The organism is Acidovorax sp. GW821-FHT10A04 (genome assembly GCF_059415825.1).
In genome coordinates this window covers 453326-510996 of the sequence record NZ_JBWKNZ010000001.1, presented here as the reverse complement: position 1 = coordinate 510996, position 57671 = coordinate 453326, and the positions used below count along the sequence as shown (strand labels likewise).

Annotated in this window: 46 protein-coding genes, 1 other RNA gene and 1 riboswitch (1 of these 48 cut by a window edge); of the genes, 33 read left to right on the top strand and 14 right to left on the bottom strand. The window is 67.9% G+C overall.

Translation table 11 applies throughout. The features are described 5' to 3' along the window. Positions 1-4: 4 nt before the first annotated feature. Together rtcR and rnpB are read left to right on the top strand one after the other, a co-directional pair. Positions 5-1636 (top strand): RNA repair transcriptional activator RtcR, encoded by a 1632-nt coding sequence (rtcR, locus tag AC07PF_RS02320; protein WP_007857351.1) that lies wholly within the window; start codon positions 5-7, stop codon positions 1634-1636. Positions 1637-1646: 10 nt separating this feature from the next. Then, an RNA gene (gene rnpB / locus AC07PF_RS02315) (RNase P RNA component class A) lies at positions 1647-2083 on the top strand. Between the two features lie 42 nt (positions 2084-2125). On the opposite strand, the gene AC07PF_RS02310 is transcribed toward rnpB, so the two are convergent. The 6 genes from AC07PF_RS02310 to AC07PF_RS02285 all read right to left on the bottom strand — a co-directional run bounded on the left by AC07PF_RS02310 (position 2126) and on the right by AC07PF_RS02285 (position 9042). Next, on the bottom strand, positions 2126-3349 hold the full coding sequence (locus AC07PF_RS02310) for a M48 family metallopeptidase (protein WP_494610755.1): 1224 nt from the start codon (positions 3347-3349) through the stop codon (positions 2126-2128). Then, on the bottom strand, positions 3349-4620 hold the full coding sequence (locus tag AC07PF_RS02305; RefSeq protein ID WP_494610754.1) for a YjgN family protein: 1272 nt from the start codon (positions 4618-4620) through the stop codon (positions 3349-3351). The genes AC07PF_RS02310 and AC07PF_RS02305 overlap by 1 nt, the downstream gene beginning before the upstream one ends. 102 nt (positions 4621-4722) lie before the next feature. Further along, positions 4723-5511 (bottom strand): rRNA pseudouridine synthase, encoded by a 789-nt coding sequence (locus AC07PF_RS02300; RefSeq protein ID WP_494610753.1) that lies wholly within the window; start codon positions 5509-5511, stop codon positions 4723-4725. After that, positions 5504-7162 carry an MBL fold metallo-hydrolase gene (locus tag AC07PF_RS02295; protein WP_494610751.1) on the bottom strand — a complete coding sequence of 553 codons (1659 nt, stop codon included), beginning with the start codon at positions 7160-7162 and terminating at the stop codon, positions 5504-5506. The genes AC07PF_RS02300 and AC07PF_RS02295 overlap by 8 nt, the downstream gene beginning before the upstream one ends. 75 nt (positions 7163-7237) lie before the next feature. Next, entirely contained in the window at positions 7238-7990 is a 753-nt protein-coding gene (locus AC07PF_RS02290; protein ID WP_007857357.1) for a maleate cis-trans isomerase family protein, read from the bottom strand. Positions 7991-8079: 89 nt separating this feature from the next. Beyond that, positions 8080-9042 carry a Bug family tripartite tricarboxylate transporter substrate binding protein gene (locus AC07PF_RS02285; protein WP_494610750.1) on the bottom strand — a complete coding sequence of 321 codons (963 nt, stop codon included), beginning with the start codon at positions 9040-9042 and terminating at the stop codon, positions 8080-8082. Positions 9043-9142: 100 nt separating this feature from the next. On the opposite strand from AC07PF_RS02285, the gene AC07PF_RS02280 reads away from it, so the two are divergent. Beyond that, entirely contained in the window at positions 9143-10015 is an 873-nt protein-coding gene (locus AC07PF_RS02280) for a LysR substrate-binding domain-containing protein (protein ID WP_494610749.1), read from the top strand. Positions 10016-10203: 188 nt separating this feature from the next. Here AC07PF_RS02280 and dkgB read toward each other — a convergent pair whose 3' ends face one another. Next, a complete protein-coding gene (gene dkgB / locus AC07PF_RS02275) occupies positions 10204-11016 on the bottom strand; it encodes a 2,5-didehydrogluconate reductase DkgB (protein WP_494610748.1) in 813 nt (270 codons plus the stop codon). Between the two features lie 39 nt (positions 11017-11055). Next, a complete protein-coding gene (locus AC07PF_RS02270) occupies positions 11056-12258 on the bottom strand; it encodes an MFS transporter (protein WP_494610747.1) in 1203 nt (400 codons plus the stop codon). A 114-nt stretch (positions 12259-12372) separates the two neighbouring features. Between AC07PF_RS02270 and AC07PF_RS02265 the strand changes: the two genes are divergently transcribed. Then, the gene (locus tag AC07PF_RS02265) at positions 12373-13257 is read left to right on the top strand and encodes a LysR substrate-binding domain-containing protein (protein ID WP_494610746.1); all 885 of its coding nucleotides are present in this window, start codon (positions 12373-12375) and stop codon (positions 13255-13257) included. A 10-nt stretch (positions 13258-13267) separates the two neighbouring features. Here the strand turns inward: AC07PF_RS02265 and AC07PF_RS02260 are convergent, their stop codons facing one another. Next, positions 13268-13972 carry a glutathione S-transferase N-terminal domain-containing protein gene (locus AC07PF_RS02260; protein WP_494610745.1) on the bottom strand — a complete coding sequence of 235 codons (705 nt, stop codon included), beginning with the start codon at positions 13970-13972 and terminating at the stop codon, positions 13268-13270. A gap of 135 nt (positions 13973-14107) precedes the next feature. Here AC07PF_RS02260 and dapF point away from each other — a divergent pair, with 135 nt between their 5' ends. Genes dapF through AC07PF_RS02245 form a run of 3 tightly spaced genes read left to right on the top strand, consistent with a single transcriptional unit; the run spans position 14108 to position 16708 of the window. Continuing rightward, complete coding sequence (gene dapF / locus AC07PF_RS02255) at positions 14108-14986, top strand: diaminopimelate epimerase (protein WP_494610744.1); 879 nt, start codon at positions 14108-14110, stop codon at positions 14984-14986. Beyond that, positions 14983-15681, top strand: coding sequence for a DUF484 family protein (locus tag AC07PF_RS02250; RefSeq protein ID WP_494608608.1), 699 nt, complete (start codon positions 14983-14985; stop codon positions 15679-15681). The genes dapF and AC07PF_RS02250 overlap by 4 nt, the downstream gene beginning before the upstream one ends. 28 nt (positions 15682-15709) lie before the next feature. After that, a complete protein-coding gene (locus tag AC07PF_RS02245; protein WP_494608609.1) occupies positions 15710-16708 on the top strand; it encodes a tyrosine recombinase XerC in 999 nt (332 codons plus the stop codon). 7 nt (positions 16709-16715) lie between these two features. Here AC07PF_RS02245 and AC07PF_RS02240 read toward each other — a convergent pair whose 3' ends face one another. Then, a complete protein-coding gene (locus AC07PF_RS02240) occupies positions 16716-19061 on the bottom strand; it encodes a putative bifunctional diguanylate cyclase/phosphodiesterase (RefSeq protein WP_494610743.1) in 2346 nt (781 codons plus the stop codon). Positions 19062-19311: 250 nt separating this feature from the next. On the opposite strand from AC07PF_RS02240, the gene lepB reads away from it, so the two are divergent. Further along, entirely contained in the window at positions 19312-19977 is a 666-nt protein-coding gene (gene lepB / locus AC07PF_RS02235; protein ID WP_494610742.1) for a signal peptidase I, read from the top strand. 33 nt (positions 19978-20010) lie between these two features. On the opposite strand, the gene AC07PF_RS02230 is transcribed toward lepB, so the two are convergent. Next, positions 20011-21627 (bottom strand): methyl-accepting chemotaxis protein, encoded by a 1617-nt coding sequence (locus AC07PF_RS02230; protein WP_494610741.1) that lies wholly within the window; start codon positions 21625-21627, stop codon positions 20011-20013. Between the two features lie 290 nt (positions 21628-21917). Here AC07PF_RS02230 and AC07PF_RS02225 point away from each other — a divergent pair, with 290 nt between their 5' ends. The 25 genes from AC07PF_RS02225 to AC07PF_RS02105 all read left to right on the top strand — a co-directional run bounded on the left by AC07PF_RS02225 (position 21918) and on the right by AC07PF_RS02105 (position 52864). Then, positions 21918-23153 carry a class I SAM-dependent rRNA methyltransferase gene (locus tag AC07PF_RS02225; RefSeq protein ID WP_007857371.1) on the top strand — a complete coding sequence of 412 codons (1236 nt, stop codon included), beginning with the start codon at positions 21918-21920 and terminating at the stop codon, positions 23151-23153. Positions 23154-23371: 218 nt separating this feature from the next. After that, complete coding sequence (locus AC07PF_RS02220) at positions 23372-24448, top strand: CobW family GTP-binding protein (protein ID WP_494610740.1); 1077 nt, start codon at positions 23372-23374, stop codon at positions 24446-24448. A gap of 234 nt (positions 24449-24682) precedes the next feature. Continuing rightward, complete coding sequence (gene dksA, locus AC07PF_RS02215; protein WP_494610738.1) at positions 24683-25468, top strand: RNA polymerase-binding protein DksA; 786 nt, start codon at positions 24683-24685, stop codon at positions 25466-25468. A gap of 53 nt (positions 25469-25521) precedes the next feature. Continuing rightward, positions 25522-27240: an STAS domain-containing protein gene (locus AC07PF_RS02210; protein WP_007857376.1), complete on the top strand. Its 1719-nt coding sequence runs from the start codon at positions 25522-25524 to the stop codon at positions 27238-27240. 80 nt (positions 27241-27320) lie between these two features. Next, the gene (gene hslV, locus AC07PF_RS02205) at positions 27321-27884 is read left to right on the top strand and encodes an ATP-dependent protease subunit HslV (protein ID WP_007857377.1); all 564 of its coding nucleotides are present in this window, start codon (positions 27321-27323) and stop codon (positions 27882-27884) included. A 100-nt stretch (positions 27885-27984) separates the two neighbouring features. After that, entirely contained in the window at positions 27985-29316 is a 1332-nt protein-coding gene (gene hslU / locus AC07PF_RS02200; RefSeq protein ID WP_494610736.1) for an ATP-dependent protease ATPase subunit HslU, read from the top strand. Positions 29317-29568: 252 nt separating this feature from the next. Further along, positions 29569-29997 carry a division/cell wall cluster transcriptional repressor MraZ gene (gene mraZ, locus AC07PF_RS02195; protein ID WP_007857381.1) on the top strand — a complete coding sequence of 143 codons (429 nt, stop codon included), beginning with the start codon at positions 29569-29571 and terminating at the stop codon, positions 29995-29997. Positions 29998-30006: 9 nt separating this feature from the next. Next, positions 30007-30936 (top strand): 16S rRNA (cytosine(1402)-N(4))-methyltransferase RsmH, encoded by a 930-nt coding sequence (gene rsmH / locus AC07PF_RS02190; protein ID WP_007857382.1) that lies wholly within the window; start codon positions 30007-30009, stop codon positions 30934-30936. Further along, the gene (gene ftsL, locus AC07PF_RS02185) at positions 30933-31259 is read left to right on the top strand and encodes a cell division protein FtsL (RefSeq protein ID WP_007857383.1); all 327 of its coding nucleotides are present in this window, start codon (positions 30933-30935) and stop codon (positions 31257-31259) included. The genes rsmH and ftsL overlap by 4 nt, the downstream gene beginning before the upstream one ends. Then, positions 31256-33001 (top strand): peptidoglycan D,D-transpeptidase FtsI family protein, encoded by a 1746-nt coding sequence (locus tag AC07PF_RS02180; protein WP_007857384.1) that lies wholly within the window; start codon positions 31256-31258, stop codon positions 32999-33001. The genes ftsL and AC07PF_RS02180 overlap by 4 nt, the downstream gene beginning before the upstream one ends. Then, positions 33001-34506, top strand: coding sequence for a UDP-N-acetylmuramoyl-L-alanyl-D-glutamate--2,6-diaminopimelate ligase (locus AC07PF_RS02175; protein WP_494610735.1), 1506 nt, complete (start codon positions 33001-33003; stop codon positions 34504-34506). Before AC07PF_RS02180 ends, AC07PF_RS02175 begins: the two co-directional genes overlap by 1 nt. Next, the gene (locus tag AC07PF_RS02170) at positions 34497-35936 is read left to right on the top strand and encodes a UDP-N-acetylmuramoyl-tripeptide--D-alanyl-D-alanine ligase (protein WP_494610734.1); all 1440 of its coding nucleotides are present in this window, start codon (positions 34497-34499) and stop codon (positions 35934-35936) included. The genes AC07PF_RS02175 and AC07PF_RS02170 overlap by 10 nt, the downstream gene beginning before the upstream one ends. 48 nt (positions 35937-35984) lie before the next feature. Then, on the top strand, positions 35985-37163 hold the full coding sequence (gene mraY, locus AC07PF_RS02165; RefSeq protein WP_007857387.1) for a phospho-N-acetylmuramoyl-pentapeptide-transferase: 1179 nt from the start codon (positions 35985-35987) through the stop codon (positions 37161-37163). Between the two features lie 2 nt (positions 37164-37165). After that, positions 37166-39268, top strand: a complete 2103-nt coding sequence (locus tag AC07PF_RS02160) for a Mur ligase family protein (RefSeq protein WP_494610732.1) — start codon at positions 37166-37168, stop codon at positions 39266-39268. Further along, entirely contained in the window at positions 39268-40548 is a 1281-nt protein-coding gene (ftsW, locus tag AC07PF_RS02155; protein ID WP_494610731.1) for a putative lipid II flippase FtsW, read from the top strand. The genes AC07PF_RS02160 and ftsW overlap by 1 nt, the downstream gene beginning before the upstream one ends. Continuing rightward, entirely contained in the window at positions 40545-41612 is a 1068-nt protein-coding gene (gene murG, locus AC07PF_RS02150; RefSeq protein ID WP_494610730.1) for an undecaprenyldiphospho-muramoylpentapeptide beta-N-acetylglucosaminyltransferase, read from the top strand. Before ftsW ends, murG begins: the two co-directional genes overlap by 4 nt. Next, positions 41609-43057 (top strand): UDP-N-acetylmuramate--L-alanine ligase, encoded by a 1449-nt coding sequence (gene murC / locus AC07PF_RS02145; RefSeq protein ID WP_494610729.1) that lies wholly within the window; start codon positions 41609-41611, stop codon positions 43055-43057. Before murG ends, murC begins: the two co-directional genes overlap by 4 nt. Then, positions 43054-44049, top strand: a complete 996-nt coding sequence (locus AC07PF_RS02140; protein ID WP_007857392.1) for a D-alanine--D-alanine ligase — start codon at positions 43054-43056, stop codon at positions 44047-44049. Before murC ends, AC07PF_RS02140 begins: the two co-directional genes overlap by 4 nt. Next, the gene (locus tag AC07PF_RS02135; protein ID WP_007857393.1) at positions 44049-44849 is read left to right on the top strand and encodes a cell division protein FtsQ/DivIB; all 801 of its coding nucleotides are present in this window, start codon (positions 44049-44051) and stop codon (positions 44847-44849) included. Before AC07PF_RS02140 ends, AC07PF_RS02135 begins: the two co-directional genes overlap by 1 nt. A 66-nt stretch (positions 44850-44915) precedes the next feature. Next, entirely contained in the window at positions 44916-46145 is a 1230-nt protein-coding gene (gene ftsA, locus AC07PF_RS02130) for a cell division protein FtsA (protein WP_145694605.1), read from the top strand. A 154-nt stretch (positions 46146-46299) separates the two neighbouring features. Next, positions 46300-47556 carry a cell division protein FtsZ gene (gene ftsZ / locus AC07PF_RS02125; RefSeq protein ID WP_007857395.1) on the top strand — a complete coding sequence of 419 codons (1257 nt, stop codon included), beginning with the start codon at positions 46300-46302 and terminating at the stop codon, positions 47554-47556. Between the two features lie 131 nt (positions 47557-47687). After that, positions 47688-48611 carry a UDP-3-O-acyl-N-acetylglucosamine deacetylase gene (gene lpxC, locus AC07PF_RS02120; protein WP_035204894.1) on the top strand — a complete coding sequence of 308 codons (924 nt, stop codon included), beginning with the start codon at positions 47688-47690 and terminating at the stop codon, positions 48609-48611. 10 nt (positions 48612-48621) lie between these two features. Beyond that, positions 48622-48795 (top strand): hypothetical protein, encoded by a 174-nt coding sequence (locus AC07PF_RS02115; RefSeq protein WP_494610727.1) that lies wholly within the window; start codon positions 48622-48624, stop codon positions 48793-48795. Between the two features lie 31 nt (positions 48796-48826). Beyond that, positions 48827-48954, top strand: a riboswitch (TPP riboswitch). 135 nt (positions 48955-49089) lie between these two features. After that, positions 49090-50985, top strand: coding sequence for a phosphomethylpyrimidine synthase ThiC (gene thiC, locus AC07PF_RS02110; RefSeq protein ID WP_494610725.1), 1896 nt, complete (start codon positions 49090-49092; stop codon positions 50983-50985). Between the two features lie 175 nt (positions 50986-51160). Further along, entirely contained in the window at positions 51161-52864 is a 1704-nt protein-coding gene (locus tag AC07PF_RS02105; protein ID WP_494608624.1) for a methyl-accepting chemotaxis protein, read from the top strand. Positions 52865-53224: 360 nt separating this feature from the next. Here AC07PF_RS02105 and AC07PF_RS02100 read toward each other — a convergent pair whose 3' ends face one another. The 3 genes in view from AC07PF_RS02100 to gspN are tightly spaced (at most 7 nt apart) and all read right to left on the bottom strand, a layout consistent with a single transcriptional unit that may run on beyond the window. Then, on the bottom strand, positions 53225-54613 hold the full coding sequence (locus AC07PF_RS02100; RefSeq protein ID WP_007862309.1) for a GspE/PulE family protein: 1389 nt from the start codon (positions 54611-54613) through the stop codon (positions 53225-53227). Positions 54614-54620: 7 nt separating this feature from the next. Next, positions 54621-57260: a type II secretion system secretin GspD gene (gene gspD, locus AC07PF_RS02095; protein ID WP_494610723.1), complete on the bottom strand. Its 2640-nt coding sequence runs from the start codon at positions 57258-57260 to the stop codon at positions 54621-54623. A gap of 4 nt (positions 57261-57264) precedes the next feature. Next, positions 57265-57671, bottom strand: the 3' end of a protein-coding gene (gspN, locus tag AC07PF_RS02090) for a type II secretion system protein N (RefSeq protein WP_494610721.1). Its footprint extends 433 nt past the window's final position; the window shows 407 of its 840 coding nt (coding positions 434-840); its start codon lies beyond the right edge, outside the window; the stop codon is at positions 57265-57267.

Here is a 57671-nt window from a genome sequence, read left to right as displayed (position 1 = left end):
AGAGATGCGCAAGAACAGGGTGGTCGTGGGTTTCATAGGCACCCAGCTCGATTCCGGCAAGGGAGCAGGCCGCTGGGAGAAGTGGCGGCCCACCGTGTCGCTGGTGCAGCACGAGGACATGGTGGTGCACCGCATGGAGCTGCTGTACACGCCGGCCCACCAGGAGCTGGCGCACCAGGTGCGCAACGACATCGCCATCGCCTCGCCCGAGACCACGGTGCAGTTGGTGCCCATGCAGATCGCTGACCCCTGGGATTTCGGCGAGGTCTACGCCAAGCTTTTCGACTGGACCCAGGCCTACCGCTTCGACACCGAGCGCGAGGAGTACTGGACCCACATCACCACCGGTACGCACGTGGCGCAGATCTGCCTGTTTCTGCTGGTGGAGTCGCGGCGCATTCCGGGCGTGCTGGCGCAGACCTCGCCGCCCAAGCGCCAGCAGATGGGTGATCCGGGCAGCTATGCGCTGATCGACCTGGACCTGTCGCGCTACGACGTGATCGCCCAGCGCTTCGGTGCCGAGCAGCGCGATGCGGTCGACTTCCTCAAGAGCGGTATCGCCACGCGCAATGCGCGCTTCAACGCGCTGATCGACGAGGTGGAACGTGTGGCGGTGCGCTCGCGCGCACCCATCCTGTTCACAGGGCCCACGGGGGCGGGCAAGTCGCACCTGGCGCGGCGCATGTACGAGCTCAAGAAGGCCCGCCACCAGGTGGAGGGCGAATTCGTCGAAGTGAACTGCGCCACCCTGCATGGCGACGGGGCCGCCTCCACCCTGTTTGGGCACAAGAAAGGCGCCTTCACGGGCGCCGCGGCCGACCGCGCGGGCCTGCTGCGCACGGCGCACAAGGGTGTGCTGTTCCTTGACGAGATCGGCGAGTTGGGCCTGGACGAGCAGGCCATGCTGCTCAAGGCGGTGGAGGAAAAGCGCTTTTACCCCATGGGCAGCGACCGCGAGGTGGCCAGCGATTTCGAGTTGATCGCCGGCACCAACCGCGACCTGCGCACCGAGGTGGCGGCCGGGCGCTTCCGCGAAGATCTGTATGCGCGCATCAACCTCTGGAGCTACCAGCTGCCAGGCCTGGCCCAGCGCCCCGAGGACATCGAGCCCAACCTGGATCACCTGCTGGCCCGCACCGGCACGGAACTGGGCCGCACGGTGCGCCTCTCGGCCGAGGCGCGCACGGCCTACCTGCGCTATGCCCAGTCGCCCGATGCGCTGTGGAGCGGCAACTTCCGCGACCTATCGGCCAGCGCCACGCGCCTGGCCACCCTGGCCGACAGCGGCCGCATCGGCCTGCCCCTGGTGGAGGCCGAGATCGCGCGCCTGCAGTGGCTGTGGCAGCCGGCCAAGGATGCACGCGATGGCCTTTTGGGTGCCCGGGCTGCCGATGCCATCGATCTGCGCGTCCTGTTGGGCGAAGACGCCTTGGACGCGATGGACCTGTTCGACCAGTTGCAACTGGCCGCCGTGCTGCGCGTGTGCCGCCAGGCTCGCACCCTGTCCGAGGCGGGGCGCCAGCTGTTCCAGGCCTCGCGCGCGCAGCGCGCGGTGGTCAACGATGCCGACCGCCTGCGCAAATACCTGGCGCGCTTTGACCTTACATGGGAACGCGCCAGCTCCGGTGAACGATAATCCACCCTGTGAAGCGCGCCAGACCGCCGCTGGTGCAATCTGGGAAACCAGGCACTGGAGGAACGTCCGGACTGCACAGGACAGCGTAGCAGCTAACGGCTGCCCACCGTGAGGTGAGGATCAGAGCAACAGAGACGAGTTCGGACACGGGACCACCAGGGGTGTTCTGTGGGACGCCAGCGCAAGCTGGCTGCGGATGGCGCAAGCCAGACGGTTCCCGGCGCAAGCCGGGAAATCCCACAGCCACCTCGGGCGCGTTCCGCGCCCGAGGTGAAACGGGCAATCTCTACGCGCAGCAATACCAAGTAGGCCAACGTTGATGTGGTTCCGCAGAGTTGGCGGGTAGGTAGCATCGAGCCGGTGTGGCGACACCCGGCCCAGAGTAATGGCGGTCACGCCGCGGGCAACCGCGGTGCACAGAATCCGGCTTATCGGCGCGCTTCACACTTATCAATTCCATCGCCGGTCTCACCGGCGCATCCCGGCACCTCAGGCAGGCTTGGGGCAGTGCAGCGCGTGCCCTTGCTCCAGCTCCTTGGCGCGCTCCACGGTATCGGGGTGGCTGCTGAGCAGGGACCATACCGGGCCCAGCGCCTCCGAATCCTTCCTGGGTGCCGTTGTTTCGGCCGGGGCGCTGGCACCTTCCTTGGCTGCAGTGGCGGTTTTTTTCTTTTCTGCCTTCTCTTCGTCGTCCTCGTCCTTGGCAATCGCCAGCAGCAGCTTGCCCATGGGGGCCGTGGGCAGTTTGGCGTGGCCCATGAGGGCGATGGCAAAGCAGTCGGCTTCGCGCTCGTGGTTGCGGCTGTAGGCCAGGCCCGTGAGCACCGAAGCGCCGGTGGCGACGATGCCCGACACATCGCCCAGCGCCAGGCCCATGCCCATCTGCAGCACGCCCTGCTGCACGATCATGCGCGTGGTGTGGCGCTGCGCCACATGGCCAATCTCGTGGGCCAGTACGCCGATCAGGGCATCGTCATCGAGCCCCTGTTTCTCGGCCGCCTTGGCCAGGCCATCGGTCATCACCACCGTGCCGCCAGGCAGGGCAAAGGCATTGGCCCCCATGCCTGAGCGGAACGACAGGGTGTAGGTCGGCCGATAATCCGGGTAGCGCTGCAGGCCGGTGGGCACCTGCTGCACCAGGGTGTCGAAGCGCGCCTGCAGCTGGGCCTGGCGTTCCTTGGACAGTTTGCTGGGCTTGAGCGTGCCCTTGTCCATCTGCGTGAGCACATTGCTGGCCACGCTGGCTTCCCAGGAGACGGGCACGAAGCGCGTGAGCTCGGTGGCGGCCCAGGGGGTGCCGTAGCGGTAGAACAGGGTCAGGCCGACGATGGCGACTGCGGTCACCCCCAGCAGCACCGGCCAGCGCGTCTGCATGCGCCCCGCCAGGCTGGGGCGTCCACCCGCAACTGCCAGGGCCGCATGCCATTGGGCCACGGCATCGATTTCCAGGCTGCCCTGGTCGCGCAGGTCCACGACCACGCGCTGCTGCGGGCGGCGCTCGCTCCAGGCCTCGGGCCAACCCACCTCGCCCCAGGTGAACACCGTCGGGGTCGCGCCGGGTTGTGACAGCGGGTGCAGGGCCAGCGATGGGCCCTTGGGCGTGGGCTGCAGGCCCACGAGCACCGGCTTGGCCTGGCTGCTCAGGCCGTCGAACCAGCGCCCGGGCACCAGCTTGCCGCCGGGTTCTGCCACAGGGGATGTCGCTGCGGCCATCAGCCGATCAGGTCCAGCCCGGCGGCATCGGCCAGCGCGTCTCCGATGCCCCCCTGCTGCTGCTGGCGCACCATGGCGCCGGTCACCTGGTCCACGCCACCCTTGACGTGCAGCGTGACGGATTCGGCCTTCATGCGGTACTCGCTCACCCGGGCGAACGGACGGTACAGGCCCAGCGTGAGCAGGGTCAGGAACAGGTTCTTGACGCGCAGGAGCACAAAGCTGTGCGTGCGCAAACCGCACTTGAAGCGCGCCACCTGGCTCAGGCCGATGTTGTCCCACATCAGCTGGAACATGCGCGCTTCGCGGTAGGCGCGTGCCGGCGCGGAAGTCAGCAGCAGCATGAAGATACCGCCGAAGATGCCCACCACGATGGCCACCATGATCAAGGCGAACGAGCGGGTTTTGGCATCGTCGATGAACAGGGCCATAGTCCCGCCGGCCAGCACGCCCAGCACCACCACAACACCCAGCACGAACAGCAGGAAAACGGCCACCGTGGCCAGCCAGACCTTGATGAAATCCATGTACACCGGCTTCCAGCGGCCGGCCTCGGCGCCCACCTGGGCGCGCAGCACCAGCAGGCTCTTGTAGTTGTATTCGAGGCGGATAACGCACATGATCGACAGCAGCAGGCCCATGGCCAGCAATCCCCAGATGCCGGCCGTCATGCTGGGCAGGCCGGGATCGCTGCTGTCTTCGGCTGCCAGCTCCTGCAGGGCGTTGGCCGACTCGGGGGCCAGGTACTGGATGCCGAAGAACACGCCGAACCACACCAGGGCAATGGCGAACACGGGCCAACTGGCTTTGTAGACTTCACCCCAGGAGGCCGTGAACTGCAGGCGCAGGCCACGCCAGCGCGTGGAACCCAGGCGAAAGCGCATGGCGCTGCCCCAGATGAAGGGCGAGAGCAGGGCGCCCACCAGCAGGAACACGCCGACCGCCGTGTCCTGCCCGGTGTTGACGGCGATCTGGTAGGCGATGGTGAGCATCACCAGGATGATGAAGCCCTTCACCATGCGGCTTTGCGGGGCCGTGAATTCGAGCGGGCTGCCGGCCACCAGGGTATGGCCATAGAAATACTGCGCAGTACGCCGCCGCGCCCAGGGGGTGTAGATGCCCAGGGTGAGGATGGTCAGCAGCACGTTGACGATCCAGACCCGGAAGTATTCGCCGCCGCTGCCGGTGAATTCGAGCGGATGCGCGTCGATCTCCTGTGCCGCGAAGCCCGAGACGGGCGCCGCTGCGGCCCCTGATTGCTGATGGTCCATGGACTCCCTCCTGTTATGGCGGGCAGTGTATCAGCGGCCTGTGGTGGATCGCCATCCCTCGAAATGGTGATTGCTCACCTTTTGATAGCTGACGAGTACCGATCAGAATCGCTCCCAGGGCTGCAGGTAGCGCCACTGGCCCTCGGGCACCTTGGCCAGGGGCACGCGGCCGATGCGCAGGCGCTTGATGGCCACCACGCGCAGGCCCACGGCCTCACACATGGCCGGAATCTGCCCCGGGCGGATGCCCTTGAGCGCAAAGCGCAGCCGGGTCTCGTTCTGCCAGCTCACCTTGATGGGCGGCAGCGCGCGGCCGTTGAACGACAGGCCGTGGCACAGCCGCTGCAGCCCGTTGGGCGCGATCTCGCCGGCCACCTCCACGAGGCATTCCTGCTCCAGCGATTCGATGTCCTCGGCCAGCTTACGTGCAATGCGCTTGTCCTGCGTGTAGACCACGAGGCCGCTGGCCTCGGTGGGCAGAGGGGTGAAGCATTCGAGCTGGCGGAAATGGCGTTGCAGCACGCGGATGCCCGAGGCGTCCTCGGGCAGGTGCGAGGCGACGGCCAGCAGGGTCACTGCGGGCGTCGCGCCCTGGCTGCGGCTCGCGTGGGCGGCGCCAGCCTGGCCCGAGGCACCCAGGCCCGCCTCGAATCCGGCGGGCTTGTGCAGCAGCAGGGTGACGGGGGTGAGCTCCAGCAGGCTCGCGTCCGGGTCCACGGCCACGCTCTGGTGCGGCGCCACGCGCGCGCCGGGCGCCTCGACCACGGCGCCCTCGACGCTCACGAAGCCGCCCTCGATGAATTGTTCGGCCGTGCTGCGCGAGCAGTTGAGCTGCTCGGCCACGCGCTTGGCCAGGCGCACATGGCCGGCTTCAGGATTTTTTTCAGTCATTACCGGGTTCCATGGCGCGGATGCGCTCTACGTGGGCGAGCAGCGAGCGCTGGGCGACGGGCCACATGCGCGGGGGCACATCGTCGTAGGCATGGCGCACCCAGTCGTCCATGCTGCCCTGGGGCAGGGCCTGCATGGCAGCCAGCACTTTGGCTTCGCGTGCCAGGCGGTGGGCCTTCAGGCGGGCGATCGCGCCGCGCGCTTCGCCCAGCACGTAGCCGTGCGCGGGCAGGATGAAGTTCACGCCATGCTGCTCGCAGGCGGCATCCAGCGCGTCCAGCGAATCGAGGTAGTCGGCCATGTTGCCGTCCGGCGGGTCGATCACCGTAGTGCTGCCGTTGAGGATGTGGTCGCCGCTGAACAGCAGGCCGTCTTCCTCGAGCAGCAGGCACAGGTGGTTGGCCGCATGGCCGGGGGTGTGGATCACCAGCAGGGTGTGGTGGGTGGCGGCATCGGTGGACAGCACCAGGCGCTCGCCATCGGCCAGTTCGCGTTCGGGTGTGAAGGTGCTGGCCACGCGGGCCGTGGGGGCCGAGCGCAGGCCCAGGATGGGTGGGGCGCTCTGGCCGGCCCGCGCGCACAGGGCCTGCAGCGGAGCGGCCCCCGGGGAGTGGTCGGGATGCGAATGCGTGCACACGATGGCGCGGATATCGCCACCGGCGGCGCGCCAGAGTTTTTCCAGGTGTTCCAGGTCGGCCGGGCCCGGGTCGATGGCGATGAAGCCCGTGGTCGGGTCGCCCACCAGATAGCTGTTGGTGCCTGGGCCGGTCATCACCCCCGAGTTGGGCGCCGTGAGGCGCTGCACGTTCTTGAGCAAGGGCACGGGGTGGTCGGTCTGCCAGTCCAGCGGGTGCACGATCTGCCCGTCGGGGCAGACCAGCGCCAGCTCGCCGAAGGGCATCTCGTCTTCCATGTAGCGCGACTCCTTGCCGGCCAGCAGGCCGGCGCGCGGGCAGCTCACCCACAGGGGCTGTTCGCTGGCCAGGGCGTCCAGCACAGCCTGGGTGTTCTTGAACTTGGCCAGCCGCTGCAGCGTGCGGATGGTCGGGAAGATCATGAAGAACTGGCCTGCCTCGTGCCGCGCCAGCGCATCGGCGGGGCGCACCCACACCGGCTCGAACTGCTCGGCCTCGTCGGCCACCGGGGTCTGGCCTTCGGGCATGCGCGCCGCCAGGAAGGGCACCTCGAAGCGGCGCGGCAGGTCGCGGTCGGCCGTCCAGTAGGCCAGCAGGTACACGCTGTCGGCCGCCAGGCGCAGGCCACGGGCCTCGCACTGCGCGGCAAACGGCGCGCTGCGGTCCAGTGCGGCAATGTCGGCGGCATCGGCCATGCGGCCGTCGGGGTGGCGCGCGAGCAGCACGCCCAGTTCCTCGAAGCTCTCGCGGATGGCGGCGATGGCCTGGGTCAGGTGCAGGTCGGTCTGGGCCGGGCGGCGGTCCGCCACCGGGTGCGACTGGGCGTCGAGCGCATCGATACCGCCGCCCGGGAAGACGTAGGCGCCCGGGGCAAAGCTCGCGTTGGGCGAGCGCCGCGTCATCAGCACCTCCAGCGTCCCGTCGCCCTCGGCATCGCGCAGCAGCAGCACGGTGGCGGCCAGGCGGGTGGGTACGGGTTCGCGGTGGGGGTGGAGTTGCTGGCTGAGGCGGGGCATGGGGCCATTATCGGGTGTTGCCCGGCCACCTGCCGGCCGCCCGCTGCTGGAACATGCGGGGCTTTGCCCTGGGGATCAATACCTGCCGGAGAGCAGGGCGCCTGCGTTGGGCACCCGGGTTTCGAGGCCCAGGCGCTTGAGCATGGCCCAGGTGGTGCACGCGGCAGCGGACACCACGGGGATGCCCAGCCGGTCCTGCGCTACCTGCACCGAGGCCAGCGAGGGCATCTGCACGCAAGCGGAGATCACCACCACGTCCACGCCGCGGGTGTCCAGGCGCTGCACGATCTGCGCCGGGGCGGCGGGGTCCTGTGCGCCCACCTCCAGGTTGTCCGCGATCTCCAGCGACAGGCTGTCGTGCACGGCAATACCCTCGTGCTCGATGTAGTCCACCACCAGCTGGGTGAGCGGCTTCATGTAGGGGGTGAGCACCGAGACCCTCTTGGCACCCATGGCCTTCAGGCCCTCGACCAGCGCGCCCGCGCTCGATACCACGGGCGCGGGCTTGCCGTTGGCCACGGTGATCTCGTGCAGCCGCTTTTCGGACGTGCGGTGGTAGCCCAGGCCCATGCTCATGATGGCCACCAGGCAGGCATAGCCCATCACGTCCATCTTCCCATCGGACAGTTCCAGCGCGCAGCGGTCGGAGTCGCGGTCCATGGCGGCCAGCTCTTCCTTGGTGACCTTCTGCATGCGCATGCGACTGGCATGGAAGCTGAAGCGCTCGGGCAGGATCTGCTCACGGGCGCGCAGCATGGCGGGGATCTCGGTCTCCATGGTGGTGTTGGAGCTGGGCACGATCTGCCCGATGCGGTAGGTGCGTTGCATGGTGGTCTTTCAGGAAAAATGGCAAAGCGCTGCCTGCCCGGCGCTGGAGGCGCCGGGGACGGGATCACGCAGGGAGAATCCTTGGCGGGTCAGTCGGCCTTGATGCCCGCGCCCTTGATGGTCTTGGCCCAGTAGGCGGTTTCAGTTTTCACGAGATCGCCCAGCGCCTCGGGCGGCAGGTAGCGCAGCTCGATGCCGGCGGCGTCGGCGCGCTGGCGCGTCTCGGGCATCTCCAGCGCCTTCTTCACGTCGGCCGTGAGCTTGGTGACCACGGCGGGGGGCGTGGCCGCCGGGGCGAACAGGCCCACCCAGGCTTCGAGCTTGAAGTCGGGCATGCCGGCCTCGGTCACCGTGGGCACATTGGGGAGGCCGGGGTGGCGCTTGGTGCCGGTCACGGCAAAGGCCTTGAGCTTGCCGCTGACCACATGCTGCATGACCGACGGCGGCGTGGTGATGAACACCTGCACCTGGCCGGCCAGCACGTCGGCCACGGCCGGGCCCGAACCGCGGTAGGGGATGTGGGTCATGAAGGTGCCGCTCTGCTGCTTGAAGATCTCGGTGCCGATGTGCGAGAGCGAGCCGTTGCCCTGCGAGGCGTAGTTCACCTTGCCCGGGTTGGCCTTGAGGTAGGCGATGAATTCCTTGAGGGTGTTGGCCGGCACCGAAGGGTGGGCCGCAATCACATTGGTGGCCACGGTGAGCAGGGCCACCGGGGTGAAGTCCTTGGCCTCCCAGGGCAGGTTCGGGGTGAGCGCCGGGTTACCAACGTGGTAGGCCGAGTACGAGATCAGCAGGTTGTAGCCATCGGCCTTGGCGCGGGCCACGGCGCCGTAGGCCACGTTGCCGCTGCCGCCGGCCTTGTTGTCGATCACCACGGGCTGGCCCAGCACGCGCGCCAGCGGCTCGTTGAGCAGCCGGGCCGAGGTGTCCACCACCCCGCCGGGCGGGTTGGGCACGGTGAGCGTGATGGCTTTGCTGGGGTAGTTGTCCTGCGCCGAGGCCAGGCCCGAAAGGGCCAGCGTGGCAGCCAGCAGGCTGTGCTTGATCGTCATGTTTGTCTCCACCTGGTGTTGTTGTCAGGGGGTATTGTGGAAACAAGCGAACCCGCAGTCCAATATATTGTTGGTCTTGATCAAGACTTTTGGGGTATCAATGGAACTGCGGCACCTGCGCTACTTCATAGCCCTGGCAGAAGAGCTGAGCTTCACGCGCGCCGCGCAGCGCCTGCATGTCTCGCAGCCGCCGCTGAGCCTGCAGATCGCCCAGCTGGAGGCCGAACTGGGCGCCCAGCTGTTCGTGCGCACCAGCCGGCGCGTGGAGCTGACGCTGGCCGGACAGGCCTACCTGGTCGATGCACGCGCCGTGCTGGAGCGGCTGGACACGGCGCGCCAGCGGGTGGCGGCCATCGGCCAGGGGCAGGCCGGGCGCATCGAGGTGGGGCTCTCGGGCTCGCACTTTCTGGGGCCGTTTCCTGCGGCCTTGGCGCGCTACCGGCAAAGCCACCCCGGCGTGGACGTGGTGCTGCACGAGATGCAGCCCTCGCTGCAGCAGGCGGCCCTGCGCGACAAGCGCATCGACGTGGGCATCTCGCGCACGGCGGTCAACGACGACCAGCTCGCCAGCACCCTGCTGTGGCCCGACCCCGTGGTCGCGGCCCTGCCGCCCGGCCACCCGCTGGCGGCCCGCAAGGCGCTGGCCTTGAGGGACCTGCGCAGCGAAGCCTTCGTGATGCTGCGCCGCGACTCGTCGGCCCATGCCGAGCACATGGTGCAGTGCTGCGTGCAGGCCGGCTTTGCGCCCCGGGTGGCGCAGACCACGGTGGAGCTGGCGGCCCTGCTGAGCCTGGTGGCTGCAGGGTTGGGCGTGGCCCTGGTGCCATCGTCGCTTGGCAACTTGTTCGGCGCCCGCGTGGTGCTCAAAACTCTAGGGGCCAAGGCGCCGCGTGCCGACGTGCATGCGCTGCAGCGGCGCGACGACCATCTGGGCGTGGTGCCGGCCTTCGTGCGCGTGGTGGCAGGCGTCTGAGGCAAGCTTTCCTTGCAGCGTCACGACGTCATGTGTCGCTTGCTCACAGGCCGAGAAATTGGCGCTGCCCATGCCGGGACTGCCGCGCAAGGGCCGCCCCGCCGCGCTGGCAGTGTCCCCCTTCCCGAATTGCGCAGCAATTCGAGAGAAGGGGGAAGGCGCGAAGCGACTCAGGGGGATGTACCGAATCAATCCCAGGCGGGAGCCAGGCCGTCAGGATTCACGAGGCGGCCGCCGCGGTCCAGCGCGGCGATCTGCGCCATCTCGGCATCGGCGAGGCGCAACTGCTGTGCCAGGAGATTGCTGGCCAGGTTCTCGCGCCGGGTGGACGAAGGGATCACCGCGTAGCCCTGTTGCAACGCCCAGGCCAGCGCCACCTGGGCCGTGGTGGAGCCGTGCGCGCGGGCAATGGCTTCGATCACCGGGTCGTTCAGCACCTTGCCGTAGGCCAGCGTCATGTACGAGGTGACGTGGATGCCCTGGCTGCGGGCGAAGTCGACCACGGCGCGGTTCTGCAGGTAGGGGTGCAGCTCGACCTGGTTGGCGGCGATGGCGCCTGCGCCCACGGCGGCAATGGCCTGCTGCAGCAGCGCCACGGTGAAGTTGGAGACGCCGATCTGCGCGGCCAGGCCCTGGGCCCTGGCTTCGGCCAGGGCGCCCATGAACTCGGTCACGGGGACGGCACCGCCGGGCGAGGGCCAGTGGATCAGCGCCAAGTCCACCTGCTCGCTGCGCAGCTTGGCGAGGCTGTCTTTGAGGCTGGGGATGAGCTTGTCCGCGGCCAGGTTCTCGGTCCAGACCTTGGTGGTGATGAACAGTTCGCCGCGCGGCACGCCGCTTTCGGCGATGGCCTGGCCGACGGCCGCCTCGTTGCCATAGATCTGGGCCGTGTCGACCAGGCGGTAGCCCAGGTCGAGAGCGTTGCGCACCGAGTCGATGGCGACCTGGTCCTGCAGCCGGAAGGTGCCCAGGCCGAATGCGGGAATGGAAGAAGAATGCATGGGAAAGCTCCGTGTCAAAGGGATTGGGAAAAGAAGGGTTCAATGGCCCACGGGCACCGGTCCGCTGGCGCGCACCGGGATGCCGGCACGGCGGTCCAGTACGCCGCTGTAGTGCGCCAGGGCCAGGGAGCCCAGCACCACCACGGCGCCGATCCAGGGCGTGTGCATGAGGCCCAGGTGCGTCACGATCAGGCCACCGGCCCAGGCGGCGCCGGCAATGCCCAGGTTGAAGGCGGCGATGTTCAGGCCCGAGGCCACGTCCACCGCCTGGGGCGTGAAGCGCTCGGCCTGCTTGACCACGTAGACCTGCAGCCCGGGCACATTGCCGAAGGCCACGGCGCCCCAGAGCAGCACGGTCACCAGCGCCAGCCAGGGGTGCGGCGCGGTGAACTGCAACAGCAGCAGTACGGCGGCCAGCAGCGCGAACACGATGCGCAGCGCAGGGATCGGGCCCAGCCGGTCGGCCAGCCGGCCGCCCCAGATGTTGCCCACCGCGACCGACACGCCATACACCAGCATCACCCAGCCGACCGCGCCGGCGCTGAAGCCCGAGATGTCGGTGAGGATGGGCGCGAGGAAGGTGAAGGGGATGAAGCTGCCGCCGTAGCCGATGGCCGTCTTGGCATACACCAGCAGCAGGCGTGGCTCGGCCAGCACCCGGGCCTGCTGCAGCAGCGAGGCCGGAGGGGTGTGGGCGATGTTGCGTGGCACGAAGAGCGCGCTGCCGGTGAAGGCGACCACACCCAGCGCCGAGACGGCCAGGAAAGTCTCGCGCCAGCCGAAGTGCTGGCCGATGAAGGTGCCCAGCGGCACGCCGGTGACCAGGGCCACGGTGAGGCCGGTGAACATGATGGCAATGGCACTGGCGGCCTTCTCGCGCGGCACCAGCCCGGTGGCGATGGTCGAGCCGATCGAGAAGAACACTCCGTGCGCCAGGCCGGTGAGGATGCGCGCGGCCACCAGCGATTCGTAGCTCGGTGCCTGCCAGGCGAGCAGGTTGCCGGCAGTGAACAGGGCCATCAGCGACAGCAGCAGCGCCTTGCGCGGCAGCTTGCCGGTCAGCGCGGTGAGCACCGGGGCGCCCACGGCGACCCCCAGCGCATACAGGCTCACCAGCAGGCCCGCCGAGGGGATGCTGATGGACAGGTCGGCCGCCACGGTGGGCAGCAGGCCGACGATCACGAACTCCGTCGTGCCGATGGCGAATGCGCTGAGCGTCAGCGCGAGCAAGGCAATGGGCATGGAAACACTCCTGTGGGAATGGACAGGAGTGTGGGTTTTTCAGTCGTGCAGAAAAAGACGGTTACGCTCGATAGATACTTGACTGTGAATCAACAATCGAGGCTGGAAAAATCCATGAAAACCACCCTGGAAGAGTTGCAGGCCTTTGTCGCCGTGGTCGATGGCGGGTCGATCACCGCTGCCGCCGACCAGCAGGGGCAGACGGTCTCGGGCATCAGCCGGGCCCTGGCGCGGCTGGAAAAGAAGCTCGAGACCACGCTGCTGCGCCGCACCACGCGGCGCATCGAGCTGACCGAGGAGGGGCAGGGCTTTTTGCAGCGCACGCGCGCCATCCTGGCGTCCATCGACGATGCAGAGGAGCACATGGCGGCGCGGCGCCAGCAGCCCGCTGGACGGCTGCGCGTGAATGCGGCCACGCCCTTCATGCTGCACGCCGTGGTGCCGCTGGTACCGGCGTTCCGCGCGGCCTACCCGCAGATCACGCTGGAGCTCAACACGGATGAGATGAACATCGACCTGCTGGAGCAGCGCACGGACGTGGCCATCCGCATCGGCCGGCTGCAGGACTCGACGCTGCATGCGCGGCCGCTGTGCACCAGCCGCCTGCGCGTGCTGGCCAGTCCCGGCTACCTGGCGCGCATGGGCAAGCCCAAGGGCGTGGCCGACCTGGCCGGCCACATGCTGCTGGGCTTCAACCAGCCCGAGTCACTCAACCGCTGGCCGCTGCGCGGCGTGCACGGGGATGAATGGCCCATCGTGCCCAGCCTCACCGCGTCGAGCGGCGAAACCCTGCGCCAACTGGCGCTGCAGGACGTGGGGCTGGTGTGCCTGTCGGATTTCATGAGCGCGGGCGACCGCGAGGCCGGCCGCCTGGTGCAGGTGCTGGCGCGCGACACGGTGGACGTGCGCCAGCCCATCAACGCGGTCTACTACCGCAACACGCAGCTGGCCGCGCGCATTGCGTGCTTCCTGGATTTTCTCCAGGAACGAATGGGCTGAGCTCGACCGCTCAGCCGCGTGCGGGAATGTTCAACCCTTTGGCCACGGCCGGGCGCGCCACGAAGGCGTCCAGCACGCGTTTGATTTCCTTGAACTGGTCGAACTCCACCAGTTCGCCCGCGCCATAGAAGCCCACCAGGTTGCGCACCCAGGGCAGGATGGCGATGTCGGCAATGGTGTACTTGTCGCCCATCACCCACTGGCGGCCGGCCAGGCGCTGGTCCAGCACGCCCAGCAGGCGCTTGGACTCGGCCACGTAGCGGTCGCGCGGGCGCTTGTCCTCGAAGTCCTTGCCGGCGAACTTGTGGAAGAAGCCGAGCTGCCCGAACATCGGGCCCACGCCGCCCATCTGCCACATCACCCACTGCAGGGTTTCATAGCGGGCCGCTGCGTCCTGGGGCACCAGCCGGCCGGTCTTGTCGGCCAGGTAGACCAGGATGGCGCCGGACTCGAACAGCGCCAGCGGCTTGCCGCCCGGGCCATCGGGGTCGAGGATGGCGGGGATCTTGTTGTTGGGGTTGAGCGACAGGAACTCGGGCGAAGTCTGGTCGTTGGTCTCGAAACTCACCAGGTGCGGCTCGTAGGGCAAGCCCAGCTCTTCAAGCGCGATCGAGGCCTTCACGCCATTGGGCGTGGGCAGCGAGTACAGCTGGATGCGGTCCGGGTGCTGGGCGGGCCACTTGCGGGTGATGGGGAAAGCGGAAATGTCTGCCATGGGCTCCTCGTTCGTTGTGTCGCAAGAGAATGAAGCCGCTAGCCTAAACGCCTTGGCCGATTCCGTGCCCGATGGGGGTATTGCCATTGCCACGGTCTCTGGCAGGGCCGGCCTTGCACCGACGATAATCCGGGCATGAAGATCCACTTCACCAAAATGCAGGGCGCGGGCAACGACTTCGTCGTGCTCGACGAGACCCGCGCGCGCCTGAATCTCACGGCCAGCCAGTACCGCTACCTGGCAGACCGCCATTTCGGCGTGGGCGCCGACCAGATCCTCACCGTGCGGCCCTCGCCCGCCGAGGGCATCGACTTCGAATATGTGATCCACAACGCCGATGGCGGCGAGGTGGGCCAGTGCGGCAACGGCTCGCGCTGCTTTGCACGCTACGTGCGCGACAAGGGCCTGACGGACAAGGACACGATCCGCGTGCAGACGCTCAGCGGCGTGCTCTCGCCCCAACTCAATGCCGACGGCCGGGTCACGGTGGACATGGGCGTGCCGGTGCTCGACGAGCCCCGCGTGCCCTTCGATGCCGCAGCCCTCACTCCCACGGCGCAGGGCAAGGGCCGCACCTGGCCGCTGTCGTTCGACGTGCAGGGCATCCCGGTGACCGTGCCGGTGGCCGTGGTCTCCATGGGCAACCCGCATGCGGTGCAGCTGGTGGACAGCGTGGATACGGCGCCCGTGGGCCTGTGGGGCCCGCTGATCGAGAGCCACGCGCGCTTTCCGGAGCGCGTGAATGCCGGCTTCATGCAGATCGTGGACCGGGGCCATGTGCGCCTGCGCGTGTTCGAGCGCGGCACGGGCGAGACCCTGGCCTGTGGCTCGGGCGCCTGTGCGGCCGTGGCCGCCGGCATCCGCCTCGGGCTGCTCGACCAGGAGGTGCATGTGGACATGCACGGCGGGCGCCTGACCATCGCCTGGAGCGGGCAGGATTCCGACTCCCTTTTCATGACCGGCCCGGCCACCACCGTATTCGAAGGCCAGATCGACATTCCGGACGCAGCATGACCAACCCCAGCACCCACATCCCGCCCATCACCGAAGACGATATCGCCCGCTTCCTGGAGAACACGCCCGGCTTCTTCGAGCGCCACGCCGAAGTGCTGGCCAGCGTGCAGATCACCAGCCCCCATGGGACCCGCGCCGTGAGCCTGCAGGAGCGCCAGGCCGAGATGCTGCGCGAGAAGATCAAGGGCCTGGAGCACCGCGTGATGGACATGGTGCGCAACAGCGGCGAGAACACCGCCATTGCGGCCAAGGTGCACCAGTGGACCAGCGCGCTGCTGCAGGTCAAGGAGCCCTTCGACCTGCCCGAGGCGGTGGTGGAGGGCATCCGCACCCTGTTCGACGTGCCCCAGGCCACCGTGCGTGTCTGGGACGTGGCCGGCCCCTACGTGGACGCCGACTTCGCCCAGGGAGCGAGCGAGGACGCGCGGGCGTTTGCCTCGTCGCTGACCATGCCCTTCTGCGGCCCGAACCTGGGCTTCGAGCCTGCCGGCTGGCTCGAAACGTCCGACGGCGTGCAGGCCCAGTCCCTGGCCCTGCTGCCGCTGCGCCAGGGCGCGATCGACAGCGCCACCCCGGCCTTCGGTCTGCTGGTGCTGGGCTCGCACGACCCCCAGCGCTTCGATGCCACCATGGGCACGGACTTCCTCTCGCGCATTGCCGAGCTGGCCAGCTCGGCGCTGGTGCGCCTGCGCTGAGCTGTCAGGCGGACGGACGGCTGTGCACGTGACCTCCGCCGCATCCGCCACCCCTGGCGCCGGCACCCCGGCGACAGACCCGCAGGTGCTGCGCTACCTGGAGCACGTGCGCGTGGAAAAGCGCCTGGCCGCACGCACGCTCACGCTCTACACGCTGGACCTGGAAAAGCTGGCGCAGTTTGCGGCCGGCGTGGGCCTGCCCCTGCTGCAGCTGCAGACGGCGCACATCCGCCGCTTCGTCGCGCAGATGCACAGCGGCGGGCGCAGCGGGCGCGGCATTGCGCTCATCCTCTCGGGCTGGCGCGGCTTTTTCGTCTGGGCCGGGCGCCAGGGCCTGGTGCCGCACAACCCGGTGCAGGACGTGCGCGCGCCCAAGGCGCCCAAGCCCCTGCCCAAGGCCCTGGGCGTGGACGACGCCGTGCGCCTGGCCGAATTCGACAACACCGGGGCCGACCCCTGGCTGGAGGCGCGCGACGCGGCCATGGTGGAGCTGCTCTACGGCTGCGGCCTGCGCGTGGGCGAACTCGCGGGGCTCGATGCCGTGGCCAGCGCCGACACCGAGCGCCAGGGCCGCGGCTGGATCGACCTGCAGGCCGGTGAGGCCCATGTCTTTGGCAAGGGCAGCAAGCGGCGCAGCGTGCCCGTCGGCAAGTCTGCCATCGAGGCGCTCCAGGCCTGGCTGGCGCTGCGCGCCGGGCCGTTCGGCGGCGAGGGCGCGGCGCGCCTGGATGCCGCGCTGTTCCTGGGCCAGCGCGGCGCGCGGCTCACGGCGCAGTCCATCTGGCTGCGGCTGCGCCAGCGCAGCCAGCAGGCGGGGCTGACCACGCCGGTGCACCCGCACATGCTGCGCCATTCGTTCGCCAGCCACCTGCTGCAGTCCAGCGGCGACCTGCGTGCCGTGCAGGAGCTGCTCGGCCACGCCAACATCACCACCACCCAGGTCTATACGCGCCTGGATTTCCAGCACCTGGCCAAGGTGTACGACGCGGCGCATCCGAGGGCGCGGCGCAAGCCTGGCTCCGAATAGTCCGAGGTCAGTTCGCTGTCACCGGCTGCGCGGCGATGAAGGCCGTCACCGCCGCCAGGTCCAGCGGCCGGGCAAAGTAGAAGCCCTGGCCCGTCACACAGCCCAGGCCCTGCAGCAGGTGGGCCTGCTCGGCGGTTTCGATGCCCTCGGCCGTGGTCTCCATGTGCAGCGCCTGCGCCAGTTCGATCACCGAATGCACGATGGCCTCCGACTCGGGGCTGCCCTCGATGGGGGCGATGAAGGAGCGGTCGATCTTGAGCCGATCGAACGGAAAACTGCGCAGGTAGGCCAGCGAGGAGTAGCCCGTGCCGAAGTCGTCCAGCGCAATGCGCACGCCCGCGTGGCGCAGCCGGTGCAGCGTGGTCATCACGTCGTCCGTGTCCTGCAGGAAGACCGATTCGGTGATCTCCAGCTCCAGCCGCCCAGGGGGCAGGCCGCAACGCTCCACCACCGCGAGGATCTTGTCGGCCAACAGGGCATCGTCGAACTGGCATACCGACAGGTTGACCGACATCACCAGGTCCCCCGGCAACTGGCGCGCGGCCTGGCAGGCGCGCTCGAGCACCCACAGGCCGATGTCGCGGATCAGGCCCGCTTCCTCGGCCACGGGGATGAACTCCACGGGCGACACGCTGCCAAAGCGCGCGCTGTTCCAGCGCAGCAGGGCCTCCAGTCCCGCGATGCGGCCCGAGGCCAGGTGCCATTGCGGCTGGAAGGCCAGGTGCAGCTCGCCCTGGGCCAATGCAGTGCGCAGGCCGTCCTCCAGGGCAATGCGCCGGTGGGCACGCTGGTCCATCTCGATGGAAAAGAACTGCACCTGCCCACGCCCGCGCTGCTTGGCCTCGTACAGCGCCAGGTCGGCATGGTGCAGCAGGGCGTCCACGTGGTTGCCGTCGTGCGGCAGGAAGGCGATGCCGATGCTCAGGTGCGGCGTGACGGCCAGGCCCGAGAGATCGCAGGGCTGCTCGATGGCGCGCACCAGGCGGTCGCAGAACACCTGCACCTCGGCGCGCGTGCTGGCGCCGTCGAGCAGGATGGCGAACTCGTCGCCGCCCAGGCGGGCCACCAGATCGCGGCTGCGCACCTGCTGCGCCACGGTCTTGAGCAGCAGGTCGCCGTTGCCGTGGCCGTAGGCGTCGTTGACGCGCTTGAAGTTGTCCATGTCCAGGCACAGCAGGGCTGCAGCACCGGCCCCTGCGCTGTCCAGCGCGCAATGCTGCTGCAGGCGGTGCTGGAAGTGGCGCCGGTTGGCCAGCCCGGTCAGCACATCGAAATGCGCCAGGCGGTGCATCTCGTCCTCGGCATGCTTCTTGTGGGTGATGTCCACGCCCACGCCGCGCCAGTCCTGCAGCGTCTGGTCCAGCCGCCAGATGGGCTTGGCCGTGAGCGCCCACCAGCGCAGCTGGCCGCCGATCACCAGCGGAACCAGCAGATCGCGGAACGGCTGCGGTCCCTGCAGGGCGGCCTGCAATGCCTGCAGGTGGCTGCTTGGGTCCACGCCATGGCTTGCGCCCTGGTGGGTGCGGGCGATCAGCTCCACCAGGCCCAGGTCGGGATCGTCCTGGCGGCTGTAGCGCAGGGCCTGGTCCAGGCGGTTGGAGGAATGGCGCAGCGTGCCTTCGCTGGACACCTCCCAGAGGAAGTCGCTGGTGTTTTCCTCGAAATCGCGCAGCAGCAGGCCCACGATCTGCTGCTGGTGGGCGGCATCGGCCTCGGCAGCCAGGCGCGAGCCATAGGACCGCGCCATCACGCGCACCGATGCGATCACCACCAGGCCATAGGTCACCAGCAGCACCAGCAGGGTCACCGTGCCCGGCTGGTCCATCGCCCTGAGCAGGCCCACGGCCGAGCCACCCGCGAGCAGCAGCACATAGCTCAGGGCGGCCTCGGGCACCGTCACCAGCGCGAAGCCGCCAGCGCAGATCATTCCGCAGCTGATTGCCAGGATCATCATCTGGTCCGGCGCCGGGGACGTGGCGAAGAGCGCCGCCGGTATGGCGCCCCACAGCAGCCCCAGCACGCCGGCGTGCTGGGCAGCGCGCCGGATGGCCTTGCGGGAGGCCAGCAGGCGCGGTGGGCGCTGGCGTGCGCGTTGCCAGGCGAGCAGCCCCTGCGCCGCCACGAACAGCAGGGCCAGCATCCAGGCCCAGAGCCACGAAGGCACCGTCGCCAGGCGCCAGGCAATGAAACACCCATTGAAGACGTTGACAGCCATGGCCAGCGGGGTCAGGCGCAGCATGGCCTGCAGCTGCTGGGCGCGAAAGCTCGCGGCCAGCGGTTCATCCGCCTCGTAAGGGGCCAGCCATTGCTGCACGCGCGCGGGCAGCAGCGATAGGGCGTGGGGTTCTGCCATGCAAGCGGGTTGGTTGGGGGCAGCGGCCGCCGGCACCGGGGGCTCGGCGGGCTGCGTCATCACACATCCAAGGGGTTGGCGGAACACACTTTCTTGCCAGGTCCATTGTGCACCGGTCCGGCAGGGCGTGCGCACGGGTAACACCTGAGGGCATGCCGCAAGGGAACCTTTGGCGCCGCCCGGGCTCCGATGGTTGCGGCAGCGCCATCGCGCTGGCGCGACCCAAGAACCACTGGAGAGGAGCAGAGCGATGGGACGCTGGATCAAGGCCAACAAGGGATTTCTCGTGCTGCTGATGTGCTTCGGCCTGTTCCGCACGGCGGTGGCGGACTGGAACCCCATTCCCTCGGGCTCCATGCGGCCCAACCTGGTCGAAGGCGATGTGGTGTTCGTCAACCGCCTGGCCTACAACGTGAAGATTCCGCTGACCGACGTGGTGCTGGCCCCGATGGGCGAGCCCAGGCGCGGCGACGTGGTGACCTTCTCGTCGCCGCTGGACGGCACGCGCCTCATCAAGCGCCTGGTGGCGGTGCCCGGCGATACGGTGGAGATGCGCGACGAAGTGCTCATCATCAACGGCGAAGCCGCCCACTACGACGCACCTCAGGCGTTGCAGGAGGCCGTCGGCCTGGGTCGCACCGTCGATGCCACGCGCATGACGGAGCAGGTGCAGGGCCACGAGCGCCGTGTGCAGTGGCTGCATGGCGTGACGGCGCGCAGCAGCTTCGCTCCGGTGACGGTTCCCGTGGGCGAGTACCTGGTGCTGGGCGACAACCGGGACAACAGCGCCGACTCGCGCTACATCGGCCTGGTGCCGCGCCACCTGCTGATCGGCCGGGCGGTGGGCGTGCTGGTGTCGGCCGATACCGAGCGCTACTTTCTGCCGCGCTTCGAGCGCTTCGGCAAGGCGCTTTGACCCGCCACCGGATTGGAGGCCGCGGTCTGCGTTTCAGCCGCCGGCCAGGAGGGCGGGGTGGGCCTTGCGTCCTGGCAAGGCCAAAGCCGGGTAGTGCCTTCCTGGCAGCTTGAAGGCCGCCACTGTCTCCACCAGCCCATGGGCCTGGTGGCTCAGGCCGGCTGCGGCCGCGGCCATCTCTTCGACCAAGGCAGCGTTCTGTTGGGTGCCCTGGTCCATCTGCGTCACGGCCTCGTTGATCTGGTCCACCCCTGTGCTTTGCTCGCTGCTGGCCGCATTGATTTCTCCCATGATCTGGGTCACCTGCCGGATGGAGTCGACCACCTGGTGCATCGTCTGGCCTGCACGGTCGACCAGTGCCGTTCCCGCTTCGACGCGCTCCACACTGGCGCCGATCAGGGTCCTGATTTCGTGCGCCGCCGCAGCAGCACGGCCCGCAAGGGTGCGCACCTCGGTGGCCACCACGGCAAAGCCCCGACCCTGATCGCCGGCGCGGGCCGCCTCCACCGCCGCGTTGAGTGCCAGGATATTGGTCTGGAAGGCAATCGAGTCAATCACGCCGATGATCTCGGTGATCTGCGCCGAGCTTTCGTGGATGCGCTTCATGGTATCGACCACCTCGGCCACCACGGCGCCCCCCTGCTGTGCCATCGTGGAGGCGCAGAGTGCCAATTCATTGGCCTGGCGGGCGATGTCGGCGTTCTGGCGCACAGCGGAGTTCAACTGCTCCATGGATGCGGCCGTCTCTTCCAGGGCGCTGGCCTGTTCTTCCGTGCGCAGGGAAAGCTCGGTGTTTCCTTGGGCTATCTGCCCTGCGGCACTGGCAACGCTCTCAGAGCTTTGGTGTACCAGGGCGATCATGGTCACCAGGCTGTCCTGCATGCGTTTGAGCTGGGCCATCAGGCTGGTGGTGTCTCCCGTCTTGAGCGCGATGGACACCGTGAGGTCGCCGTGCGCCACTCTGTGCGCCAGATGGGCGGCGGTGCTCGGCTCGGCACCCAGCTGGTGGATGATGCTGCGTGTCACCACCGACCCGAACACCAGCGTAAAGGCCAGGCCCACGGCAAGCGCACTGGCGACAAAAAGCAGCGTCTCGCGGTAGGAGTCCACGGCGCGGTCGTATTCGGCGCGCGCGGTATCGAGTTGCACCTGCACCAGGCCTCCCAGCACATCCTGCAGCGGGTCCAGTGCGGGGTACATGTCCTTGGCGGCAAATGTGGTGAGGGCCGCCATGTCATTGCGCTGGAGATGGGTTTCCAGGGCTGCGACGGCAGCATCGGCACCCAGGTGCAGCTGTTGAAACTGTCCGACCAGGCGCGTCTCCTCGGGCACGAGGCTGGTTGCAAGGTAGGCGCCCCATTGGTCGCGGATGTCCTTTTTGGCCTTGCCGATGAAGTCGAGTCCCTGTCGGGCCGTCAGTGCCCCGTCACGCACCTTGTGTGCCGTATCCACGATGTTGACCGCGTAGGCGTCTGACACGATCTTGATCTGCTGGAGTGGAACCACGCGATCCTGGTAGACCGTGTTGAGGCCCGCATTGGATCGCTGCATTCCCATCAAGCCTGCAGCGCCGATCACCACGGTCAGCGCGCACAGCACCAAGAGCAGCAGTGACAGGCGGGTGGAAACTTTCAGCTGGTTGAAGTGCATGGCATCAGCTCGCTTGGTTGGAGTTCGTGGGTCTGCCCGGCGCATGCGGCACGAAAACGGATGTCGCGATGGCGCTGGCCGCCAGAAAATCCGATGGAAACGGCGGGGTTTTGTATCACTTAAATCCAGCCATGGCGAAATGAATTTGACACACTGGCCGGGCGGGGGCGCCTGTGGCCGCAGGGCTGCTTCCAGCGGCGGTTCGGGCTGCGCAGGAGGGAGCCGCCTCGTTCTCTGAAAGAATCGCCGGGCAACGCAAACCGCAGCGCCCAGCCGGCACAATCGAGGGCATGAAAACCCTTCGCCTTCGCCCTGGCAAGGAGCGCTCGCTCCTGCGCCGCCACCCCTGGATCTTCGAGTCGGCCATCGCCAAGGGCGGTGGCGACAGCGGCGAGACGGTGCGCGTCGAGTCGCACGAAGGCCAGTTCCTGGCCTGGGCCGCATTCAGCCCCAGTTCGCGCATCCGCGCACGGGTGTGGAGCTTCGACGAGGCGCAGCGCATCGACGAACCCTTCTTCATCGCCGCCTGCGCGCGCGCCATCATTGCCCGCGCCCGGTTCGACGTGCAAAGCGATGGCATCCGCCTGGTGCACGGCGAGTCCGACGGTCTGCCGGGCCTGATCGTGGACCGCTACGGCGACACCCTGGTGGCACAGTTCACCAGTGCCGGCACCGAGCGCTGGAAGAATGTGCTGGCCGACGCCCTGCTGCGCGAGACCGGCCTTGCCCGGCTGTACGAGCGCTCCGATGCGAGCGTGCGCGCCCTGGAGGGCCTGGAGCCCGCCACCGGCTGGCTGCGTGGCGGCCCGGTGGCCGGCGCAGAGGCGCCGCCCGTGGAGCTGACCATCCACGAACACCAGTGGCGGCTCACGCTCAACATTGCCGAAGGCCACAAGACCGGCTTCTACCTCGACCAGCGCGACAGCCGCAAGCGCTTTGCCGACTATGCGCGCCGCCTGGGCTTCCAGCATGTGCTCAACTGCTTTTGCTACACCGGCGGCTTCAGCGTCGCGGCGCTGGCCGGCATGCGTGCGGCCGAGGCGGCCGGCGGCCCGGGGGGCGGGCAGGTGACCTCGATCGATTCCTCGGGCCCGGCGCTGGAGCGGGCACGGGCCCACGTGGTGCTCAATGGCTTCGACGTGAACCGGGCGAGTTTTCTCGATGCGGACGTGAACGCCTCGCTGCGCCAGTTCCTCAAGGAGGGCCAGCGCTTCGACGCCATCGTCCTCGATCCGCCCAAGTTCGCGCCCACCGCAGCGCATGCCGAGCGCGCCGCGCGCGCCTACAAGGACATCAACCGCCTGGCGCTGCAGCTGCTCACGCCGGGCGGCGTGCTGTTCACCTTCTCCTGCTCGGGGGGCATCAGCGCCGACCTGTTCCACAAGATCGTGGCCTCGGCCGGGGCCGATGCCGGGGTGGACGGCTACATCGTCGAGCGCCTGGCGGGGGCTCCCGACCATCCGATGACGCTGGAGTTTCCCGAGGGCGAGTACCTCAAAGGGCTGGTGGTGATGCGCAAATCCTGACGCTCTGGGCCCCTGTGTTCGGGTGTTAACGCAACTTCCTTACATCAAGGGATGCGTTTTTGCTCCTGTATCCATAGCTGAAAAGTTATGACTGGTATTTTGTAAGGCGAAAAAGTAGGTGCACTCAGCGGAGTGGGTGTCCGGTGTGGTCTTGATTTCGTGGCTAAACTTCCACAACTTGTCCCCCTGGCATCCGCATCCTTTTCTAGGCTTTTTCCATGTCCCTCATTCCTGCCACCATCCTCACCGGCTTCCTGGGCTCGGGCAAGACCACCTTGCTCAAGCGCCTGCTCAGCGAAGCCCACGGCCAGAAGATCGCCGTGATCGAAAACGAGTTCGGCGAAGAGAACATCGACAACGACATCCTGGTGACCGAGTCCAAGGAGCAGATCGTGCAGATGAGCAACGGCTGCATCTGTTGCACCATCCGCGAAGACCTGCGAGAGACGCTGCAGCTCCTGGCTGCCAAGAAGCGCAAGGGCCTGCTCGATTTTGACCGCATCGTGATCGAGACCACCGGCCTGGCCGACCCCGGCCCCGTGGCGCAGACCTTCTTCATGGACGAGGAGATCGCCGAAACCTACCTCATCGACTCCATCGTCACCCTGGTGGATGCCAAGCACGCGCCCCAGCAGCTCAACGACCGCCAGGAGGCGCGCCGCCAGGTGGGCTTTGCCGACCAGATCTTCCTGTCCAAGACCGACCTGGTGAGTGCCGAAGAGACCGATGCCCTGATCCACCGCTTGAAGCACATGAACCCGCGGGCGCCGATCAAGGCCGTGCACTTCGGAGAAGTGCCGCTCAAGGAGGTGCTGGACCTGCGCGGCTTCAACCTCAACGCCAAGCTCGACATCGACCCCGATTTCCTCAAGGAAGAGGGCGCCCACGATCACCATGACCATGGCCATGACCATGACCACCATGACCATGAACACGGCGAGCACTGCGACCACCCCTCCCACCAGCATGGCGGCCATGGCCACCACCATCACCACGATGACGACGTCAAGAGCTTCGTCTTTCGCTCGACGCGTCCGTTCGATCCGGCCAAGCTCGAGGACTTCCTGGGCGCCATCGTCAATATCTACGGCCCGCGCATGCTGCGCTACAAGGGCGTGCTGTACATGAAGGGTACCGAGCGCAAGGTGATCTTCCAGGGCGTGCACCAGCTCATGGGCAGCGACCTGGGGCCACAGTGGGCCGAAGGCGAGGAACGGCTGAGCAAGATGGTCTTCATCGGCATCGACCTGCCCAAGGACATCCTCCTGCAAGGGCTGGAACAGAGCCTGGCCTGACCGGCCGGGGTGGTGGGTGCGGGATTGTCAAAGACTGTCCCGGAGCCCCGATTCCCCCGGATTGCCCTGTGGATGGGGTGATATGGGTGGCAAGATGTGTCGTATCTGCAACGTTTTCGTTTGCGCCAGCCCAGGTCGATACAATCGCGCCCCGGTAAAACCCCGGAAGGCTTGCCATCCACCCTTGGCTGCCAGCGCAGCCTGGGTCCGCCCGTACTGCGAGGAGACCAGGAAGTGAAAGCCGAAACCAGCAAATCCAAGGCAGCTGCGAAAGCAGCTCCGAGCGCGGGTAAAAGCACTGCCGTACCAGTGGCAGCCAAAGCTGCTGCAAAGGCTTCTGCCAAGACTGCTCCCAAGGTGGTAGCCGCCCCGGCTCCTGTCGCCCCCGCCCCTGCCCCGCAGGCGGGATCCCATGTACCCGTGCGCACGACCCGGCCTTCTTCCCGATTGGCCCAATTGACCGTACCATCCATGGCACAGGCAACGGCTTCCACCGCTGCCAAAGCCAGCTACCAACAGACCATGCCCACGACCGCGCAAGTGCATCCCACTTTCACTGCTGCCAAAAAAGACCCCAAGCTGGCCAACAACTGGAAAGCCAAGACGGCCCAGGAGCTGACCGACGCGGAGGTCCTGGCCATGCCTGACAGCGAATACATGAACGACAAGCAGATGGCGTTCTTTCGCCTGAAGCTGGTCCAGCTCAAGCAGGACATCCACAACAGTGCTGGTGAAACCACCGAGCACCTGCGTGAAGACACCGTGGTGGTGCCGGACCCTGCCGACCGCGCCACCATCGAGGAAGAGCACGCCCTGGAGCTGCGCACGCGTGATCGCGAGCGCAAGTTGCTCAAGAAGATCGAGCAGTCCATCGCCCGCATCGACGCAGGCGACTATGGTTATTGCGACGAGACCGGCGAGCCCATCGGCGTCGGCCGCCTGATCGCCCGTCCCACGGCCACGCTGTCGCTCGAAGCACAGCAGCGCCGCGAACTCAAGCAGAAGATGTTTGGTGACTGAAGTCTGCCCGGCCTGAACACACTCCTGCGCACGCACCCTCTCTCGCCTATCCCATGAGCAAGGAAGAAACCACGCCCGGCGGCCTGCTGTCCAAAATGGTGCGGTTTGTGCGCAACCCGACGACGAACTGGACCGAGCTCGACTCGCTCCAGGAGGACCGGGAAAGCCAGTACAGCAAGCAGATGCTCAAGGAGATGATCGAGCGCAAGCGCCGCAACGATTTCGTGCGCCGCCGTGAGTTCGATCAGCTGCGCAAGCTGCGCCAGCGCGAGGTGCTGCAAGGCCAGCGCACCGAGGACCCTACCGCACGTCCTTCGTTCTTCCAGAGCAGCATGGCCTCGCCCGACGAGCGCGCGGTGACGCTCAAGAAGATCGACGAGATCGAAGCGCAGATGTCGCAGCAGTGGTGGAAGAGCAAGGCCAATGGCGACGCGCCCACCGTGCCGGCGGATTTCCGCGGGGAGGACGAGGCCGCGGCGCGCGCCTTCGCGCCCACGGCTCCCGTCAGCCTGGCAGCACCTATTGCCGCCGCACCGGCTGCGGTGAAGCCACTTTTTGACGACGACAGCATGGCGATCGGCCAGTTTGGCGGCTCAGATGCGACCATGCGGGGAGAGCAGCAGCCCACCGAACTGGCATCGTTTGACCCGAGTCCGGCACCAACGCCCGAAACCGCATCCGCACCGGAGGAATTCGTGCACGAACCCGACCTTGAAGAAGCCGCCATCCGCTTCGCCAACGGCGATCACGCGGGAGCGGAGTCCGGCTTGCTCGATGTGCTGGCACAGCACCAGCAGGACGACCCGGCACAGCAGCTGGAAATCTGGATGACGCTGTTCGACCTGTACCGCGCCACAGGCCAGCACGACCGCTTCGACACCCTGGCCATCGACTTTGCCGCCGGCTTCAGCCGCTCGGCCCCCCTGTGGTTCTCCATGCCCGAGCAGCTCGGCCTGGTGCAGGAACAGGAGCCCAAGGCGGGCATGGCCCGCCGCGATTTCAGCTGGAACGCGCCCGCGCGCCTCACGGTGTCGTCCGTGGCGGCGCTGCAGGCGTCCATCGAGCGCTCTGCCGCCCCCTGGACCCTGGCGTGGACACGCATCGCCGGCATCGACGATGCCGCCGTGCCCCTGCTGGCCGACCAGTTCACCAAATGGGCGGACCGGGCGGGGCAGTTCGTGTTCTCGGGTGTGGACCGGCTCACCACCCTGATGGAGATCATGACCCAGTCGGGCGATCGGGCCTCGGGCCCCGAGTGGTGGCGCCTGCGCATGGCCGCGCTGCGCCTGATGGGCCGGCCCGACGAGTTCGAACTGGTGGCGCTCGACTACTGCGTGACCTACGAGGTGTCGCCACCTTCCTGGGTGGCGCCCAAGATGGGCTACTCGGACGACGCCACCGCGGCCAGCAGCCAGGCGGCGGCGCCTGCCGAGCGCGACATGCTGGCGTCGGATTTCGGCTTTGATGCATCCGTCCCGGCCACGCTGGACACCACGCCTGTGGCGTCGCTCAGCGGCCACATCGATGGTGATGCGACCCCGCTGCTGGAGCCCTTCCAGGCGCTGATGCGCCCCGGGGTGCCACTGGTGGTGTCCTGCGACAAGCTGATCCGCGTCGATTTTGCCGCTGCCGGCTCGGTGCTCAACTGGGCCGCAGAGCAGCAGGGCCAGGGCCACGAGGTGCATTTCCACAACCTGCAGCGCCTGGTGGCCATCTTCTTCAACGTGATCGGCATCAACGAGCACGCCTGGGTCCTCCCCCGCAAGAACTGACGGACAGGCTGGGTGCCCGCGCGGGGCACGGGCCTTGCCCTGGCTTGAAAACGGCACCGGCGCCCGCATCTGCGGCAGCTATGGACTCCTCTCACAACCATCCGGTGTTTCACGGCACCACCATCCTGAGCGTGCGCCGCCAGACCCCTGCCGGCATGCAGGTCGCCATCGGCGGTGACGGCCAGGTCACCCTGGGCAACATCGTCGTCAAGGGCTCGGCGCGCAAGGTGCGCAAGCTGCACCACGGCAAGGTGCTGGCCGGCTTTGCCGGTGCCACGGCCGATGCGTTCACGCTGTTCGAGCGCTTCGAGGCCAAGCTCGACAAGCACCAGGGCCACCTGGTGCGCGCCGCGATCGAGCTGACCAAGGACTGGCGCACCGACCGCGTGCTGCGCCGCCTCGAAGCCATGCTGGCCGTGGCCGACCTGGAGGCCTCGCTCATCATCACCGGCAACGGCGACGTGCTGGAGCCCGAGCAGGGCATTGTGGCCATTGGCTCGGGCGGGGCCTATGCCCACTCGGCGGCCAAGGCGCTGCTCAACCACACCGACCTGCCGGCGCAGGAGATCGTCAAGAAATCCCTCGAAATCGCGGGTGAGCTGTGCATCTACACGAACATGCACCACACGATCGAAACGCTGTAAGCGCCTCGCCCGGCGTACTCGTCCCGGGCTTTCCCTTTCATGGTGCCGGCCGCAGTGTGCTGTGGCGGCCGGTCCCTCCCTTGCTACCAGGTGGATCCCCATGTCGTCCATGACCCCCCAAGAAATCGTCTCCGAACTCGACCACCACATCGTCGGCCAGGCCGGCGCCAAGCGCGCGGTGGCCATCGCGCTGCGCAACCGCTGGCGCCGCCAGCAGGTCGAGGGCACGCTGCGCCACGAGATCACCCCCAAGAACATCCTCATGATCGGCCCCACGGGCGTGGGCAAGACCGAGATCGCGCGGCGCCTGGCGCGCCTGGCCGATGCGCCCTTGATCAAGGTCGAGGCCACCAAGTTCACCGAGGTGGGCTATGTGGGCAAGGACGTGGATTCCATCATCCGCGACCTGGCCGAGATCGCCGTGAAGCAGACCCGCGATGCCGAAACCCGCAAGGTGCGCACCCGGGCCGAGGATGCCGCCGAAGAGCGCATCCTGGACGTGCTGATCCCGCCGGCCCGTTCGGCTGCCGGCGCGGAGCCTGCTGCCGCCACCGACAGCACCGCACGCCAGGTGTTCCGCAAGAAGCTGCGCGAGGGTTCGCTGGCCGACAAGGAGATCGAGATCGAGGTGGCCGAGAGCCGGGCGGCGCTCGAGATCATGGGCCCCTCGGGCATGGAGGAGATGACCGAGCAACTGCGCGGCATGTTCAGCCAGATGGGCCAGGACAAGCGGCGTACGCGCAAGCTCAAGATCGCCGAGGCACTCAAGCTGCTCATCGAGGAGGAGGCCGCCAAGCTCGTCAATGAGGAAGAGATCAAGACCCGCGCGATTGCCAATGCCGAGCAGAACGGCATTGTCTTCATCGACGAGATCGACAAGGTGGCCGCGCGCCAGGAAAGCAGCGGTGCCGATGTCTCGCGCCAGGGCGTGCAGCGCGACCTGCTGCCGCTGGTGGAGGGCACCACGGTGTCCACCAAGTACGGCATGGTCAAGACCGACCACATCCTGTTCATCGCCTCGGGGGCTTTCCACTTGGCCAAGCCCAGCGACCTGATACCCGAGCTGCAGGGCCGTTTTCCGATCCGGGTGGAACTGGGCTCGCTGTCGGTGCAGGATTTCGAGGCCATCCTCGTGCAGACCCATGCCTCCCTGGTCAAGCAGTACCAGGCGCTGCTGGCCACCGAGGGGGTCACGCTGGAGTTCGCGCCCGAGGGTGTCACGCGCCTGGCGCACATCGCGTTCGAGGTCAACGAGCGCACCGAGAACATCGGCGCCCGGCGCCTGTCCACGGTGATGGAGCGCTTGCTTGACGAAGTCAGTTTCGATGCAACGCGACTATCGGGTCAGACCGTTGTTATTGATGCCGCCTATGTGGATGCGCGGTTGCAAACCCTGAGTCAGAACGAGGATCTTTCGCGCTACATCCTGTGACCACGGGCGCTGCGTTGAGGTATCACTTGCACAGGTCTCCGTAAGTGGTTCTTTCTCAAGGACTTTTGCTTGTTTGGCTTCTTTGGAGTCGCGCCTAAGTCCTTGATTTCATTGCAAAAGTTTGTTGTGCACCCCCTTGCTCGGTGTGCTTTTCCTGCTACAGTGCAAAAAAGTGCAATTAAGTGGTGAAAAGTGCCCTCAGCGCCCGATTCCAGGGCCCGAGTGGATTCCAACCGAGTGGGAAATCTGTCCGTGTTCCAAGGTGCCTCGTCGCTGAGTCTCGATGCGAAGGGTCGGCTGTCCGTGCCGACCCGGCATCGTGACGTCCTCGCGGCGACGGCAGGCGGCCAGCTCACGATCACCAAGCACCCCCACGGCTGCCTCATGGTCTTCCCCCGCCCCGAGTGGGAGAAGTTCCGCGAACGCATTGCCGAGCTGCCCATGTCCGCCCAGTGGTGGAAGCGCATCTTCCTGGGCAATGCCCAGGACGTGGAGATGGATGGCACGGGCCGTGTGTTGGTGTCGCCCGAACTGCGCGAGGCCGCCGGCATCTCGCGCGAGACCATGCTGCTGGGCATGGGCAACCACTTCGAACTCTGGGACAAGGCTACCTATGACGAGCAGGAGGCCAAGGCCATGCAGGGCGAGATGCCGGACGTCTTCAAGGACTTCTCTTTCTAAGGGCGCGCGGTGACCGAGGCTTTGCAACACACGACCGTCCTGCTCGAAGAAGCGGTGGACGCGCTGCTCGGCGGCGCGGGCCCCGAGCCGTCCGGCACCTTTGTGGATGCCACCTTCGGGCGCGGGGGGCACTCGCGCAGGATCCTGCTGCGGCTGGGGCCACAGGGGCGTCTTGTGGCATTCGACAAGGACCCTGAAGCCATCGCCGAAGCAACGCGCATCACCGATGCGCGTTTTTCCATTCGGCATGAAGGATTTCGCCACCTCGGTGAGCTGCCCGCTGGCAGTGCCGCGGGTGTGCTGATGGACCTGGGCGTGAGCTCGCCCCAGATCGACAGCCCCGAGCGGGGTTTCAGTTTCCGTTTCGATGGGCCGCTGGACATGCGCATGGACACCACGCGCGGCGAAAGCGTGGCCCAGTGGTTGGCAACTGCCGAGGTTCAACAGATTGCGGAGGTGATACGTGACTACGGTGAAGAACGGTTTGCTGGCCCCATTGCAAAGGCGATTGTTGCGCGGCGCGAAGAGCGGGGGCCTGTTGCAACCACCGGTGAACTGGCCAGTCTCGTGGCTGGCACGGTCAAAACCCGCGAGCCGGGCCAGAACCCTGCAACGCGCACATTTCAGGCTCTTCGGATTTTCATCAACGCCGAGCTTGAAGAGCTGCAACAGGCGCTAGAGGCCAGCCTCACGGTGCTGCAGCCGGGCGGGCGCCTGGCCGTGATCAGCTTCCACTCGCTCGAGGACCGCATCGTCAAGCAGTTCATCGCCAAGCACTCCAAGGAGGTCTACGACCGCCGCGCGCCGTTCGCCGCACCCCAGGCGATGAAGCTGCTGGCGCTGGACCGCGTCAAGCCCAGTGCTGCCGAGGTGGCTGGCAACCCCCGCTCGCGCAGCGCCATCATGCGCGTGGCCGAGCGCACGGAGGTGCCTGCATGACGCGGTTGAACCTGGTGCTGCTGCTGGCGGTACTGGCGAGTGCACTGTTCCTGGTGCACACCCAGTACCAGTCACGCCGCCTGTTCACCGAGCTCGACCGGGCCACGGCCGAGGCGCGCCGCCTGGAGACCGAGCACCAGCGCCTGCAGGTGGAAAAGCGCGCCCAGGCCACGCCGCTGCGCGTGGAAAAACTCGCGCGCGCACAGCTGCAAATGCGCACGGCCACGCCAGCCATCACCCAGTACGTGTCCGATCCGGCCGGTGTCACGGCCACCGCATCGTCTTCGCAGGCCGCAGCGCCTGCCGCAGGAACGCAGCCATGAGCCGCAGCGTTCTGTACACCTCCAGCCCGCTGCTGGCCAGCAAGACGCCGGTCTGGCGCAGCAAGTTCATCGTGGCGATGATCGCGCTCGGCTTCCTCGGCCTGGGTGCGCGGGCGGCCTATGTGCAGGTGTTCGGCAACGCGTTCTTCCAGCGCCAGGGCGAGGTGCGCTTTGCACGCACCCTGGAGATGCCCGCCAACCGCGGCAAGATCCTCGACCGCAACGGCCTGATCCTGGCGTCCAGCGTGCCGGCCGCCAGCATCTGGGCCATCCCCGAGGACGTGGAGCAGGACCAGCCCGAGGTCAAGGCCAAGATGAAGCAGTTGGCCAAGCTCTTGGAGATGCCGCTGTCCGAACTCAATGCCAAGCTGGCCGATGAGGACAAGACCTTCGTCTGGATCAAGCGCCAGCTCGACTGGGACGTGGGCCAGCAGATTGCGGCGCTGGGCATCAAGGGCATCTACCAGCGCAAGGAATACAAGCGCCAGTACCCCGAAGGCGAGGCTGCGGCCCACGTGGTGGGTTTCACCAATGTCGAGGACCATGGCCAGGAAGGCATGGAGCTGGCCTTCAACAAGGAGCTGGCCGGCAAGGCGGGCTCGCGCCGCGTGATCAAGGACCGCCTGGGCCGCGTGGTCGAGGGCGTGGGCGAGACCGTGCCGCCCGTGGACGGGCGTGACATGCAGCTGTCCATCGACAGCAAGGTGCAGTTCTTCGCCTACCAGAAGCTGCGCGACCAGGTCACGGCGCACAAGGCCAAGGCCGGCAGCGTGGTGGTGCTCGATGCGCACACCGGCGAGCTGCTGGCCTTGGCCAACTACCCGAGCTATGTGCCCGACAAGCGCCAGAACCTGACCGGCGAGCAGTTGCGCAACCGCGCGCTGACCGACGTGTTCGAGCCGGGCTCGACCATGAAGCCCTTCACCATCGGCCTGGCCCTGGAGAGCGGGCGCGTGCGCCCCGAGACGCCGGTGGACACGAACCCCGGGCGCATCACCATCACCGGTTCCACGATCTCGGACACGCACAACTACGGCCTGCTCACGGTCGAGGGCGTGATCCAGAAGTCGAGCAACGTGGGCACCACCAAGCTCGCCATGCAGATGCCGGCGCGCGAGATGTGGGAGACCTTTTCGGCCGCGGGCTTCGGCCAGAAGCCGCAGATCGGGTTCCCGGGCGTGGTGACCGGGCGGCTGCGCCCCTACAAGACCTGGCGCCCCGTGGAGCAGGCCACCATGTCTTACGGCTATGGCCTGTCGGCCAGCCTGTTCCAGATGGCGCGCTCGTACACCGTGTTCGCCAACGGCGGTCGCGTGATCCCGGCCACCATGCTCAAGACCCAGGAGCCGGCCCTTGGCGTGCCCGTGTTTTCCGAGCGCACGGCCGACCAGGTGCGCAAGATGCTGCAGATGGCCGCTGGCCCGGGCGGTACCGGCCAGAAGGCCCAGACCCTGGGTTACTCGGTGGGTGGCAAGTCCGGCACGGCGCGCAAGCAGGTGGGCAAGAACTACGCTTCGGGCAAGTACCGCGCCTGGTTCACCGGCATGGCCCCCATCGACAAGCCGCGCATCATCGTGGCGGTGATGATCGACGAGCCCAGCAACGGCGTGTTCTACGGCGGTGCCGTGGCCGCACCGGTGTTCAGCGAGGTGGTGCAGCAGACCCTGCGCATGATGGGCGTGCAGCCGGACATGGCCGTCAAGCCCCAGATCGTTGCCAACCCGGTGGAGGAGTCCCTGTGATGCAGGTGCTGACTCTGACTTCCTCCCGCGACGCCGTGCAGTGGCTGCGCAGCCGTGTCACCGGCACGCTGCAGACCGACAGCCGGCTGGTGGCCCCGGGCGACGGCTTTATCGCCTGGCCGGGTGCCGCGACCGACGGGCGCGCCCATGTCGCCGACGCCCTGGTGCGCGGGGCCACGGCCTGCCTGGTGGAACAGGCTGGCGTGGAGGCGTTTGCGTTCGAGGGCGGGCATATCGCCGCACTGCCGGGCCTCAAGGCCGCCACAGGCCCCATCGCGGCCCAGTGGTTCGACCAGCCCACCGAGCGCCTGGACGTGCTCGCCGTGACTGGCACCAACGGCAAGACCAGCACCGCCTGGTGGCTGGCGGATGCACTGAACCTGCTGGCTGCCGCGGGCAGCGGCAAAGGCTGCGCCATCGTCGGCACCCTGGGCATGGGCCAGCCGCCTTCGCTCACTTATACCGGCATGACCACGCCCGACCCGGTGCGTCTGCAGCGCGCCTTCGCGCAGTTCGCGGACGAGGGCCTGTCTGCCTGCGCCATCGAGGCCTCGTCCATCGGCATCGCCGAGCGGCGCCTGGACGGCACGCGCATCCGCGCGGCGGTGTTCACCAATTTCACGCAGGACCACCTGGACTACCACGGCAGCATGGCCGGCTACTGGCTGGCCAAGCGCGAGCTGTTCGGCTGGGACGGCCTGCAGGCCGCCGTGGTCAATGTGGACGACCCGGCCGGCGCCCAGCTGCATGCCGAGCTGGCGGGCTCGGCGCTGGACCTGTGGAGCATTGCGCTCGACGCCGAGGAGGCCCGCCTGGCCGCCCGCGACGTGGCGCTGGGCGAGCAGGGTCTGCGCTTCACCGTGGTGGAAGGGGCCGAGCGGCACCTGCTGCAGACCGGCGTGATCGGCCAGTACAACATCCTGAACCTGCTGGGCGTGCTGGCCACGCTGCGCAGCCTGGGCGTGCCCTTGGCCGATGCGGTCGGTGCCTGCAGCCGCCTGCAGCCCGTGCCCGGGCGCATGCAGCGCCTGGCGGCTGCCGGGCAGCCGCTGGTGGCCGTGGACTATGCCCACACCCCCGATGCGCTGGACAAGGCGCTGCGCGCCCTGCGCCCCCTGGCGGCCGAGCGCGGCGGTCGGCTGTGGTGCGTGTTCGGCTGCGGCGGCGACCGCGATGCCGGCAAGCGCCCGCTGATGGGTGCCGTGGCGCAGCAACAGGCCGACCGCGTGCTCGTGACCAGCGACAACCCGCGCAGCGAAGACCCCGCCGTGATCATCCACCAGATCCTGCAAGGCACGATCGCCGGCGCATCGGTGCAGCCCGAGCCCGACCGCGGCGCCGCCATCGCGGCTGCCATCGGCCAGGCCGATGCGCTGGACGTGGTGCTGATCGCCGGCAAGGGACACGAAGACACCCAGGAGACGGCCGGCGTGCGCCTGCCGTTCTCCGACATGGCCCACGCGCAAGCCGCGCTGCAGGCCCGAGGAGCCCGCACATGGGCATGACGATGATGAACCTGCGCCAGGCGCACGCCCTCATCCAGCAGCGCATCCCATCGGCGCGCCTGGTGGGCGATGGCGGCGTGGCCGTGCAGCGCGTGCACACCGATACCCGCAGCCTGCAGGCCGGCGACCTCTTCGTGGCGCTCAAGGGCGAGCGTTTCGATGCCAATGCCTTCCTGGACCAGGCGCGCACGGGTGGTGCCGCGGCTGCCATCGCGCACGGCGGCCTCGACGCGGCCGGTCTGCCCGGCATCGAGGTGCCCGACAGCCTGGCAGCGCTCGGTGCGCTGGCCACCGGCTGGCGTGGGCAACGGGCGTTGCCGTTGATCGGCGTGACCGGCAGCAACGGCAAGACCACGGTAACGCAGATGATCGCCTCGATCCTGCGCGCCTGGCAGGGCGATGCCGCCTTTGCCACAGAGGGCAATTTCAACAACGACATCGGCGTGCCGCTGATGCTGCTGCGCCTGCGCGAGGCGCACCGCGCCGCCGTGATCGAGATGGGCATGAACCACCCGGGCGAGATCGCCGTGCTGGCCGCCATGGCCCAGCCCACGGTGGCCCTGGTGAACAACGCGCAACGCGAGCACATGGAGTTCATGCACACGGTGGAAGCCGTGGCGCGCGAGAACGGCTCGGTGTTCGCGGCGCTGCCCGCCGATGGTGTGGCCGTGTTCCCGGCCGGTGACGCCTTCACGCCCTTGTGGCGTGAACTGGCCGGGCCCCGCCGCTGCCTCGCGTTCGGCGAGGAGGGCGACGTGGCCTGCACCTCGGCTGAATGGACGCAGGGTGCCTGGGCCGTGCAGGTACGCACCCCCACCGGGCCCCTGGCCTGCCGCCTGCAGATCGCCGGTCGCCACAATGTGACCAACGCCCTGGCCGCCACCGCCTGCGCCCTGGCTGCAGGCGCCCCGCTGGCCGCCATTGCCCAGGGGCTCGATGCGTTCGTGCCGGTCAAGGGCCGCTCGCGCGCCTTCAGCGTGCAGCACGCCGGGCGCGAGATCACCGTGGTGGACGACACCTACAACTCCAACCCCGATTCGCTCCAGGCCGCCATCCAGGTGCTGGCGGCCTTGCCCGGCCCGCACCTGCTGGTGGTGGGCGACATCGGCGAGGTCGGGGAGCAGGGGCCGCAGTTCCACGCCGAGGCAGGCACCCAGGCGCAGGAAGCGGGCATTGCCACGCTGTATGCGCTGGGCACGCTGTCGGCACACACGGCGCGGGCCCATGGCGCCGCCACGCATTTCGAGAGCATGGAGCAATTGCAGGCCGCGGTCTGCTCTGCCCTGCCCAGCGTGGGCAGCGTGCTCGTCAAGGGTTCGCGCTTCATGAAGATGGAGCGGGTGGTACAGGCCATTGCGGCTGCCACCGCTGCGCAAGCAACACAACAAGAACAAGGAAAGTCCGAGGGAAGCCATGACGCAATGCACTGAACCGACGCACGCACGCCAGGCGTTGTGCCTCCAGCAGGGAGGTGCCGCATGCTGCTGATCCTGTCGCAATGGCTGCAGGGGCTGTCGCCCGAGCTCGGCTTCTTCCGCGTGTTCCAGTACCTCACCTTCCGCGCGGTGATGGCGGCGCTCACGGCACTGCTGATCGGCCTGCTGGCCGGCCCCAAGGTGATCCGTGTGCTCACCTCGCTCAAGATCGGCCAGCCCATCCGTGGCTACGCCATGCAGTCGCACCTGTCCAAGAGCGGCACGCCGACCATGGGCGGGGTGCTGATCCTGCTGTCGATCGCGATCTCCACCATCTTGTGGTTCGACCTGTCCAACCGCTTCGTGTGGATCGTGCTCATCGTCACCCTGGGCTTTGGCGCCATCGGCTGGGTCGATGACTGGCGCAAGGTGGTCAACAAGGACCCTGAGGGCATGCGCTCGCGCGAGAAGTATTTCTGGCAGTCCGTCATCGGCCTGATCGCGGCCGTCTACCTGGTGTTTAGCATTTCGGAAAGCTCCAACGCCAAGGTGTTCGAGCTGTTCCTGACCTGGGTGCAGTCAGGCTTCTCGCTGGACCTGCCGCCCAAGGCCGGCCTGCAGCTGCCCTTCTTCAAGGAAGTGAGCTACCCGCTCGGCGTGCTCGGCTTCGTGATCCTCACCTACCTGGTCATCGTGGGTTCGAGCAATGCCGTGAACCTGACCGACGGGCTCGACGGGCTGGCCATCATGCCGGTGGTGATGGTCGGCTCGGCCCTCGGTGTGTTCGCCTACGTCACCGGCAGCTCGGTCTATTCCAAGTACCTGTTCTTCCCGAACATCCCGGGGGCCGGCGAGCTGCTGATCTTCTGCGCCGCCATGGCCGGTGCGGGCCTGGCCTTCCTGTGGTTCAACGCCCACCCCGCGCAGGTGTTCATGGGCGACGTGGGCGCGCTGGCGCTGGGCGCGGCCCTGGGCACCATCGCCGTCATCGTGCGCCAGGAGATCGTGCTGGCCATCATGGGCGGCATCTTCGTGGTCGAGGCCCTGTCGGTGATGCTGCAGGTGACCTGGTTCAAGTACACCAAGAAGCGCTATGGCGAGGGCCGCCGCCTGCTCAAGATGGCACCCCTGCACCACCACTTCGAGAAGAGCGGCTGGAAGGAGACCCAGGTGGTCGTGCGCTTCTGGATCATCACCATGCTGCTGTGCCTGATCGGCCTGTCCACGCTCAAGCTGCGCTGAACATGACGACCACGCCCCACGATCCCCACGCCCCCGGCTCCGAGCCAGGCGATCACCTGCCCGAGACGGCCGGGCGGGAGGAGGTGCGTGTGCCAGAGGCCGTGCACACCCCGAAGGCGACCGATCCGGATCCTGCAGAATCCGCCACGCCCGAGAGCGTTGCGGCCGAGCCCGAGGCCGGCGAGGGGACACCCGCCGACGATGGCGCGCAGGATACCGATGCCACGCAGGAGTCCGCATCGGAATCGGCTTCTCCGGAGCCTGCAGCCCCTGTCGCCGCGCCAGCATCCCCGCCTGGCGATGGCTATGTGGCCCCTGCCATCTCCGCCGCCAAGGCGGCCGCCGACTTCGTGGCCCAGATCTTTGCCGAGGTGAATGCGCCCGACACGACCGAGCCCGCGCCGCTGCTGGCTACGCCGACGGACGAGCCCGAGGGCGAGGCCGAGGCGGTGCAGCCCCAGGGCCGTCCGGGCGAGGGCATGCGACCCTACGAGGGCCGGCATTTCCTGGTGCTGGGCCTGGGCGCCTCGGGCCTGGCCATGGCGCGCTGGTGCGTGCGCTGCGGTGCCAGCGTCACCGTCGCCGACACGCGCGAGGCCCCGCCCCAGCTGGCAGTGCTGCAGCACGAGCTGCCCGGCGTGCGCTTTGTTTCCGGCCCCTTCGACGCCAGCCTGGTCGAAGGCGGTGCCGGTGTGCACGCCGTCTACCGCTCGCCCGGTCTGAGCCCGGCCACCGTGGCGCCGGTGTGGGCCGCGGCGCAGGCCATCGGCCTGGCCACCGGCGGCGAACTCGGCCTGTATGCCGCAGCGCTGCAGTACCTGCGCGCCTCGCACGGCTATGCGCCGGCCGTGCTGGCCATCACCGGCACCAATGGCAAGACCACCGTCACCTCGCTCACCGGGCAACTGGTGGAGCGCGCGGGCAAGAGCGTGGCCGTGGCCGGCAACATCGGCCCCACGCTGCTCGACACCCTGGCCGGGCACATCGACGCCGAGACCCTGCCCGAAGTCTGGGTGCTCGAACTCTCGAGCTTCCAGCTTGATGGCGCGACCGGTTTCGAGCCCACGGCGGCCACGGTGCTCAACATCACCCAGGACCACCTGGACTGGCATGGCGACATCGGTGCCTATGCAGCGGCCAAGGCGCGCATCTTCGGCGACACGGCCCTGATGGTGCTCAACCGCGAAGACCCCACGGTCATGGACATGCTGGGCACGGCGTCAGCCGCCACGGCGCAGGCAGCGCAACTGGCCTCCGGCAAGCCCGCCCCGACCTCGCGCAGCAAGCAGCCCGTGAAGGTGCCGCTGCGCGACCACCTGACCTTCGGCATCGACATGCCGCGGCGCCCTGGGGACTTCGGCATCGAGACCGTGGGCAGCATTCCCTGGCTGGTGCGCGCGCACGAAGCGGACGAAACCCGCAAGCGCAGCACCCGCCGCCGTGCGGCCCCTGCGGGGCAAGGCGGCGAAGCCGCCGCTGCGCCTGAAGACGAGGAAGATCTGCACATCCAGCGCCTGATGCCTGCCGACGCGTTGCGCATCCGCGGGCGCCACAACGCCTCCAACGCGCTCGCTGCCCTGGCCCTGGCGTCTTCGGCCGGCTGCACGCTGTCGGCCATGCTGTTCGGCCTGCGCGAGTACCGGGGCGAGCCGCACCGCGTGGAGCCCGTGGCCTTGATCGATGGCGTGGAATTCTTCGACGACAGCAAGGGCACCAACGTGGGCGCCACGGTGGCCGCCCTCAACGGCCTGGGGGCCGACCGGCGCATCGTGCTGATCCTGGGCGGCGATGGCAAGGGGCAGGACTTCGCGCCGCTGGCCACGCCCGTGGCGCGCTATGCGCGCGCCGTGGTGCTCATCGGGCGCGATGCGCCGCTGATCCGCACTGCGCTGCAGGAGAGCGGGGTCGCGCTGATCGATGCCGCCACGCTGCCCGAGGCCGTGCACCTGGCACGCGAGCGCGCGCGCTCGGGCGATGCAGTGCTGATGTCGCCTGCCTGCGCGAGCTTCGACATGTTCACCGGCTACGAACACCGCGCACGCGTGTTCTGCGACACCGTTCTGGCCATGGCGCAGGACGCCGGCCAATCCCTGGAGGGCATGTGATGGCTGCCACCACCGCCAACGCCCCCGCAAGCTTCTCTGAGCGCCTGGCCGGCTGGCTCGGCCGCCTCACCGGCAAGGCCGGCGAGGTGCTGCCGGTGCGCGTGGGCGGCACCGAGTACCGCCAGTCCACCACCACGCCCGCCAGCGTGCTCGGCTTCGACCAGGCCCTGCTGTGGGTGGTGGTGGCGCTGCTGGCTTGGGGCCTGGTGATGGTGTATTCGGCCTCCATCGCCATGCCGGACAACCCGCGTTTTGCGAACTACGCGCCCACGCACTTCCTCACCCGCCACATGATGTACCTGGTGGTGGGTTTCGTCGCGGCGCTGCTGGCCTTCCAGGTCCCCATGAAGATCTGGGAGCGCGCGGCGCCCTGGCTCTTCGTGGCGGCCCTGCTGCTGCTGGTCGCGGTGCTGATCCCGGGTGTGGGCAAGGTGGTCAATGGCGCCCGGCGCTGGCTGTCCATCGGTCCGGTGGGCTTCCAGCCCTCCGAGGTCGCCAAGTTCGCCGTGCTCATTTATGCCGCCGACTACATGGTGCGCAAGATGGAGGTCAAGGAACGTTTCTTCCGCGCCGTGCTGCCCATGGGGGCCGCCGTGGCCATCGTCGGCGTGCTGCTGCTGGCCGAGCCCGACATGGGTGCCTTCATGGTGGTGGCCGTGATCGCCATGGGCATCCTGTTCCTGGGCGGCGTCAACGCGCGCATGTTCTTCCTGATCGCGGGCGTGCTGGTGGCCGCATTCGCCCTGATGATCGCCAGCTCGCCCTGGCGGCGCGAGCGCGTGTTCGCCTACCTCGATCCGTTCAGCGAGCAGCACGCGCTGGGCAAGGGCTACCAGCTGTCGCACTCCCTGATCGCCATCGGGCGCGGCGAAATCTTCGGCGTGGGCCTGGGCGGCAGCGTCGAGAAGCTGCACTGGCTGCCCGAGGCACATACCGACTTCCTGCTGGCCGTGATCGGCGAGGAGTTCGGCCTCGTGGGCGTGCTCGCGCTGATCGTGCTCTTCCTGTGGATGACCCGCCGCATCATGCACATCGGCCGCCAGGCCATCGCGCTGGACCGCGTGTTTGCGGGCCTGGTGGCCCAGGGCGTGGCGATCTGGCTGGGCTTCCAGGCCTTCATCAACATGGGCGTGAACCTGGGGGCTCTGCCGACCAAGGGGCTCACGCTGCCGCTGATGAGCTTCGGCGGCTCGGCCATCCTGATGAACCTGGTGGCGATCGCGGTGGTGCTGCGGGTGGACTATGAAAACAAACACATGATGAGGGGGGGGCGCGTATGACCGCCAAGACTGCCCTCATCATGGCCGGCGGCACTGGCGGCCACATCTTTCCCGGCCTGGCCGTGGCCGAGGAGCTGCGTGCGCGCGGCTGGCGCGTGCACTGGCTGGGCGCGCCCGGCAGCATGGAGTCGCGCATCGTGCCCGCGCAAGGCTTTGCGCTGGAGGCCATCGACTTCTCGGGCGTGCGCGGCAAGGGCCCGGTCACGCTGGCCCTGTTGCCGCTGCGCCTCTTGCGCGCCTTCTGGCAGGCGCTGCAGGTGGTGCGCCGCGTCAAGCCCGACGTGGTGGTGGGCCTGGGCGGCTACATCACCTTCCCGGGCGGCATGATGGGTGTGCTGTGCGGCAAGCCGCTGGTGCTGCACGAGCAGAATTCGGTGGCCGGCATGGCCAACAAGGTGCTGGCCGGCGTGGCCGACCGGGTGTTCACCGCCTTCCCCCATGCGTTCAGGAAGGGCCAGTGGGTGGGCAACCCGCTGCGTGCGCCGTTCACGCGCCAGCCCGATCCGGCCGAGCGCTTTGCCGGCCGCAGCGGCCCGCTGCGCCTGTTGGTCGTCGGCGGCAGCCTGGGCGCGCGCGCGCTCAACGAGATCGTGCCCCAGGCGCTGGCGCTGATTCCGGCCGGGCAGCGCCCCGTGGTGCTGCACCAGAGCGGTGCCACCCAGATCGACGCGCTGCGCGCCAACTATGCCGCCGCCGGGGTCGAGGCCGAGCTGACCCCCTTCATCGAAGACACCGCCACCGCGTTTGCGCAGGCCGATCTCATCGTCTGCCGCGCGGGCGCGAGCACCGTGACCGAAATCGCCGCCGTCGGCGCTGCCGCCCTGTTCGTGCCCTTCCCCTCGGCGGTGGACGACCACCAGACCACCAATGCCCGTTTCCTCGTGGACGCCGGGGGCGGCTGGCTGGTGCCGCAGCGCGAGCTCACGGCCCAGGGCCTGGCCGCAGTGCTGAGCAATACAGAGCGCCCGGAGCTGCTGCGCCGGGCCACAGAAGCCAAGAAGATGCAAAAAACCAACGCCACGCATGAGGTGGTGACTGCCTGCGAGGAGCTTGCAACACCATGAAGCACGCCATTCGCCACATCCATTTCGTAGGCCTCGGAGGCGCGGGCATGAGCGGCATCGCCGAGGTGCTGTTCAACCTGGGCTACCGCATCTCCGGTTCGGACCTGGCCGACAGCGCCACCTTGCGCCGCCTGCAGGGCCTGGGCATCAAGACCTGCCTGGGCCATGCGGCCGCGCACATCGACGGGGCCGATGCGGTGGTCACCTCCACTGCCGTCACGGCCGACAACCCCGAGGTATTGGCCGCGCGCGACAAGCGCATCCCCGTGGTGCCGCGTGCGCTGATGCTGGCCGAGCTGATGCGCCTCAAGCAGGGCATCGCCATTGCCGGCACGCATGGCAAGACCACCACCACCAGCCTGGTGACCAGCGTGCTGGCCGAGGCCGGCCTGGACCCCACCTTCGTGATCGGCGGGCGCCTGAACAGCGCGGGCGCCAACGCCAAGCTGGGCAGCGGCGACTACATCGTGGTCGAGGCCGACGAGTCGGACGCCTCGTTCCTGAACCTGCTGCCCGTGATGGCGGTGGTGACCAACATCGATGCCGACCACATGGAGACCTACGGGCACGACTTCGGCCGGCTCAAGGGCGCCTTCGTCGACTTCCTGCACCGCATGCCGTTCTACGGCACGGCCATCCTGTGCGTGGACAGCCCGGCGGTGCGCGACATCCTGCAGAGCGTGACCTGCCCGATCACGAGCTACGGCTTCTCCGAAGACGCCCAGGTGCGCGCCGTCAACGTGCGTGCCGAGGCCGGCCAGATGCGCTTCACGGTGCAGCGGCGCAACGGCGTCACCCTGCCCGACCTGGAGATCGTGCTCAACCTCGCGGGCGAGCACAACGTGCTCAACGCGCTCTCGGCGATTGCCGTGGCGGTGGAGCTGAACATCCCCGATGAGGCGGTGCAGCGTGCGCTGGCCGGCTTCAAGGGCGTGGGCCGGCGTTTCCAGAGCTATGGCGACCTGCCTGCGAAGGACGGCGGCCGCTTCACCGTCATCGACGACTACGGCCACCACCCGGTGGAAATGGCGGCGACGCTGGCCGCGGCGCGCGGCGCCTTCCCCGGGCGGCGCCTGGTACTGGCCTTCCAGCCGCACCGCTACAGCCGCACGCGCGACTGCTTCGAGGACTTTGTGAAGGTCATCGGCAACGCCGACTCGGTGCTGCTGACCGAGGTCTATGCCGCGGGCGAAGCCCCCGTGGTGGCGGCCGACGGCCGTTCGCTCGCGCGCGCACTGCGCGTGGCCGGGCGCGTGGAGCCGGTCTTCGTGGACGACGTGGCCGAGCTGCCCCAGGCCATTGCCGACAACGCGCGCGATGGCGATGTGGTGATGTGCATGGGCGCGGGCTCCATCGGGGCGGTGCCGGCCAAGGTGGTGGACCTGCTGCAAGGCAACGACGACAAGCAAACCAAGGACAAGGCGCTGGCGGGGAGCGCGACATGACGACGATGATGACGACGAAACTGGGTTCCAACGTGGATGTGAAGGCCCTGGGCAAGGTGGCCGTGCTGATGGGCGGCGCGTCCGCCGAGCGCGAGGTGTCGCTGATGTCCGGCACCGGCGTGCTGCAGGCGCTGCGCTCGCGCGGCGTGGATGCCCATGCTTTCGACCCCTCGCAGAACGAGCTGGGCGAGCTGCGCCGCGACGGCTATGCACGCTGCTTCATCGCACTGCACGGCCGCCATGGCGAGGACGGCACGGTGCAGGGCGCGCTGGAGCTGCTGCGCATTCCCTACACCGGCCCGGGCGTGATGGCCTCGAGCATCGCGGTGGACAAGATCATGACCAAGCGCATCTGGCGCGCCGAGGGCCTGCCCACGCCGGACTGGCGCCTGGTGGGCAGCGTGGCCGAGACCACCGACGCGCTGGCGGCCCTGGGCGCACCGATGATCGTCAAGCCCTCGCGCGAGGGCTCCACCATCGGCTTGACCAAGGTCACGTCGCCCGAGCAATGTGCCCAGGCCTATGCACTGGCCTCGCGCTACGACCCCGAGGTACTGTGCGAGCAGTTCATCGAGGGTGAGGAAACCACCTGCCCGATCCTGGGAGAAGGCACCAGTGCCTATGCGCTGCCGGTGATCCGCATCGTCGCCCCCGAGGGCAACTACGACTACCAGAACAAGTACTTCACCGACGTCACGCAGTACCACTGCCCGAGCGGCCTGCCCGAGGCCGAGGAGCGCGAGATCCAGCGCCTGGTGGTGGCGGCCTTCCGCTCGCTGGGCTGCCGCGGCTGGGCGCGCGCGGACATCATGATCCGCGCCAGCGACCGCCAGCCCTTCCTGCTGGAGATCAACACCTCGCCGGGCATGACGGGCCACTCGCTCGTGCCCATGTCGGCGCGTGCCTCGGGCATCAGCTACGAAGACCTGTGCGTGGGGGTGCTGGCCAGCGCCACCATGGACACGCCCGCCGGCAGCACCCTGGGAACCTGATGAACAACGCGCTGCCCGCACCGCTGGACGTCAAGCTCATGAACATGACCGCATCGGTCCTGTTCGTGGGCTGCGCCATGCTCGTGCTGGCGGCGGGGGCCTGGTGGGTGCTGCGCTACCCGGGCTTTGCGATCGCGCGCATCGTCGTGCAGGGCGAGCTGGTGCACAACAACGCCGTCACCTTGCGCGCCAACGTGGCGCCGCACCTGGTGGGCAACTTCTTCACGGTGGACCTGCGCAAGGCGCGCGAGGCCTTCGAGCAGGTGCCCTGGGTGCGCAAGGCCTCGGTGCGGCGCGAATTCCCGGGCAGCCTGCACGTGGTGCTCGAAGAACACGACGCCGTGGCGTACTGGGGCCCCGATTCGGGGTCGGCCATGGTCAACACCCAGGGCGAGGTGTTCGAGGCCAATGTCGGCGATGTGGAGCAGGACGGCCTGCCGCGTCTGCAGGGGCCGGGCGGCACCTCGGGCGAGGTGCTGCAGATGTACGGCCTGATGCAGCCGGTGTTCGAGCCGCTGGGCATGGACGTGGAAGAACTCGCGCTGACCGGCCGCGGTGGCTGGCGCGCCACGCTGGACACCGGGGCCGTGGTGGAACTCGGCGGCGGCACGCCGGCGGAGGTGGTGGCGCGCGCCAAGCGCTTTGCGCGCACGCTGACCCAGGTGGCGGCCCAGTACAAGCGCCGGGTGGATGCGCTCGAGTCAGCGGACCTGCGGCACACGGGGGGTTATGCCTTGCGGCTCAAGGGGGTGACCACCACGAGCCCGGAGGCGGCCGCGGGTGCCGCCACACGGAGGTAGCAGCATGCAGGCAAGGTACAGACGACGCGGCGGGCAGGGCAGAACAACGAAGGGCAGTGACTGAATATGGCAAGAGAATACAAAGACGTGGTGGTCGGCCTGGACATCGGCACGGCGAAGATCATGGCCGTGGTCGCCGAAGTCCTGCCCAATGGCGAACTCAAGCTCGCAGGATTGGGCGTGGCCCCGAGCAATGGCTTGAAGCGCGGCGTGGTGGTCAACATCGACGCCACGGTGCAGAGCATCCAGCAGGCGCTGAAAGAAGCCGAGCTGATGGCCGACTGCAAGATTCAGCGGGTGTACACCGGCATCACCGGCAGCCACATCCGTGGCCTCAACTCCAGCGGCATGGTGGCCGTGAAGGACAAGGAGGTCACCTCGGCCGACGTGGCGCGCGTGGTGGAGACGGCCAAGGCCATCAACATCTCGTCCGACCAGCGCCTGCTGCTGGTGGAGCCGCAGGAGTTCGTGATCGACGGGCAGGATGTCAAGGAGCCCATCGGCATGAGCGGCATCCGCCTGGAGGCCAAGATCCACATCGTGACCGGAGCGCAGAGCGCGGCCGAGAACATCATCAAGTGCGTGCGCCGCTGCGGACTGGAAGTCGAGCAGTTGCTGCTCAACCCGCTCGCATCGAGCCAGGCCGTGCTGACCGACGACGAGCGCGAACTCGGCGTGGTGGTGGTGGACATCGGTGCCGGCACGACCGACGTGGCCATCTTCACCGGCGGGGCCATCCGCCACACGGCCGTGATCCCGATCGCGGGCGATCTGATCACCAGCGACATTGCCATGGCGCTGCGCACGCCGACCAAGGACGCCGAGGACATCAAGGTCGAGAGCGGCTACGCCAAGCAACTGCTGGCCGACCCCGAGAGCCAGGTCGAGGTGCCAGGCCTTGGTGACCGCAGCCCGCGCATGCTGAGCAAGCAGGCCCTGGCCGGAGTGATCGAGCCACGCGTGGAGGAGATCTTCTCGCTGGTGCAGCAGGTGATCCGCGAGTCGGGCTACGAGGAAGTGCTGTCCTCGGGCATCGTGCTCACGGGCGGCAGTGCCGTCATGCCCGGCATGATCGAGCTCGGCGAGGACATTTTCCTCAAGCCGGTGCGCCGCGGCATCCCCAAGTATGCGAGCGCGCTGTCGGACATGGTGGCCCAGCCCCGGGCATCGACCGTGATGGGCCTGCTCGAGGAGGCGCGCCTGGCGCGCCTGCGTGGTTTCAAGGTAGCGCAGAAGAGCGGCTCCATGAAGACGGCGTTCGGCCGCTTCAAGGACTTCATCGTGGGGAACTTCTGATGCGGTACTTCCACCACCACAGTCCTGCCCGTGCCGGTCCCCGAATGCCCGGCGGGCGATGGCGATGTACAGGACCGCCATGCCGCTGCCCGCACCCAGAGACAGTTTTTCACATTTGGCCAATGCATACGAAGACAGAATCAGGAGTTCCAACATGACCATCGAAATGATCGAAGCCGAAACTTTCAACCAGGGCACCCAGATCAAGGTGATCGGCGTGGGCGGTGGCGGCAGCAATGCCGTCGAGCACATGATTGCCCGCAGCGTGCAGGGCGTGGAATTCGTCTGTGCCAACACCGACGCGCAGGCGCTCACCCGTAGCTCCGCGCACAGCGTGATCCAGCTCGGTGCCAGCGGCCTGGGTGCCGGCAGCAAGCCCGACAAGGGCCGTGATGCCGCCGAAGCGGCCGTGGAGGACATCCGCGCCGCCATCGATGGCGCGCACATGCTGTTCATCACCGCCGGCATGGGCGGCGGCACGGGTACGGGCGCCGCGCCGGTCATCGCGCGCATCGCCAAGGAGATGGGCATCCTCACCGTGGGCGTGGTCACCAAGCCTTTCGAATGGGAAGGCGGGCGCCGCATGACCAACGCCGACAACGGCCTGGCCGAGCTCGAAGCCAATGTCGATTCGCTGATCGTCGTGCTCAACGAGAAGCTGCTCGAAGTGCTGGGCGATGACATCACTCAGGACGAGGCCTTCGCGCATGCCAACGATGTGCTCAAGAACGCCGTGGGCGGCATTGCCGAGATCATCAACGAGTACGGCCAGGTGAACGTCGACTTCGAAGACGTGCGCACCGTGATGGGCGAGCCCGGCAAGGCCATGATGGGCACGGCCACGGCCAGCGGCCCCGACCGCGCCCGCATCGCAGCCGAGCAGGCCATCGCCTGCCCGCTGCTCGAAGGCATCGACCTGTCGGGCGCCAAGGGCGTGCTGGTGCTGGTCACGGCCAGCAAGGGCAGCCTGAAGCTGTCCGAGTCGCGCCTGGCGATGAACACCATCAACGCCTACGCCTCCAAGGACGCGCACGTGATCTTCGGTGCCGCCTACGACGACACCCTGGGCGACGAGATCCGCGTGACCGTGGTCGCCACCGGCCTGTCGCGCCACAACGCCCGCCGCCAGCCGATCTCGGTGGTGCAGGGCGGCCTGCGCACCGGTACCGACAACATGGCTTACCAGATCCCTGTGGCCGGTGCCGCGGGTGCGATGGGCAACGCCATGGGCGTGGTTCCTGGCCAGACCGGCCATGGCGGCGGCAGTTCGCAAGCCGACTACGGCAGCATGTCGGTGCCCAGCGTCTGGCGCACCAACCGCACGCAGGCCGCCGCCCGCGTGGACGCGCTGTCCTCGGGCGGCATGGACGACCTCGAGATCCCGGCCTTCTTGCGCAAGCAAGCCGACTGATCGCGTGGGTGAGCCGGGACCGTCCTGCGGTTCCTGACTCCTCCAAAGGGGCCTTCGGGCCCCTTTTTCATGGGCCGCCCGCCATGGTCCTGTTGCAAGCGGGGTTGGGCGTCGCCTTTTACAATCGGGGGATGCTCCAGCAACGCACCCTCAAGACCTTGACCCGCGCCGTCGGCGTGGGGCTGCACAGCGGCCAGCGGGTCGAGCTGACCCTGCGGCCGGCCCAGCCGGATACCGGCATCGTGTTCCGCCGGGTGGACCTGCCGCAGCCCGTGGACATCCCGATCCGGGCCGATGCGGTGACGGACACGCGCCTGGCGTCGACCATCGGCGTCGGCAGCGCCAAGGTGCACACCGTCGAGCACCTGATGTCGGCCTGCGCGGGCCTGGGGCTGGACAACCTCTACGTGGACATCACAGCCGAAGAGGTGCCCATCCTGGATGGGTCCTCGTCGTCCTTCGTGTTCCTGCTGCAGAGCGCGGGCATCGAGCTGCAGAACGCGCCCAAGCGCTTCATCCGCATCAAGCGGCCCGTGGAGGTGCGCGAGGGCAGCGGCGCCCAGGCCAAGTGGGCGCGCCTCGTGCCCTACCATGGCTACAAGCTGAGCTTCGAGATCGATTTCGACCACCCGGCGGTGGATTCCACCGGCCAGCGTGTGGAATTCGACCTGGGGTCGGGCAACTACAGCCGCGACATCGCGCGCGCACGCACCTTCGGCTTCACGCGCGACGTGGAGATGATGCGCTCCAACGGTCTGGCCCTGGGCGGCGGGCTGGACAACGCCATCGTGATGGACGACTACAAGGTGCTCAACAGCGACGGCTTGCGCTACGACGACGAATTCGTCAAGCACAAGATCCTCGATGCCATGGGCGACCTGTACATCATCGGCCGGCCCCTGCTGGCCGCCTACAGCGCCTTCCGCTCGGGCCATGCGATGAACAACCTGCTGCTGCGCGAGCTGCTGTCGCAGCCCGATGCCTGGGAAGAGGTCACCTTCGAGGACGAGCGCCAGGCACCGCAGGGCTTTGCACGGCCCGCGCGCGCCTGGTAGGCGCGCCCCCATGCTGCTCTTTCGCTGGGTGGTCATGGCGCTGCTGCTGGCAGCGGCGGTGTCCTTCGCGTTCTATGCGGGCACGGGCCAGGCGCACTACAAGCGCTGGGGCCTGGTGGTCCTCAAATGGACCGTCATTGCCGCCGTGTTCTTCTTCGCCGTGGTGATCATCGGACGCATCTGAAACCCTGTTGCAGGCCGGTGTCGATATACTGGCGCCTGCTCCGGGGTGTGCGAAAGCGCTGAGATGCAAAGGGCCTGATGGTTGATCCATCAGGCGGCCTGCGAACCCGACGAACTTGATCCGGTTCATACCGGCGGAAGAAGAGCCGACCTTCATGCCTGCGCGCGCACGCCTTTTTTGGGGAGTGCCACTGCGGGGCATGCCGTCCATGCGCCAGCCCTGGCGCGTGCGCGGGGCGCCAGGTCCATTCCGGAGCAAATATTCCTTTGCCACCGGAACCTGGAGACCCGCCCCATGAATGCACCCGATCCCCTTGCCCGCGAAAAATTCGCCGAGCTGCTGGCCGCCGCGCGCGAACCCTTCCCGGCCTCGCACAAGGCCTACCTGCCTGGCCACCTGCACACCGACCTGCGCGTGCCCGTGCGCGACATCGCGCTGACCAATGGCGAGCAGGTCAGTGTCTACGACACCTCGGGGCCCTACACCGATCCCGGTGCCGTGATCGACGTGCGCCGCGGCCTGGCCAGCGTGCGCGGCGGCTGGATCGCCGGCCGGGGCGACACCGAGGCTTACGAGGGCCGCGCGCCCCTGGCTCTGGACGACGGCCAAAAGAGCGAGGATGCCGTGCGCCTGGCCCAGCTGCGCGCCGAGGCGGCCGCCCTGCAGCGCAAGCCGCTGCGCGCACGCAGCGGCGCCAACGTGACGCAGATGCACTACGCCAGGAAAGGCATCGTCACGCCCGAGATGGAGTATGTGGCCATCCGTGAGAACGGCAAGCGCGAATGGATGGCACAGTACCAGGCAGACACCGGCCGCGAGCGCCGCCTGGCCGGCAACCCCATGGGGGCGAGCATTCCGCGGATCATCACGCCCGAGTTCGTGCGCGACGAAGTGGCGCGCGGGCGCGCCATCATCCCGGCCAACATCAACCACCCCGAGGTGGAACCCATGGCCATCGGGCGCAACTTCCTCGTGAAGATCAACGCCAACATCGGCAACTCGGCCGTCACCTCCAGCATCGAGGAAGAGGTCGAAAAGCTGGTCTGGGCCATCCGCTGGGGGGCCGACAACGTGATGGACCTGTCCACCGGCAAGAACATCCACACCACGCGCGACTGGATCGTGCGCAACAGCCCGGTGCCCATCGGCACCGTGCCCATCTACCAGGCGCTGGAGAAAGTCGGCGGCGTGGCCGAAGACCTGACCTGGGCGATCTTCCGTGACACGCTGGTCGAACAGGCGGAGCAGGGCGTGGACTACTTCACCATCCACGCCGGGGTGCGCCTGGCCTACATCCACCTCACGGCGGCGCGGCGCACGGGCATCGTCTCGCGAGGCGGCTCCATCATGGCCAAGTGGTGCGTGGCCCACCACCGCGAGAGCTTCCTGTACGAGCACTTCGAGGACATCTGCGACATCATGAAGGCCTACGACGTTTCCTTCAGCCTGGGCGATGGTCTGCGCCCCGGCTGCGCCTCGGACGCCAACGACGAGGCGCAGTTCGCCGAACTGCACACCCTGGGCGAGTTGACCCAGGTGGCCTGGAAGCACGACGTGCAGACCATGATCGAAGGCCCCGGCCACGTGCCCATGCACATGATCCAGGCCAACATGACCGAGCAACTCCGAACCTGCCACGAGGCGCCGTTCTACACCCTGGGCCCGTTGACCATCGACATCGCGCCCGGCTACGACCACATCGCCTCGGCCATCGGCGCGGCCATGATCGGCTGGATGGGCACGGCCATGCTGTGCTATGTGACGCCCAAGGAGCACCTGGGACTGCCCGACCGCGACGATGTCAAGCAGGGCATCATCGCCTACAAGATCGCCGCGCATGCGGCCGACGTGGCCAAGGGGCACCCGGGTGCCCGGGCGCGGGATGACGCGTTGAGCCAGGCGCGCTTCGACTTCCGCTGGCAGGACCAGTTCAACCTTGGCCTGGACCCCGAGACGGCCCAGGAGTACCACGACGAGACCCTGCCCAAGGACAGTGCCAAGGTGGCGCATTTCTGCTCCATGTGCGGGCCCAAGTTCTGCTCCATGAAGATCACCCAGGAAGTGCGCGAGTTCGCGGCCCAGAAGGGCGTTGCGGAGGGGCAGGCCCTGACAGCCGGCATGCAGGACAAGGCGGCGGAGTTCCAGCGCACCGGGGGCCAACTGTACGTGCCCCTCACGCCGGTGCGATAAGCACGGCTACTGCCCCCGCAGTTCCGCTGTTGGGAATGGCAGGGCGGTAAATACCCTCTGCGGCATAGCCTGTGGGCGCGCATACAGTCGCGCCCACACCGGCGCCATAGGGATAACTGGTCCTGTGGCACCAAAGTTGCTATGCTGTAGTTGTCAATAAATGTAAGGAAGAGCGATGAACCTGCTCAGCCGTCTTTCCATCCGTGCGCGTCTTTATTTCGGCACGATCTTTTCGCTGGTTCTGCTCGTCGTGATCGGTGCCATGGGCTATCTGGCCCTGGAGCGCACCCGCAGTACCCTGGACCAGCTGTTCTCCCAGCGGGTGCAGACATTGACCGATGTGGCCGAGCTGCGCACCACCCTGGGGGACCTGCGCCGCCTCGAAAAAGACATCATCATCAGCTTCAACAACTCCGTCGAAGTCGCAGCCCTGCGCGAGGGCTGGAAGAAATCGCTGACCGCGCTCAACAAGGGCATGGCCGACGTGCGCCAGGTGCAGTCGGGCGACGCGGCCTTCGTGGCGGCCATCGACAAGTCGCTGGCCGAGGTCAAGGAGTACGAGGCCGGCATCTCGCCCGTGTTCGAGCAGATCGAGCGTGCCCAGATCGATGGCGCCGTGGGCGGTGCCTACGCCGACCGCCTCAAGAAGCACATGGAGGCCACGGACAAGCTGCTGTCTGATCTTTCCGTGACCGCACGCACCAAGATGGACGAGGCGCGCGAAGGCGTCAACACCCTGACCACCACCATGTCCGGCTTGATCGGCATCGTGCTGGTGCTGGCACTGGCCGTGCTGATTCCGCTGACCTTCTTCAGCGTGCGCTCGATCACCCGCTCGATCTCGCAGGCCAGCGCCCTGGCCGAGCGCATCGCCGGCGGCGACCTGTCGCGCGATGTGGAGGTGACCTCGCAGGACGAGGTGGGCCAGCTCGTGGCTTCCATGGCGCGCATGCAGGATGCCCTGCGTGGCCTGGTGCAGCAGGTGCAGGAGGCGGCCGGCAACATCTCCACGGCCAGCACCGAGATTGCGTCGGGCAATCACGACCTGAGCCACCGCACCGAGCAGACCGCAGCCAACCTCGAAGAGGCCGCCTCGTCGATGGAACTGCTCACCAGCACCATCGGCCAGAGCGCCCAGTCCTCGCGCCAGGCCAGCGATTTCGCGTCCTCGGCCGCCGAAGTGGCCGGACGTGGCGGCGTGGTGGTCTCGCAGGTGGTGACCACCATGGACCAGATCACCACCAGCTCGCGCAAGATCGCCGACATCACCGGCGTGATCGACGGCATCGCTTTCCAGACCAACATCCTGGCGCTTAACGCTGCCGTCGAAGCGGCCCGTGCCGGCGAGCAGGGCCGCGGCTTTGCCGTGGTGGCCAGCGAGGTGCGCAACCTGGCCCAGCGCTCGGCTGCCGCCGCCAAGGAGATCAAGGGCCTGATCGGCTCCTCGGTGGAGCGTGTGGAAGACGGCTCGCGCCTGGTGAGCCAGGCCGGCGCCACCATGAACGAGATCGTGGGCAGCGTGCGCCGGGTGTCGGACATCATCAGCGAGATCACAGCCTCCTCGGCCGAGCAGCGCGACAACGTGGGCCACATCAGCCAGTCGGTGAGCCAGCTGGACAACATGACGCAGCAGAACGCCGCGCTGGTCGAGCAGTCCACCGCGGCATCGGAATCCTTGCGCGAACAGGCCCTGCAACTGACCCAGGCCGTGAGCCAGTTCAAGCTGCAGCCCGGTGCTGGGACCCGAGCGGTGGGCACTGCGGGAATGGGTGGCGATAGCGCTGCACCGCCGCGCGGCATTCCAGCCCCGGCGCATACACCCCTGCCACTGATGAAGAAGGTCGCCAGCAGCGGCCGCCCGGCGCTGCAGATCCGCTGATTTCTCCAGCCGCAGACCCTAAGAACCTGTTCAAGATCTTTTTGAAGCCGCGCAAGTCCCTTTTCGGGATGGGATGCAAGGCGCGGTGCGCAGTTGATAGCCCAGCTATCAACAAGCGCAGCAACGCCGCAGACCGCCCGCAAAGGCACTTGCCCTTCGGGTTGGAGTGAAATCGGGCCGACGAATTCGGAATGTTTGGCGCCTCGGCTGCTTGCATGGGCATGAGCCCATGCGGCGCATCCGAAGCATCCACTCATCCCGATTGCACTCCAACGCGGCTGCAAAAAGATCTTGAACAGGTTCTAAGCAAAAGGGCCGCATCAGCGGCCCTTTTTGCATGCATCCGTCACCGGGGTTGCGTCAGTCGCGGGTCACCCGCACGACTTCCTCACGGCTGGTGACGCCGGCTGCGATCAGGCGCTCGCCGTCCTCGCGCATCAGTGCCATGCCGCCTGCCAGGGCCGCGCTGCGGATGTCGGCCTCGGCGGCCTGGTTGTGGATCTGGGCGCGGATCGCATCGTTGGTCACCAACAGCTCGAACAGGCCGGTACGGCCCGTGTAGCCGGTCTGGCTGCAGTGCTCGCAGCTGGCGCCATGGCAATGGCTGCAGTACTTGCGCACCAGGCGTTGCGCCAGCACGCCGAGCAGCGAGGAGGACAGCAGGAACGGCTCCACGCCCATGTCGGTCAGGCGCGTGACGGCGCTGGCGGCATCGTTGGTGTGCAGCGTGGCCAGTACCAGGTGGCCCGTGAGCGAGGCCTGGATCGCGATCTGCGCGGTCTCGAAGTCGCGGATTTCACCGATCATGATGATGTCCGGGTCCTGGCGCAGGATGGCGCGCAGGGCCTTTGCGAAGGTCAGCTCGATCTTGCTGTTGACCTGGGTCTGGCCCACGCCCGGCAGCTCGTATTCGATGGGGTCTTCCACCGTCATGATGTTGTTGCGCGTGGCGTCGAGACGGCCCAGCGCGGCGTACAGCGTGGTCGTCTTGCCCGAGCCCGTGGGGCCGGTCACGAGGATGATGCCGTGCGGCTGCCCGATCAGGCCCTCGAAGCGCCGCAGGGTCTCGCCCTGCATGCCCACGGCCTCCAGGCTGAGCTTGCTCTCGCTCTTGTCCAGGAGGCGCAGCACCGCGCGCTCGCCATGGGCGCTGGGCAGGGTGGAGACGCGCACGTCGATGGCGCGCGTGCCCAGGCGCAGGCTGATGCGCCCGTCCTGCGGCAGGCGCTTCTCGGAAATGTCCAGGTCGGCCATGATCTTCAGGCGCGAGATCAGGGCCGCGTGCAGGGCACGGTTGGGCTGCACCACCTCGCGCAGCGAGCCGTCCACCCGAAAGCGCACGCTCGAATGCCGCTCGTAGGGCTCGATGTGGATGTCGCTCGCACCGTCGCGTGCGGCCTGCGTGAGCAGGGCGTTGAGCATGCGGATGATGGGCGCGTCGTCGGCTGTTTCCAGCAGGTCTTCCACGGCCGGCAGGTCCTGCATCATGCGCGACAGGTCGGCGTCGGACTCGACCTCGCTCACCACGGTGGCGGCGCTCGACTCGCCCTGGGCATAGGCGGCGCTGATGCGCTGGGCCAGGGCCGGTGCCTCCAGCGACTGCAGGTGGCGGACCTTGTGTTTGCGCATCACTTCCGACAGCGCGGTCACATCAGGGGCGGGGCCGTGCCACAGCACGATTTGCTGCCCGTCATCTTCCAGCAGCAGCTGGGAGGTGCGGGCAAAGGCGTAGGGCAGAGGGTGGCGCATGGGTTTCTCAGAGCGTCTGGCGCGTCACCGTGGCGCCGGGTGCCAGCTGGCGCACCATGGCGGCTGCCGCTTCGGCCGAGGCCTCGTTGTGGTACGGGCCTACCCGCACGCTGGTGCGCGGGCCCTGGTTGGTGTCCACCGGCTGCTCGGCGATGGGCAGCGCCGAGGTGCGCAACTTGTCCAGTGCTGCGCGCGAGGCAGCATCGTCGCCGAACAGGCCGGCACGCACATAGTAGGTCGATGCGGCGGCGGCGGCCGCCACAACGGGGGCGGCTCCAGCGCGCACGGGCGCTTCGCTGATGGGCACGCCCGAAGGCGTCAGGCGGGGCGCCGGGGCGCCGGGGGCCGTGAGGTCCTGCATGGGCGTCGGGGGCACGCCCGCGGGCTGCACGCGCGTGGCGGGGTCGGCGCGCTGGGGCAGTTCCGGCAGCACGGGGGCGCCCGATACCGACCGCAGTGGCAGGCTCGAGGCGGGCTGCGTCACCTGCTGCAGGCCGCGGATCGCCTCGTAGCGGTCCACCATCAGGGCATCGCTGGTGGCCGCATCGCGCACCACCACGGGGCGCAGGAAGACCATCAGGTTGGTCTTGTTGCGCGAGCGCTTTTCACTGCGGAACAGACCGCCCACCACGGGCAGGTCACCCATCACCGGCACCTTGTCCTCGCCCTGCGAGTAGCTGTCTTCGAGCAGCCCGCCCAGCACGATGATGCTGCCGTCGTCCACCACCACGTTCGACTCGATGGAGCGCTTGCTGGTGGTCGGGCCGTTCACGGCGCTCAGGGTGTTCTCGTTGATCTTCGAGACCTCCTGGTAGATCGCCATCTTCACGGTGCCGTTCTCGCTGATCTGCGGGCGCACCTTGAGCATCAGGCCCACGTCCTTGCGCTCCACCGTGGTGAAGGGGTTCACCGTGTTGCTGCCGCCGGTGTTGGCGTACGAGCCAGTCGGGAAGGGCACGTTGTTGCCGATCACGATGCGCGCTTCCTCGTTGTCCAGCGTCATCAGGTTGGGGGTGGACAGCACGTTGGCGTCACCGCTGTTCTGCAGGAAGTTGGCCAGGGCGCCCAGGTAGTACTGGCCATTGATGCGGGGTGCGAGTGCCAGGTTCAGGCCTGGGCTCAGTGAGCTGGCAGCGCTGAGAATTCCCGAGGTACTGCCGCTGGCCAATGCACCTGTGAGGTTGATGATGTTGGCGCCGCCACCCTGGGTGGAGTTGGTGCCGATGACACCGACGGTGCCGTCGCCCTTCTTGCCCAGCGCGCCTTGCCACTGGATGCCGAACTCCGCCAGCTTGCTGGCCGAGACCTCCACGATCAGGCTTTCCACCAGCACCTGGGCGCGGCGGCCGTCGAGCTTGTCGATCACGGCGCGCAGCTGGCGGAACAGCGGTTCGGGCGCAGTGATGATCAGCGAGTTGGTGGTCGGGTCGGCCTGGATCAGGCCGCCAGTGGAGGGCTGGTTGCTGTTGCTGCTGCCCATGCCCGAGCCGCTGCCCATGCCGCCGGAGTTGCTGCCCAGCCCGCCGAGGGTGTTGTTGCTGTTGTTGCTGGAACCGCCGCTCAGGCCACCGCTGTTGCTGCCACCCGACAGCGAGGGCGACGAGGTGCCGCCGGAAATCGCTGGCGTGCTGGCGCTGGTACCGCCCGTGGCGTTGCTGCCCATGCTAGCCATGGCCGCGCGCAGGGTGGTGGCAAGCTTGGTGGCATCGGCGTTCTTGAGGTAGACCACATGGATGTTGCCCATGGAGGCGCTGCTGCCGGGCACGGGCGGCTGGTCGAGCTTGTCCACCAGGGCGCGCACCATGGCCACGCGTGCTGGGTTGGCGGCACGCAGGATCAGCGAGTTGCTGCGCGGCTCGGCCAGCAGCGTGGTCTTGAAGGAGGTGTCGGCCTGGCCCTGGGCCGCGGCCGGTGCGGCGCCGCTGCCGCCATCGATGAGGCGCGCCACCAGGGGCGCGAGGTCGGCCGCGAGGGCATTGCGCAGCGGGATGATCTCCACGTCGCTGGCGTTGGAGACATCCATCGCCGCGATGATGCGGCCCAGGCGCTGCAGGTTGTCGGCATAGTCGGTGATCACCAGCGAGTTGTTGCCGGGGTTCACGTTGATGGTGTTGTTGGGGCTGATCAGCGGGCGCAGCACCGGCACCAGATTGCCGGCGTTCTCATAGTTGAGTTTGAAGATCTGCGTCACGATCTGCCCGCCGCCGGGTGTGCCACGCGCCGAGCCCGACTCGCTAACGCTCACGCTGCCGCCCTGCAGCTTGGCGTCGGCCTCAGGCACCACCTTGTACAGGCCGGCCGATTCGACTACCGTGAAGCCCTGCAGCCGCAGCGCCGCCAGGAACTGCTGGAACGCCGCCGAGGGCAGTACGGCGCGTTCGGTGATCAGCGTGAGCTGGCCCTTCACGCGCGGGTCGACCACCACGTTGCGTCCGGTGATGGTGGCCATGGTGCGGGCCACGGCCTCGATCTCGGCGTTGGCGAAGTTCAGCGTGACGGGCTCGTTGCCGCGCACGCTGCTGGTGCCTGTGCCGACAGCCGTCTGCGCCAGGGCCAGCGGGCTGCTGGTGAGCAGCATGGCGGCCAGGGTGATGGAGCTGACGGCGAATTGCAGATGCGGCGAGGGAGAGGATGCGGAAGTCGTCATAGGGTCAACCCACGTTGATGAGGGAGCGCGCGCCGTTGCGCCGTCCGATGATGTTCAGAAGATTGGTGAGCGCCGCTTCGCGGTCGGGCGCCGCACTGGCCTCGCCCGCAAAACGCAGGCGCTGGCCTACCCATTGGCCGGTGCCGCTCAATTGCAGGTGGCCGCCCAGGGTGCTCAGGGTCAGGATAGGCACTTCGCCGCCCTGCATGGCCAGGCGGTAGCTGCCCATGGGGCGCAGGGTGGACAGGCGCGAGGACATGTCCAGCGCATCGAGCTGCATCTTGCCGTCCAGCACCATGCGGCCTGCCTGCCAGGCGGCCTGCAGCCCCTGCGTCTGCAGCACCAGCTGGCCTTGCGGCTGCAGCGTGTTCCACGGCGTGCCCAGGCCCGAGAGCAGCGCGGCGGGCCAGC

Bases quoted from the DNA above. Each gene is read 5' to 3' on its own strand.
- AC07PF_RS02280 (WP_494610749.1), top strand. From the start codon at position 9,143: ATGGAACTGCGGCACCTGCGCTACTTCATAGCCCTGGCAGAAGAGCTG.
- AC07PF_RS02225 (WP_007857371.1), top strand. From the start codon at position 21,918: ATGAAAACCCTTCGCCTTCGCCCTGGCAAGGAGCGCTCGCTCCTGCGC.
- ftsZ (WP_007857395.1), top strand. From the start codon at position 46,300: ATGACCATCGAAATGATCGAAGCCGAAACTTTCAACCAGGGCACCCAG.
- AC07PF_RS02105 (WP_494608624.1), top strand. From the start codon at position 51,161: ATGAACCTGCTCAGCCGTCTTTCCATCCGTGCGCGTCTTTATTTCGGC.
- AC07PF_RS02310 (WP_494610755.1), bottom strand. From the start codon at position 3,349: ATGGCCGCAGCGACATCCCCTGTGGCAGAACCCGGCGGCAAGCTGGTG.
- ftsL (WP_007857383.1), top strand. From the start codon at position 30,933: ATGACGCGGTTGAACCTGGTGCTGCTGCTGGCGGTACTGGCGAGTGCA.
- AC07PF_RS02250 (WP_494608608.1), top strand. From the start codon at position 14,983: ATGACCAACCCCAGCACCCACATCCCGCCCATCACCGAAGACGATATC.
- gspD (WP_494610723.1), bottom strand. From the start codon at position 57,260: ATGACGACTTCCGCATCCTCTCCCTCGCCGCATCTGCAATTCGCCGTC.
- AC07PF_RS02240 (WP_494610743.1), bottom strand. From the start codon at position 19,061: ATGGCAGAACCCCACGCCCTATCGCTGCTGCCCGCGCGCGTGCAGCAA.
- hslV (WP_007857377.1), top strand. From the start codon at position 27,321: ATGGACTCCTCTCACAACCATCCGGTGTTTCACGGCACCACCATCCTG.
- AC07PF_RS02230 (WP_494610741.1), bottom strand. From the start codon at position 21,627: ATGCACTTCAACCAGCTGAAAGTTTCCACCCGCCTGTCACTGCTGCTC.
- AC07PF_RS02135 (WP_007857393.1), top strand. From the start codon at position 44,049: ATGAACAACGCGCTGCCCGCACCGCTGGACGTCAAGCTCATGAACATG.
- dapF (WP_494610744.1), top strand. From the start codon at position 14,108: ATGAAGATCCACTTCACCAAAATGCAGGGCGCGGGCAACGACTTCGTC.
- ftsA (WP_145694605.1), top strand. From the start codon at position 44,916: ATGGCAAGAGAATACAAAGACGTGGTGGTCGGCCTGGACATCGGCACG.
- AC07PF_RS02170 (WP_494610734.1), top strand. From the start codon at position 34,497: ATGGGCATGACGATGATGAACCTGCGCCAGGCGCACGCCCTCATCCAG.
- AC07PF_RS02290 (WP_007857357.1), bottom strand. From the start codon at position 7,990: ATGCAACGCACCTACCGCATCGGGCAGATCGTGCCCAGCTCCAACACC.
- AC07PF_RS02305 (WP_494610754.1), bottom strand. From the start codon at position 4,620: ATGGACCATCAGCAATCAGGGGCCGCAGCGGCGCCCGTCTCGGGCTTC.
- murG (WP_494610730.1), top strand. From the start codon at position 40,545: ATGACCGCCAAGACTGCCCTCATCATGGCCGGCGGCACTGGCGGCCAC.
- hslU (WP_494610736.1), top strand. From the start codon at position 27,985: ATGTCGTCCATGACCCCCCAAGAAATCGTCTCCGAACTCGACCACCAC.
- AC07PF_RS02175 (WP_494610735.1), top strand. From the start codon at position 33,001: ATGCAGGTGCTGACTCTGACTTCCTCCCGCGACGCCGTGCAGTGGCTG.
- ftsW (WP_494610731.1), top strand. From the start codon at position 39,268: ATGGCTGCCACCACCGCCAACGCCCCCGCAAGCTTCTCTGAGCGCCTG.
- AC07PF_RS02180 (WP_007857384.1), top strand. From the start codon at position 31,256: ATGAGCCGCAGCGTTCTGTACACCTCCAGCCCGCTGCTGGCCAGCAAG.
- AC07PF_RS02300 (WP_494610753.1), bottom strand. From the start codon at position 5,511: ATGACTGAAAAAAATCCTGAAGCCGGCCATGTGCGCCTGGCCAAGCGC.
- lepB (WP_494610742.1), top strand. From the start codon at position 19,312: ATGGGACGCTGGATCAAGGCCAACAAGGGATTTCTCGTGCTGCTGATG.
- AC07PF_RS02220 (WP_494610740.1), top strand. From the start codon at position 23,372: ATGTCCCTCATTCCTGCCACCATCCTCACCGGCTTCCTGGGCTCGGGC.
- lpxC (WP_035204894.1), top strand. From the start codon at position 47,688: ATGCTCCAGCAACGCACCCTCAAGACCTTGACCCGCGCCGTCGGCGTG.
- AC07PF_RS02100 (WP_007862309.1), bottom strand. From the start codon at position 54,613: ATGCGCCACCCTCTGCCCTACGCCTTTGCCCGCACCTCCCAGCTGCTG.
- AC07PF_RS02260 (WP_494610745.1), bottom strand. From the start codon at position 13,972: ATGGCAGACATTTCCGCTTTCCCCATCACCCGCAAGTGGCCCGCCCAG.
- murC (WP_494610729.1), top strand. From the start codon at position 41,609: ATGAAGCACGCCATTCGCCACATCCATTTCGTAGGCCTCGGAGGCGCG.
- AC07PF_RS02285 (WP_494610750.1), bottom strand. From the start codon at position 9,042: ATGACGATCAAGCACAGCCTGCTGGCTGCCACGCTGGCCCTTTCGGGC.
- thiC (WP_494610725.1), top strand. From the start codon at position 49,090: ATGAATGCACCCGATCCCCTTGCCCGCGAAAAATTCGCCGAGCTGCTG.
- AC07PF_RS02160 (WP_494610732.1), top strand. From the start codon at position 37,166: ATGACGACCACGCCCCACGATCCCCACGCCCCCGGCTCCGAGCCAGGC.
- mraY (WP_007857387.1), top strand. From the start codon at position 35,985: ATGCTGCTGATCCTGTCGCAATGGCTGCAGGGGCTGTCGCCCGAGCTC.
- AC07PF_RS02295 (WP_494610751.1), bottom strand. From the start codon at position 7,162: ATGCCCCGCCTCAGCCAGCAACTCCACCCCCACCGCGAACCCGTACCC.
- AC07PF_RS02140 (WP_007857392.1), top strand. From the start codon at position 43,054: ATGACGACGATGATGACGACGAAACTGGGTTCCAACGTGGATGTGAAG.
- AC07PF_RS02270 (WP_494610747.1), bottom strand. From the start codon at position 12,258: ATGCCCATTGCCTTGCTCGCGCTGACGCTCAGCGCATTCGCCATCGGC.
- AC07PF_RS02115 (WP_494610727.1), top strand. From the start codon at position 48,622: ATGCTGCTCTTTCGCTGGGTGGTCATGGCGCTGCTGCTGGCAGCGGCG.
- rtcR (WP_007857351.1), top strand. From the start codon at position 5: ATGCGCAAGAACAGGGTGGTCGTGGGTTTCATAGGCACCCAGCTCGAT.
- AC07PF_RS02265 (WP_494610746.1), top strand. From the start codon at position 12,373: ATGAAAACCACCCTGGAAGAGTTGCAGGCCTTTGTCGCCGTGGTCGAT.
- AC07PF_RS02210 (WP_007857376.1), top strand. From the start codon at position 25,522: ATGAGCAAGGAAGAAACCACGCCCGGCGGCCTGCTGTCCAAAATGGTG.
- dkgB (WP_494610748.1), bottom strand. From the start codon at position 11,016: ATGCATTCTTCTTCCATTCCCGCATTCGGCCTGGGCACCTTCCGGCTG.